The organism is Paenibacillus sp. J5, assembly GCF_054955055.1.
In genome coordinates, this window is sequence record NZ_JBUEDD010000012.1 from 1 (window position 1) to 57,671 (window position 57,671).

Consider the following 57,671-nt stretch of genomic DNA (forward strand, 5'->3'; position numbering starts at 1 on the left):
TACTAGTTGAATGGTATCCCCAACTTGAAGTCCCAGCGAATAACCAGCACCTTCTGGAGCTAGTTCTTTGATTACCCATTGATGCTGGGGTGTTAGCTCTAGGTAAACCCCATGATAGGGAACATAGAACGTAAGGAACGAGAACCAAACTTGCAAAACAATAAACAATGGAATCCCCAGCCATAATAAAAGCTTTCTTTTCATCATATTAACACTTCCCTCGGTTTGTATTTTTGTTATAATATGTATTGCATTGCACTCTCTAGGGAGGTGGTGACCTCCTTATGCTGACAATTCAGATTAACCCAAACCTGCATAGGGCTATACATATTTTTATATCTATCAACGAGCGTGATTGTGAAAGCCTTATCATATCCGAACTATCCTTATCCAAAGAAGAGTCTTCTGCACTAACCCGTATTTTCAGTAACCCTGCAACCAACAGAACACAAGACCAATCAAAATCTCACCGATGGGGATGACTCCCTAGTATTATTTTGGCAAATTAAAAAAAGAATTGTATATTTTAGCAGCTTGCTAAAGATACAATCTTTTTTCATGTTCACGCAAGTTTTCCTTAATCATTTGCATCATATGTATTCCGTCCACTCAATTGTGAAAGTAGTTAAGTCTGTTGTTCAATACCCCATTAATATAAACTACGATTTCATTATCTGATTCTTGTAATACCCCACTGCTGCATGATAGAATGCGCCCTCATACAATACCAATTCCATTATTGGTGCTCGCTAAAGCCATTGTAGGTAATACCAGTACAGGACAGAGTAAATACAAAGCTAATCTTCTTCATAAATCTCAGCATTATGACATCCTCCCTAATCACCTTATTAGGTTGTCCAACCGAATGTAGAAACTACATTCAACATGCACCATGCTACCATATGAACCATAATTTGTGAATACTTGCGTTTTAATAAAATGACCTGTGCGGCAATGTTTTTCATGTTCACGCAAATTTCCCTTCATTTTTTGCATGAACACGCAACTGGTTGCGTATTGACGCAACGAAAGTATGTGATGACATCAGGCGCAGTTAACCTTATCATAATTTACATAAATATGGAATTCAATTAGAGGCACGTAGAACGAAAGGGGGAAGTTAACAGATGAAGGATAGAGCGATGAGCCGATGGAGTACCTATGATCCCTATTATATCGAGTTAGGTGATAAAAAAATTGTCGACATCATCATTACCCACCATGCGCAGGATCGCTGGATTTCCCGGGTGGACTTGGGAAGGGCAGGGCTTGAGGAGATAGGCCAGTTCATATGGGATCGGCTGAAGCGTGGTCAGATTGAACCGTATTACCGGCACGATGAAGACGTCTATATCGTCGATGATGATTTTCTCATGGTTGTGAACTTTGCCGTATCCGAACAAGAGAGGGACCTGATCGGCAACCCTCTGCACAAGATGTTGATCATTACCTTCTTGGGCAGACTATCGGAATCGTTGGAGCTGCGAGATTTGAGAAGCTATTATTCGTGGCTGCGCCATTCCCGAAGAATGACCTTGGTGAAGAACGCCAGAACAAGAAAATGATCCTTAACAAGATAAATCCTAAATGAGGCGAGAACCCTATGAAATCACTCACAGATCAGGAGCTAATGACGGTATATGAGGATGCTGTCGAACTACAGCTTGAGAAGGAATTCCTTGACCTGCTGCTCCTAGAGATACATGCACGGGGACTAAGCCACGGACAAGAGAAACAGGCGAAGGAGCAACAACTATTGATGTTGGTCAGCACGAAATAGAAGGAGGGTGAACGATCATGTTTATTGGGGATGAGTACGACTGGTTGGATTAATAGTTAAAATCATAATAAATTGAATATCGACAAATTATTACAAAATAAAACAATGACATCAAGTGCTAATCTGTAATAAGATGTAGAATAGTGTAAAACACAAGGAATTTATTCCTCATATTTAATAAAATGGTTTATAAAAAAGAGAGCGCATACAATTTGAAAGGGGTAACCTTCAACATGAGACGTACAATTATTATTTGCTTCATGATGGTTTGCATCATTTTTTCCAATGCACAAGTGATGTTGGGTTCTGAAAGCATTCAAGATTTAACTTCTTTTCTGGACGTGGAGGATTTGACAGACATCACAGAGCTAAGAACGCCGAATAGTAAAACCTATTCTACCGACCAACCGGGGGAATACGTACAGGTAATCTACTCGGATAACGTTCATTATGAAGGGCAAGATGGGAACTTATATGATATTCGAACGGAACTAACCGATCGGAATATGAAGAGCATTTCACAGAATGAAGTGTCCATAGATAATCGGACGGTTATGGGATCAAAGCGCACAGCCGCTCAACTAGATACGAGTCGTTTCTTTGCTCTGCAAGTGCCATTTGAATTGGAGATCGCCAAAAACATACAAGAGGGCTATTCCATTGGTAAAGATCAAGACCGACTAACCTTTATTCCACAAGGTGTATCTCCAGTGATAGGGAAAATCGATGAGGAGGAACCGGACAAAATCCGGTACGACAATCTTTGGCCGAACACGTCCATGACGTTAAAAGTTGTACCGGGTGGCATTAAAGAAGATATTATTCTACATAATTCCAATGCCCCCTCCACGTTCACTTTTGAAGTGATTGGTGGACTAGATAAGGATGGACGTGCAGGAGAACTAGCGGTTAGGCCGGCCTGGCTATTGGATAAAAACGGAACCTATAGAGATGTGCATACTGAAATACGTCATGTTAACAAAAAAAGCTATATGGAGCTTACCTGGGATGCAGAGGGGCTTGTGTATCCGATCGTCATTGATCCTACGGTCACCTTATCTGACCCGCGTATTTTTTATTCATGCAGAAATGCACCGCTTACATTCAAAAGCGGATTCATTGTTATTTCTCAAGATACTCAACAGTGTCAAGGTTATATGTCTTTTCATACTCAATCTATTCCGGAAAACGCTGTGATTCTTAATGCAAAAATAAGTGCACATGTATCCGCCAACCGCGATTTTGATGTAACGGCGAGGCAAGTGACTACACCTATCATGGGTTCTGGCAATACACAATTACCTACGACTATTGATCTTAATCAATCTACTACTAGGGTCAGTGAAACAACCGGATCAAAAGGTCAAACTTTCTACTGGGATGTAACAACTATCATGAAAGAAACGTTTCACAATGGAATTGTCGGATTTAACTTTAGTCATATCCCTAAAATACAGAACTACCACGAAATGGTTACGAGTGAAAGGTATATCTCATTACTGGTTTATTACAAAACAGATAGCAAAGAATACTACTATAGTGATGCTAATCGATTACATTCAACCCGTCTACCTACCGGACATCTCGCGCTCAACCGTTATGACGCAAATGGAAACCTCCTTAGGAGAGGTGAGGTCGTATCCAACCGATTGGAAAATGGAGATTTTAGTAGAGGGAATCTGAATTGGAACCTGGGCTCTAACATGAAGGTGGGGCCGATTGCGTCAGAAGGTGGATCGGCTCTGATATTTTCAACCGGCTCACCTCTCACCGAAGCAAGCAGGAGTTCATCGTATCCCATACTCATCGGCAGTTCACAGCCCTACATGCTGAAAGTGAGGTTCAAAGATAGCACAACATCAGGCCAGTATAAAATCACCTGGCGATTGTATAGCTCCCAGTATGGGCAAGTGGGTCAGGGAACCCATATTATCGCCTCACAAAAAAACCAATGGACGACGGAGCACATTGAGATTCGCCCTACTTCAGTGACAGAGCAGCTTGTCATCGAAATAATCGCGGATAGTGGGACAGTTGGCGAGGCATATGTGGACTACATTGAATTGCAAAAGGGAGTAGAGAACCCTGGCTTCGAGAATGGTTGGTTTCGTTGGAACAGTGGTACTTATACGGGACCTTATTTTAGTCTTGTGAACCAAGGTGCCAAGGAGGGGAGCAATGCGCTAGCTTTCAATAGTGCTCAAGCCATGAGCGGTTCCCACTCTTTACTTTATCAAGAAATGCTGGCGGTGTCTCCCCGGTCGGCTTATGCCTTGGGGGGCTGGTTCAAGGATTTGTTAACTGCAGGGAACTTCTATATCGAGGTAATGGAGTTGGATGCACAGATGCAGACGATTCAGTCGCACCAGATCAATGCCAGCACCTCCCGTAATACTAATCAATGGGCCTATCATGAAAAAAATTGGGTCACTCAACCCTTAACACGGTTTCTAAAGATTCAAATTACTGCTAATAAGGCAAAAGGTCAGGCGTTTTTGGATCATCTTAGTTTGAGAAGACTGTAAGTTCTGATTGGTTATGATGACGAGTCACTGGCCATACGTGCTGGCACACCCTATACGCAAAGGATGAACAAGATGAAGAAATGGGCTTCCCTACTACTAATCGTAATATTGTTATTTACGAGTATCCCGTTGTCCCCAGCTTCGGCTGCGGAGGAGCGATCGATCTATCTAATCAAATTCAAAAACATAGAGACGGGGATGGCTCAATGGCAGCAGCGGATTCTGCACAAGTATACTAGATTGTCATTCGTCTCCGCTGAGCTCACGGCAACTGAATTGGCTCAGCTTATTCAAGATCAGAATGTCGAGTACATTGAGGAGGATGGAGGCGTCACCGCCTCTACGAGCTCCAATACCATCGATTCGAGCCCGCAGAAGCAGAAGGCTGCGCCTCCAGAAGGTCGCTTGCCATCCGCAGACTATTCCGCAACGGGTCATGGGGTGAAGATTGCGATTATTGATACGGGGGTCGCATCGCTGGCTTCTCTGCCTGTAGCAGGCGGGGCCTCCTTCCTGAAGGACGATGCTTCCTATGAGGATCGCAATGGGCATGGCACCTATGTGGCAAGCAGGATTGCTGGCTTCGATCCGCAGCAAGGGATAAGCGGGGTTGCCCTGGAAGCTTCCCTATATGCGTTGAAAGCCTTGAATGATGAGGGGCAAGGAAGCCATAGTCAGATCCTCCAGGCGGTAGAATGGGCGATCGACAACGAGATGGACATTATCCAGATGAGCTTCGGCACAACCGAGTACTCGCTTGCTCTGGCTGAAGCGATGAATCTGGCCTATGAGCAGGGCATCGTACTGATCGCTGCGAGCGGCAATTCAGGGCAGGCCGAGTTGGACTATCCGGCGGGATTCAATACCGTTATTGCGGTCGGCGCTGTGGATGAGAACCGTCAGCGGCTGGAGCTGTCCAATACAGGAAGTGAGCTGGATGTGGTGGCGCCAGGCAGTGACGTGCCGGGGCTAGGACTGCACGGCGAGATGGTGACACACTCTGGAACATCCGGCGCGGCAGCCTATGCCGCAGGAATTGCCGCGTTATATCGGTCGACATTTCCTTCCCTGCAGGCTGCCGAGTTGATGGAGCTGTTGCGGACGACCGCCGAACCGCTCGGGGCAGTGGAAGAGTATGGCTACGGTATGGTTCGTTACCAGACGGACACTACGCCGTCAGAAGAAGAACAGCCACAGCCTGAGCAGCCTGGGAAGGAGCAGCAGAAGGAAGAGAAGCTGCCATCCCCCGATAGCCAGGAGCAGGCGCCAGAGGATGTCGAGCGCTTGGGCGAGCTGCGGCTGGAGGCCGAGCGGGCACTGATCGAGAGCAGGCGTCAGCAAGCCGAGCAGCAGGAGCAGCTAGAGCAGGAGCTGGCAAGCTTAAGTAAAGAGGACGTGATGGAGGAGTTTCATGTAACAGATGCCTGGGTTCAAGGCTATCTGGATCAGGGAATCCGTCTGCAAGAGCTGTTCACACCGTTGTGGGAGCAACAGATGGCTGAGCCGTCATCATCTGGCCGCATCCAGAGCTTCAACAGCAGGCAAGCCATGGATGTCAGTGGAGGGCCGCAGTTGAACCTCCAACCGCGAACGGTAGTCAATGCTTCAGAGGAGGCAGAGAGCGAGGTAGAGTCCGACTTCGACACTGAAGCCCTGAAGCAGGAGTGGGAGGCCTCCATCCAGCACATTCCGTTGCCGGAACAGGCTGAAGCGCCGGAGGAAGTGGGGGAAGAAGAGCAGGAGACGTCCTCAAGCGAACATGATGAACAAGCTCAGGTTGAAGATGGCGATGAACAATCGCAGGTCCAACCGTCATCCCGATTCGCAATAGCTGCAGCGACCATTCCCGATCCGCCTGAGATCAACAGGCCGCTCGCCAAGATGTCAGAGGCGCCGTTTCAAGTGGGCTTATACGGGGAGCAGATTTCCCTGTTATCTGGCGGGTTATCCGTGTCCGAGTCCGATCTGACCTTGCCCGGAAGAAATGGTCTCTCCTTCACCTTAAGTCGAACCTACGACAGTAATAATGCCCAATATTATGATATGGATGTCCAGCATGATTTGGTCTATGACGGGTTCGGCTTTGATGTGGATAAAACAAAAACTATAAGCAAAGAGTTCTATGATTTGACGCGGAAATATGACTCGATCATTAAGAAATATGGGTGTGGGAGTGATGAAAACCTAGGATTGGTGTGGACAGGTACGGGAACGGGAATAGTAACGGGACCGAAGAGGTACGACACCTTTCAGAATCTTCAGCATGCCTTGGTTAACCCCCCGGTACTAACGCCCGAGACGCGTCACCCATGTGGGGTGCAGCAAAAAAATCGCATGTATGTGGAGGAGTTCAGCTTTAAATCCAATGAGTATACGACCAAGTATACAGACTATGTACTCGATTCCATTGAGAGAAGCCGACGAGGGCCTTATAGTACAAGAGAAGCGGCTCAAGTGGAATATAACAAGGTCAATAATGGGGACTATCATAGCAGTGGGAGATCGGGAAGCTACGAGAAAGGCTATCATCTTTACAAAACGTATGTGTCCACGGTCGGTTCGATCGGCTACTCCATCTCCGAGGTCATGCCGTACTATACGACCAATACGACAAAGGACAAGCCTGAGGACAAGCGCTTTCCGATCGGCAAGGGCTGGAGCTGGAACATCTCGTATGTGAAGCGAGAGAATAACAGGCTCTATCTGAATCTGGGCAGCGGCGGTGTCTACGAGATTCAAGGCAGCCAGTTGAAGAACTACCCGTACTCCGATCTGTCCTTTGTGACGGACACTTCGGTGACCTATGGCGGTAGAACATCTTCCTACGCACTCAAGTCCGTCTATGGAACAGCGCAGTATTTCGATTATAATGGACAACTGCTGCAAATTAAGGACGCTTATGGCAATACGGTCAGCTTCACCTATGCCAACGTATCGCCGTATGGGACGGTGCTGACGAAGATTACCGATGCTGTGGGCAATGTGCTCTTGATTGACTATTCGACCACGCAAGTGAAGCTGACGCAGGGCGACCGAATCGTTACGTACAAGAAAACGAGCAGCGACGGCAAGGAGCTGCTAAGCCAGGTCATCGATCCGATGAATCGGACAACGACCTATAACTATGCGATTCGCCAAGCGAAGTTCAGTCTCATTGGCAATGCGCCGAATACGAGCAATCCATACGCCTTGCTTACCGGGATTACCCATCCGACAGGGTCCAGAACGGACTACACGTATGAGGTCAATCCGGTCACCCGATTTATCGGCCAGAATCAGGTGAATCAGTCCTACCGCATCGCAAGCCGCAAGGATACCGTCACCTACAGCAATCAGACGACAGAAACCTATCATACCTCGTCGGTCGTCTACGGAGGGGATATGGGCAGCACCTACGGCACGAATGCTACGTTCACGAATACGTTGTTCGATGGGCTGCTGGAAACCCAGATGACGTATAAAAAGCAGCATGTGAACCATGAAATCGGCGCGGTCTACTATAACACCCGAATCGTCGTCGATGATGGGACACAACAGAAAGTGACCGAGTTGACCTACGATGAAGCGAAGCGCAGAATGGAGCCGATCAAGGCATCCACACGTTACAGAAACAAGCAATCCCAGGTGGCTTCGCCTGCCGTGGTCTCCTCACAGGTGTATGATGATTACAAAAATATCACGAGCGCAACCGACCCGCTAGGCAAGGTGTCGACCTATACCTATCACAGCACGACTCGCCGTCTGCTGTCTTCGATAGAGCCAGTGGCAGATGGGAAGAGCATCTATACGGAGCTGGTGTCCCGGAATGCGCAGGGAGATATTACGGAAATGAAGCTGCGGGATACGACAGCGACAGGAGCCGTCTTACAGCATGTCGAATTCACCTATGATGCCTATGGAAATGTTACGCTGGTACGTACTAAGGAAACGAATCGTAACCTGGATACGCAGATCGTGTATAGCAGTGCCTACAGCTATGCGTATCCGACACAAATTACGATGCCGTACAAGGATGCGGATGGCGTCAGCCGCAGCCAAGTGGTCAAGGCCACCTACAATGCCAGTACAGGCACCGTAGCGAGCTACGTGGACGGCAACAACCAGACGACGAGTTACACCTATGACAAATTAGGCCGTTTGCTTGAGATGAAGCACCCGGATGGGAAGACCATAACGTTCACGATCTATGATGTCGCCAACGAAATCCGTCAGACGGATGAGCTGGGCCGCATCCGCTATGTCAAATGGAACCCGCTGGGGATGGAGACGGAGAGCGGCTGGATCGAGAACGGGACGTTGAAGGCCAAGACGAAGAACGGGTACAACAGTTTTGGGCAGTTGAGCTGGAGCGAGGATACGCTGGGGAATCGGAGCGTATTCACGTATGATAAGTGGGGACGCGGTATCACTGTCACCTTACCGAATCAGAGCCAGACAACGGTAGCCTACGATGATCTGTACAATACCATCGTGAGCACAGATGCCGACGGCAACAGTCTGCGCGAAACTCGGGATGAGATCGGACGTGTCATCAAGAAGGAAGAGAAGCAGGGCAGCGGGTATACGACGGTATGGACAGGCAGCTATGACCCAGCGAGCCGTCTGATTCGTGAGCAGGATGCGAAAAACTTGGTGACGCAATATACGTACAGCCTGCTGGGTCAACTGATCAGCGTGACGAATGCGAATCAGGAAAGCTATCAGTACGCATACAATCGGGCAGGGCAATTGACCCGGACGACCTACCCGGATCAGACGTATACAACAAAGGAATATGATGAGCGGGGGCAGCTTATACGGGCGACCGACCCGGAGTCTAGGGTGCAGAAGCATTACTATGACGGCAATGGCAACCGGCTCAAGACGGTGGACAAGAAGGGGCAAAGCTTCGCCTACAGCTATTCCAACCGCGGCTTGCTGCTGAGCAAGCAGGGACCGACCGAGACGATCAGCTACACGTATGATGCCGATGGTTCACGGAAGACGATGACGGATCGCACGGGAACGACCACGTATACGTACAAGGCCTATACGGGAGAGCTCGCCAGTGTGAAGTACCCGGATGGAAAGCAGTTGTCGTATGCGTATAACGCGGCAGGGAACCGGAGCCAACTGGTGATGCCATTCGGGGATACGGTGAGCTACAGCTACAACAAGGTGAACCAGTTGACGGAGCTGAAGTGGAACAACGTGACCCAGGCGAGCTACACGTACACGGCGGCGGGTCGAATGAAGACCCAGCAGCAGGCCAACGGTGTGGTGAGCGAGTACGGCTACAGCTTCGGCAAGCTGAGCGAGCTGAAGCATCAGCGAAGCGCCGCGCTGTTGAAGAGCTACAGCTACACGCACGATGCCAACCAGAATATCACAAAGATTACCGAAAGTCGGAGCAGCGGGGTAGAGAACCGCCAGTTCACGTATGACGCTCTAAACCGGATCAGCACCTCGTCGTACAACAACGAAGCCTACAGCTATGATGTGAAGGGGAACCGCGCGACGTATACAACGGATAGCACGGACAGTCTGATGTTGGATGATGTGGCGTATACGTATGATGAATGGGATCGGCTGACGAAGGTAGAGGGCTCCAATGGCAAGACGGTAGAATACAGCTATAACGGGGACAATCTGTTAGTCGAGCGCAAGGAGAACGGGGTACGGACGCGCTATTACTATGATGGAGCGAACATCGTAGCGGAAGGTACCGTTCAAAGCAATGGAACAGTGGTTGAGAAGGCGAGTTACCTGCGCGGCAATGCGCTGGTGATGAGAGAGGACGCCGCGAGCAGCAAGGGGTACTACCTGCACAACGGACATGGCGATGTGGTGGGCATCCGCAATGCGAGCGGAGCAGTCGTGAACGAGTACGAGTATGACCTATGGGGCAAGCCGCTGGTCACGGTGGAAGGCGTGGACAACCCGTTCCGCTACTCGGGCGAGTACTGGGATAAGAGCAGCGATCTGCAGTACCTGAGAGCGCGCTGGTATGATCCGGGGATGGGCAGGTTTATTAGTGAGGATACGTATGAGGGGGAACTGAATAACCCACTGAGTTTGAATTTGTATACGTATGTTCATAATAATCCGGTGATTTGTTTTTTACGAGGTGGATTTGGAAATATGGGAAACAGCAACAAATCGGCTTGAAAGTCCACCTTCGAAAGCAAAACGAAGGTGGACTTATATAAGCGGTTTCTATTTTCGTTTGTTCTCAAACGAAGATATGATAAGTGATTGTTTATTGTCGCTCTTGGTTAGCTTTACGAATAAACTCAAGTCTATCGTCAGCATTCTGTTACGGTTTGTACGTTTCGTGGTGTCGTATTGGAATGCTATGCATTACGCTCATCTTGTCGATACAAAACAAAAACATTATTAATAACTAAACTAATATTTTTACTGAAATCCTGTCTATTAGCAGTGTGAATGGTGACCCCGCCACAATTCCTTTGAAGTTGACAAAACTAAAAAAGACCACCTACAGTTACTAATACACATAATGTATCAATTAACACTGGGCTTTTTTTCGATTAATGCTCGGAGAAGTTTCTTCATAAATTATGGATCCAGAGGGAACGGAGGTACATTTAATAAACGTTTAATAGATGCTGTTTCAAAATCTCTGCAACCTTATTTTTACTGCTATTATCGAGGTCGATATCTTGCAGAAATAACTCTCTAGAAACTTTTTCATTGAAGTCATAAGTGTGTAGAACATGACTAAACTCTTTGTAATCAACTTCTTGAATTCTTTCCTTCTCAAATACTTGATACAAAATATGAGCTACAATACTTTTAAATATTATTTGTTGCATCTGATTTTGACTTGTAAAATTACCGCTGACCGTAAGAAAGTATTGAAATGAAACGTCAAATCTAATGTAAGGAACAATATTAAATTGTGCACACTTCATCAGTATGTCGAATGCCTGACTAATATATTGAAAGATCATAAAGAAAAAGGTCTGTGATTCTTCTAAATTGTTTGGCAGAAGCGATTGGTTTTCTTTCAAGTATCTATTTATCTTTTCACGGAAACTTAAAGTTCTATCCTTGTAGTCGGTAAAAATAAGCTGATTCTTTATATCTTCTGAAAGCCCATTTTCTATATCTAAAAACGACTTGAATTTTTTGGAAAAATCACCTTCCGTAGTAAGTTCTGTTCTAAACATACTCGATATAACTTGGAGACTGGCCTTTCTAATCAAATCTAAATCTGTGTTGTCATCAAATATAAATGATATGGGAAGTATTTGTATACTTTCAGCGTAGTTTTCAAGTACAGCAATGTTATCTTCCATTGCAAAAATGATTTGTTCCTTAATCCCTTCTAGAGATAATTCCACATTTCTCTGATATAATCCTGCATATCGACACAAGGTATCATCTACCAGATGCACCTTTCCAAGACATGAAAAAGGAAAATGCTCATAATCCTTAACATCTAAATACGATGCCGCCATTAGTACGTAGCATTCCTGATTAGCTGATATATTGTCTAAAATTAAAGTTACAAGCTTCCTTCTGGAATACCAAAATATATACACCTCGTCTACCACAAGTTGAAAATCAGGTGAATTCAAATTTTCTACTAATTTTTTTAATAATTTCAAATACTCATGCTGAAGTTCATTTAACTTTTCTTGAAGAGGTCTAGTTAGCATGTCTATCCACCTCATCTAAAAGTTCCTGAGGCACGGGGTAGACGCTATGCATCAATCGTATTGTTTTATTCATAACGTGAACACAATCGTGCCAAATACTTTTTAGATTTTGGCTGTTTTCATAGTCTGGTACGCAGTGATATTGATGTGACGGGGATTGGCACTTTAATAATGAACTCTCTCTAATCGCTCCCCACAGTCCATGTGCATATGAGGAGTCGTAATCATAAAACAATCCATACAATTCTCTTTCATCAACAGCAATTGCCTTTTCCCTTATTCCTTGTTTATCGAAATAGCTGGTATCCATATCAATATATTCTTCTAAAATATATTCATTAACTATAGCGTCTAAATATTTGTATTCTACATGGCTTTTGCTCAGATCTCTTTTTGACTCACGAGATTTAGTCAATATAAGCTTGTATAATCCGATCCCATAATATTGATAAGCTGTCCATATATCAGTTTGCTCAGGTTCTTTAAGTAACAGATACTTCATCATAATGTAATTTTCAATTGTTACCCGAATCGAGCTGCGCGCAACAATGGTATTATAGAGATTATAATTAACCACTTCTAGCATGCATTTATATGAGTACGTAAGAATTCCCAATAATACAAGTTGTTTATTATTTAGGGGATCATCGGCTTTTAGAAACTCAGACAAATATCTAATTATTTTTTGAACACTTTCCATGTATGTATCAGAATCATATTCCACTTCAGGAAACTTAATATAAAATAGCTCGCAATCACTCATCTTACTTATTACCTCCCAAAAATGATCAGTAAACTTCGTATTATTTATATCCAATATTTGCAAAGCCATTTCCAAGCTTCTAATTGAGGGTCTAATCATTCGCATTTCGTCATGTGAATGATCTAACAATGGAAATTTCGATAATAATTCAAAATCTTGTTTTCTTCCTTCGATTTTCTTCCCAGTAAATGCATACCAAACCAATAAGTACTTTATATCTGTTGCTGCGTGTGACTGTTGATGAAAACACTCTTTTAATACATCCGAGATCTGTGCGTTTCTTTCGCTTACTGATAACTTAGGGTTAAAAAAATACTTCGAAAATTCTGGATACTCACTGTACGGATATATGATTGTTAAAGGAGCAAGAACCTCCGAATCAATTGTTGATGAAACAAAATCATAAAATAAACATTGAGTATAGCTATCTAAATTTAAAATTGATGACCACTTGGGCATGGCTATATCCTTGTTTTCTGAAATAAGCCTGTGCAGTATTTGTAAGCACTTTTTGAATCCAGTATTTCTTCCGTAATATTTAATTATAAGTGCCAACCACAGATATTCAGGCAACCGATCTGTGCTCCAGGATGAATGCGTTGCTATATTGCCAAGCCCATCATTAAAAGGGGTAATAAATTTTCCCTTTTTAAGCTTGTGTTCAGAAAGTCTGCTATGAGAGTTATTCATGTATTTCTCCTTCCTCATACATACTTAGGTGGTTTGTTTTTTACGAGATAGACTCAAAAGTATAGGAAGCAGCAGCAAATCGACATGAAAGGCCACTTTCTAGAGAGCGGAAAGTGGACCTTCATAATTATGATTAGGTTGCTACTCCAAATAAATCCATTTTTTTATATGACGGGTCAATGAACCAATCACTTTCATACCGTGAGTACTCAAAAATCCCTTTCTCTATATCCTCTTTTTTTACGAAATAGATTTCTTTTTTTTGAAAGTAGAACTCATTCAGTTCATATTTACACCAATCTGATTTCAAAGAGTTATTGGATGTTACAAATATAAGCTCTTTTGATTGCTGTAACCTTTTTAGAATTACATTGAGAGTGGCCGTTCCTACAAGGTGTCGTTTTAAATAATCATTATCATTTATCCAGTCACAGTAGATGTTTTTCTTGTTTTTATTAAGATTTTGAACTAACATTTGTACTACAGTAAAATCAGCGCTACTATGAGAAATGAAAAAGTCATATGTTTTTATTTTTTGTTCCTTTGAATTCTCAATTCTGTACTCTAGTTCTTGCGGAAGTTCTTTTATATTACAACGTTCTTTCATATATATGGTTTTAAAGTATTCTCGTCTTTTCTTATTCTTACTCGGGATTCTCATATATTTCTGTTTTCTCAATACAGGTTGAAAGCCTAACGATTGTAAATGAAAGAAAGCCATTTCTCTTAGTTGGCGGTTGAATTCAGTATCGACTTTTTTGCTGAAAAATCTGATTACTTTAGGACAAAAATACTTTTCAAGCTCTTTCATAATGTACACTTTATCTTTTTGCAAGGTGTTTTTTCTGTCATAGAGTCCCATTAGAGAGTCAAGAAATTCTGGTTCAACTTGCTGTGTTTTTTGTTTTGCTTTTTCAATTTTGTCAACCACTTTTCTGATCTTAGGAGTTCTTACAGCTGAAAAAATCTTGATACTTTCAAGTTGTTTTGTTCCATCGAATTTTTGTTGATGTTCGATTTTATAATCATTTGAGATTAGTTTTTTGTATATGGATAATGATGTAATTAAACTATTTAATGAAGGGTAGCTGTACCTTGGCTTTTTTCCTTTTGAAGTCAAGCTTTTTTCTTTATCTGAATAGTAGCTATGCTTTTCATTAATTAAAAAAATCTCGTGAGGATAGTATTTATGCAATAATTCAACAATTGTTTCAGAGCTATATTCATATGGTAAAATTGTTATAATTGAGCGCGTGAATTTATTCAAATCATTTTTAGCTTTTAAAACGTCATTTTCACACATATGCTTGGTATACCCAGACAAACACATCAACCCCCACTAAATTACCGCCAGAGCAAGCCAACTGTTATTGGGAACACTCTTTGCAGATAGTTTTCTTTTTACGTACAAAATGGCCATAGCATCCCAAGTTCATTTAGTACAAGTACAAATATTCACCAAGATGACCACCAACTCTTTTGTGATTGAGTCAGTTTGGTAATATTAAAATCATTTATTCTTTTACTCTTTTCGTATGCATTTTCAATATATTTGTCGGGTTTGGAAATAAAGTCATCTTCGGTAACCAAAGATATATACGACCCCGTCATTGAGTCCACAGACTTGCAATTTTGACAGAAGTATACTGGATTCTTTAAATTCATTCGATTTTTATTGATAATGTTGTATAGTTTGCTGTCATCGATATTTCTTGAAGTACATCCGTCTGCATTCACAGTTGAGTTGAGTATCCATTCATACCCACCCAAATAATCTTTTTGAATCACCCCTACAATACCATTGCTTCTTGAAGTCGACTCTTCACGTTTAACCTCTTTAAGAGAATATTCAATTTCCCAGTCAATCCAGTTGCTTTGTTTTAAATTTGGGGATATAACAACTATAGTAACGGATGTGTCAAAAATCATATTTTTAAGATGAGATTTAATAGTTTCTGTTTTTCTATCAGTCAAATTTGGAGAAGTACTTGTCTCACCTTGGTAATAGCGAGCATCATCTTTGAGCGCGGTGATTATTCTATCCCTTGTTTGTCTTGCTTCGCTAAATTTATAAGAAATGAAGGTTTTGCGAGCCATATAATTTCCTCCTTGTTAGGACTATTTATTTCGATTTGAGAGTTTATTGACGATCTTAATTACAGTTCTAATTAATACGTCGTCTGATTTGGTTTCATCGCCTAGTGAACTATATAATTCTTTTAAATCGGGATTAGAAACATAACGGTCAAATTCTCTCATAACGATCTCCCAAATTTCTTTGGCCGTGAAGCCCGTGGCGCCGATTGGAATAGGTACTGTACCGCGACTTAAACTTATTTCGAACTCTTCAATCATACCGCTAGCCTGAGTAACTTCTCCTGTGGAAGTGTCAATTTTGTTGCCAAATATGAAGATAGAAATTCCAACGTTTTGAATCATGTTATTTCGATGTTTAGTCCATAGCTCCTTCAAAGGTATTTGACCAGTAGTATTTTGTGGAAATGGTCGTGCTATTAACCGCTCTTCTACTCGTTGACTTCTTGTTTTGTAAATTTCCTCTAATGCCCCGGAGATTATACAACTTCCTACCCCCAGGCCAAAGCCAGTAACAATGTTATTATCGTTTTTAATAATAGCCTTGCTAAGATTACTAGCGAATTCTAAACACCGAGTTTCACCCCAATTACCATAGCTAGAAGCGCTGCCGGAAATAAATATATTTTTTCTCTTATATTGTCGTTCTAATTCCTCAAGTATCGTCGTAATGTCTGGATAATCATTTACCAATAACACTTTTATGCTATATCTTTTTAGATCATTAACTTTTAATTTCTGTTTGATCTCGGCGTATTGAAATTCGGTTTCTTCGTCAAAATCTTTTCGCTGAACCCTTTTCATAAAACAGTAGTGGGTTCGTTTGTTTTGCTCTAAAAGAATTCTTATCCGGCTAAGTATATATTCTAAATTCGGATCGTCGAAACTGAATCCAATAAACAGCATGGTTTTTGAAACTAAATCTCCTTGAAGAGCAGTAGTGAATAATTGCCTTTTATTGTTGTAATTTTCATAATCGTCTTTAGTTAAGACAGCATCATGAGGTAATGATATATCTCCATGCATTTTGTAAATTTTTGCATCGCAATTAGATTTGGTGATTGCCAAGTTTTCGATAGTGATTTTGCAGTCAATTCTTTTGCCTTCACTCTTTAGAGCCTCTTCAATGAGGGTATCATAGTTTGTTGTCCAATATGTATTTATAGGTAACCTTGATAATATTTTATGATTTTCAGTGAACTCTGCATCTTTCGTAAATTCATCAACCAGCGCCTGATTAATTTTGCCTCGATTTCCTCCGCTTTCATTAACGTGATACTGAGCTACTGCTATAAGATCACTTTCTTTGTCAATATTCAAGCTGATTTCCTCTGCTATCTCTCGGAGCAATTCTTTCCAGTCAACGAATCCAGCAGGCTTTGATAAACCTGCTCCTGCAAATACAGCAGCACTAGCTTCTTCAATAGCGATTTTATAGTTCTTTAAGAATTCAACAATATCTTTGTTTTTCAAAGTATACCCCCCTAGCATTATTAATGCTAAATTTCTTGTTCGTAGTATGCTGAACAATATTGTTAGAGTGCTACAGAAATTTATTCGCATGGAAAATTATCACAATTATATTATGCTATCTTTTCTGTGTTTTGAAAAGGGTAAAAGTATTACGATCTTTGATTGACGTGCACCATTTTAATAAAACGCAATCGAGTTAGTTAAACTGGATGAACTTTATATTACAAGCTTCATCGGTAATGAACATTGAAGGGGATTAGGGGCAACACCCCTAACAAGCGAATTTGGACATCCAAATTCAGTGCTTGCTGCAACACAAGACAGCAGTTTCATCCTCTACAATAAAATAACCTGCCGAAAGAAAAATATTTATCGGCAGGTTATTTACGTTGACTTTTTGTTGCTACATTAATATACTTATTGTGGACACGAAAAGCGGGGTGAAGCAATGTCGTCCAAAAAGATGGGGCGTCCACCGTCTGATAATCCTAAAAGTGAATTGATTCGAGTACGTGCCGATCAGGAGATTTTGAGCAAGTTGGATGCTTGCACCGAAAAGCTCCAAACGACCCGTTCCGATGTTATTCGCAAAGGGATTGAAAAGGTGTATGACGAGCTCCAAAAATAAAGAAGGAAGCAGCGAGCATCCCGACAAGAACACCGCTACTTCCTATCCCGCAACCGCTTGGATAAGCAGACTGCATAAATATCCTACCATGTGCAGGAATCTCATTCAAGCGATGCGATGATAATAATGGGAGGATGAACATGAAAACCATATTAGAAGCACTGTATCGTGGACAAATTAACCCCGACGAGGTTATCGTTCCATCTCAGCTTGAATACCGTTCTATAAGCAGACAAGTGTCAGCACAGACGGTGCAATGGCGTGAACGATTAGGTGAGGAAGTATTTCGTGAACTTGAGGAATATTTTGATCTGTGTGACAGTGCAAGCAGTATGCATGTGGAAGCTGCCTTTCTCCATGGATTCAGACTTGGAGCGAACCTGCTTATTGAGGTCATGAGCAGTCGGGAGGAGTTGATTCCAGATGCAGCTTCGAGCGTGCCATTATGATGATAATACCGACATACTAACCGTTATTGATACGGAGGGGGTTATTTACCACTATTTCTGCTATGAAATTGAAAATGCAATAGAAATGCATCCAGCGGCGCGTTCCTATTTGATATGGATGAAGGAAAATGAACCCTATACATTTGCAGAGCTTGTCATTCAAGGCAATGTAAAGCAATTTGCTAAGGAGTACAGTAGAGAGCATCTAAAGCAGCATAACGACTTGGAGGAACAACTCACGCTTCATTTTCAAGATAAGATTTATGCGCAGGCTATTGCCAGAGAAATGATGATGTACAGAGATTGAGTGAAATGTTGATTATCTGTTAAATATGAGAAGCGAATGTAGCAGTAAGTCTCAGTCCATTTCACTTCAAATTAATTCAATAATTTGGAAGATGGGGTGCTACTTATTCGCTTCTTTTTTTCTCGGCTGAGAGATGTTGAAAGCAACACGTTACAACTGTCTCGTGTTGTAGCAAGCACTGAATTTGGTCTCCCACATTCGCTTGTCAGGGGTTCGCCCCTGATACCCTTATCTATTTCAAGGATCAAGGAAATAATCCTATTAACTATTAATATAGTAACTTAGCTCAAGGGAATTATGGTATAATTTACAAGACATTAACTGTGTTTTGGGGGAGTTGTGGATGTGACAAAGCCAAATGTTTTTATAGGATCTTCACGAGAAGCGATGGATTTAGCCAATGCAATTCATTCACAAATCAGTTATCATGCTCAGGTGACTCCGTGGTATAGTGGTGCTTTTCAAGGCAATGAGTATACGATGGAGTCTCTGGAAAAGCAATTGGACAATAATGACTTTGGGGTATTCGTTTTTGCGCCAGATGATGTCGCATTTCATCGAGGCAAGTATGTGTTCATCACCCGAGACAATACAATATTTGAAATGGGATTATTTTGGGGAAGATTGCGACGACAACGTGTGTTTGCCATTGTCCCTCAACAAGTAAAGGAACGAGATGATCTCATAAAAGAAGAGATGGTTAGTGATTTTCATATTTTGACTGATCTTCAAGGTTTGACGTTACTTAAATATGAGAAGCGTACGGATGGGAATTACGAGTCGGCAGTTTCAGTGGCTTGTCAATCTCTGATAAAGAGAATTCAGCTTGAAGGCTATTATTTAGACCCTCGCGTTGAATTGAAGAAGCTGGAAGAGGAAAATGAACGTAAACGACGCATTTTACATTTCTTTTGGACGTACAACAAAAATGCTACAATTTCTGATGAAAAAGAGCGTTATAATGCCCTAAGTGAGGCAATCAGAACGTCGATTATTCCACCAGCGGAATGTATTGTTACAGGTGCGGCACTTTGGAAAATACAAGGAAACGATGGAATTGGACAAGTTGGAGGCAATGTTGGAAGAGGACGATTTTTTGCTTTTAGTGAAAACCAAGAAAGAACAGAGTCGGGACAACAACCTATATATGTTTTAGATGCTTATTTGAATTCAAAATGGTCTTTTTATAATCGGATTGAAGTTGAACGGGTATATATTTTATGCTATCCTTTAGGTAAAGAGCATGTTCTATCCATTCATTTTTCAGGTAGATATACACTGGATGATGCTCAGTTGAGTGCTATTGTTACAAATAATAATGAGCTTTTACGAACGATTAATCTTCTAGTAGGAGGGGATTCTGTATGAAGCATAGCAGACGTAATCGTCGACATGGAGTCGCTCCGGGTTATAAAATGTCAAAGTTGCTATCTCAATCAATACTTATTGACACTAAAGGCAAAGATCATGTCGATCAAGCATCAAAAGTGTCATTGGCTACTAAAAACGGCGGAGTTGGCGTTATCTACGTTGGTCCCTCAGTTGAAGGCGTAGATAAAGAATACGTGAAAGTTCTTACAGGAAACGTTGATTCAAGAAAGCCATCGTTTGTTTAAATTAAAAATGAATAAACATTTACTAAGGGCTCCCACTGATTTGCTGGGAGCCCTTTATGCTTTGCAACTACATTACCTAGAACACGATAATATCGCAAGGAACAGTTTAAGCAATGGTGGTCATATTTGCTACATATCCAGTTTCAACCACTCTAAAAAAGCTTCAACTGTAATCTCTCCACGCAGACAAGCATCTCGATTGAGCTTTGCAAGCTCAGCCCACTGATAGAAAATTTCCTCTGTCGTTTTTCCATAGCGAATCCAGGCAAAGCGCCGTTTGTATTCTCGTGTGTAAGCTTTAAGCGCGGGTGAATCAGCTTTTTTACGCTCCCATTGGTTCAGTGCGCCAATCTCCTTGCAGGTTTTTGTAGGAATAGCGAATGGACGTTCACAATACTCCGCATTTTTGTTACGACTCAGTGCAAAGTAGCGACCACAATTTTTGCATATCCGAAAGGGCAGTTCAAGGCGAAGACATTCGCGCACCAAAAAATCAGGTATGTCGAACAGGCTCTGAACCTCCAGCACCTCTGTAAACGTTCCTTCTTCTACTAGGGCATAGCGAAGCTGTAACGACCGAAAGGGAAAACGGGAGGAATTGTTGCTGTTAGCTGTATAGAACCTGCTTAGCTTATCTTGAATGGACTCATCAGCTACATCCACATCCAGCACATCATGCCAAAGCAAACGAAGCTGCTGCTGTGTTTGTTCAAGTTTTTTAGGAAGCTGCATCAGTTCATCAGTGGAAAGTAACTTTCCCGTATCCTCATACGCTTGTTGCCGCGCTTGCTTCAGTCTTTCTGTCCATGCCAAACGTAAATGAGCAAAATAGGGATGGTAGCTGTTCAGCAAAGCCAGCCCTTCCATAATAGGTTTTTCCAGCCTCTTTGTTTTCTCCGTTGCTAGTTGGTGTAGAGCAGTTTGTAGGCGCTCTATAATGTCCTGAATCAGCTTAACATCAAGCTCCATCAACTCCAATACGGTTTGTGACAATGGATAAAAGGTATGTTGAATATGACCAGCAGTGCCATGAAGGAAATGCTCCTGACCATCGGCAATATAGATTTGATAGGTATAACTCATGTCGCACCTCTTTTTTTAGACAATTGAATATTATTTAAAACGATTATATATTTATGTTGACAGGAGGTCAAGTGAAGTGTAGCATGATGATTATATAGACTATAATAATATTATATATTTAATTGTCTATATAATATTTTAGAAAGGAGCAGCCAAGTAGTTCCTGTTCTTTGGATAACTGAATAGCGTAGCGAGGAGGGCGTGCATGATTGATGAGCAAAAGCGGCTGTCGCTGTTTCCATCGTCTGTTCCTACTGGAGCAACCCAAAGAGAAATAAGGTTTAGCAATCATTCCGTAGAAGACTTGCAGCATCGCAAAATACAGCTTGGGAAAACGACATACATCGTGCAAAGCTGCTACATCGGCAAGGACACGCTCAGCGATAAAATCAGGCGGCTTGTTCTGAGAAAATGGGAAGACGAACAACATTAGGGACACATGAGCTTACTTTTTGGGAATCCACAAGATTCCCTGCTTTTTCAGTGGAGCTGTCCTTAATTTTCAAGGAGCAACGTCTGTAGTTCCTCGCTACGCTATTTTGTGGAAATAACAGGAATTTAGATTGGAAATCTATTATACTAAGATCAGCCGATTTGTTGCTGGGAAAGGATGGAGGATGAAGAAACAGCAGCGAACAAGAACCGCCATTTATTGTCGGCTTAGTCGGGACGATGAGCAGAGTGGCGAAAGCATGAGCATTGAAAATCAAAAGATTTTGCTCCAACGCTATGCCAAAGAGCATCGCTTTGAAGTAGCAGATATTTATGTGGATGATGGTTGGAGTGGTACGAACTTTGACCGTCCTGACTTTCAGCGAATGAAGCGAGATATTGAGAGTGGCAGCATAGATATTGTGCTGGTGAAGGACTTGAGTCGCTTGGGGCGGAATCAGATTGAAACGAGTCTGTGTATTCAGGTGTTTTTTCCTGAGTATCAGGTGCGCTTCATTGCGGTTAGTGAAAACATTGACACCGCCAAAGGCGAAGACGATTTTATGGAGCTGCGCAATCTGTTCAATGAATGGTTTGTCCGCGACACAAGTCGAAAGGTTAAGAGTGGCTACCGCCAGCGGGCATTAAACGGAGACTATACAGGTGCTTTTGCTCCCTATGGTTATTGTAAGGACGAGCAGGATAAGCATAAGCTGGTTCCAGACGAAAATACCGCGGCAGTTGTGCAACGTATTTTTCGATTAGCAGTGGAGGGTCATAGTCCCTACAAAATTGGCAGATTGTTAAGAGCAGACCATATTTTAACGCCACGCGCTTACCTAGCCGAACAGCATCAGCGATACTTGAAGGTCGTCAATACCAAGCATCCGTATGATTGGGGCGCAACAACCGTCAAGGTCATTCTTCAGAACAAGGTGCATCTGGGACATATGGTAAGCCATAAGACGACGAAGCCTTCTTTTAAGCGGAAAGAAACGGTCAACGTGCCAGAAGAGGAATGGATTGAGGTTCCGAATACACATGAGCCGCTCATTGACGAAGAAACCTTTGCTTTAGCGCAGAAGGTCATTCGTGTAAAGAAGCGCCCAACGAAGGAAGGCGAGCACCAGATTTTTGCGGGACTGCTGAAATGCTCGACTTGTGGACAAGGGTTATCCTTTGCTCGTGGTGGTAGCAGTAAAACGGCTGGTGGTAAAGGAGGACGTGGCAGCTTTGCTTGCAACCAGTCCAGAACGCGTGGCAAAGCCTATTGTAGCTTTCATTACATTAGCTACGTGGATATTTACGAGATTGTTTTGGCAGATATTCAGCGTCATGCCTGGATTGCTAGGGAGCAGGAAAGCGACTTTGTAGAGATGGTGGCAACCATGAGCCAGAGCCAGCAGAAGAAGCAATGGGGAACAGCAATGAAAGAGCGGGATAAGCTGGCTAGACGGGAAAGTGAGCTGCAAACGATTCAACGGAAGCTTTATGAAGACAATGCTTTAGGAAAAATCACAGACGAGCAATATGTGGCGTTTTCACGAGATTTTACAGTAGAACAAGGGCAATTGAAGGAGAAGCTCAAGCTGCTGGAGGAACAGCTTCAACAAGCCGAGAGCAAGCGAGAAAATACGACTCGATTTTTGGAACTGGTACGAGAGCACACCGATATGAAGGAATTAACGAAACCAATATTGAATGAACTAATTGATAAGGTCATTGTGTATGATGCTGAGAGGATAAACGGCAAGCGTGTACAGCACATTGATATTTATTACCGATTCGTCGGTCTAATTTCGTAAAGGTTCAATGTTAAGCTATAAAATGAGGTGTAGTTATGAGATTACTTAGATCACCACAGAGTATTGCGATTTCACTTGTTTTATTGGGGCTAGCTGTTGCAATGATTAATAATTTTGTTGGTGCAATTATATTTTTTTGTGGACTTCTTTACTCTTTTTATGTAGTCGCTAGAAATTTTGTGGGAAACCCCCTTCTTATTTCTATTTGGTTATTTTTCGGCCCATTATTCATTGCAACATTTGTTTGGGTCTTTCTGTTCGAATACTTTTCAGACTTCCTGTTAAATGTTGGCGATGGTAAATTTATATTTCTTTCAATTCCAATTATTTCAGTTGGGTTTGTGTATAGTTTCCGAAGGCTAGAAGGCTTTTTTGATAGACTTAAAATATCCTTGAAAATCAATAATATTATTGTGGTTTGCCTTACATTTGGATTTATTTGGTATGCATACTCTACTGAAGATTTTTCACAGATAATCCCTTCTGCTAATGAATTAGAGGAGTATAATATTGGCCCGCGAGAGTTTATTGCTTTGATGCTTCAAGTTATCACCTTTCCATATATTATTTCTAACCTATTATCGGATTTGATAATAGAAGTAACAAGTTATAGAAATAGAATTAGAAACAGAGGCAATAATAGTGAAGAATAATATATTTGGGAAAGTTACATTAATGTGCTTTGCACTCAGTGAATATAAAAAGTAAGAGTAAAATTGAAATAAGGGACATATTCTCTGCCTAATTTCGTAAACAACAGAGGTCATTACCTCGTTAAAAATAGATTACCCCGTTGAAGTATATTGATCCCACAGGGCATTTTATCGCGACAATTACAGGAGCAATACTTGGTGGTTTAATAGGAGGTATAACGGCAGCCTTTCAAGGAACAGATGTACTTTCTGGTGTTGCAGGAGGTGGGCTGAATGGTGCTGTAGTTGGAGGGGCAATTGATATTACTGTGGCTACTGGAGGAACTGCAACCACATTATTAGTAGCTACATTTGCTGCAGGTGCTGTTGGAGCAGCGTCTGGTGACTATGTAAATCAGGTAGGAAATAATCTTGCAAAAGGAAAAAGTTTTAATGATTCAGTCAAGGATGTAAGTATTGAAAGTATACTAATAAGTGCTGGAATTGGAGCTGCATCCGGTGCGCTTGGTGGAGCAACTTCGGTTGCTTTGGAAGCATTCGAGAGCGGTACCAAAAAACTTATTCATGAAATAACACTCAATGTTTTAAAAACTGGGGATAACCAAGTTGTTAAAAATGTATTATCTTCGGTTCATAAGGTTGCAGTCAGGTCAGCAAATACTTCAGTCACTGTCGAATACACTACTAGTATTATATATAATTCCTCTCAAAACACAATTACCTATATGGTTAATAATCAACTTGTGCAAAGTGTGAAACTCGATTTTCCGGTAGTTGCTAATATAAGTGATCATCATAAAAGATATTTTCAGATTCGGGAGCCAATAAATAACAAAGAGTAGACTGTGCTATTCCTCAAATTATTGTCCATAATTTGCTTCAGAGGCGATTAATACAGTATGCTGCAAGTAAGGGCTACGGCGTGCTTAAACCCGTGAATGGGTCAAACGATAACCATTATAAGTGAAACACTGCTGCTTATCAGGGGTCTCTGCACGCTTGGAGCCTTCTCCCGTTAAATGTTATTGTGCAACTATTCATAGTTCTCGAAACATATGATTCTAACGACAACATTACAATTACTTAGTTGAGTTATTGTGGCTGGCTATTCCCTGTCCGAATTTACGGGGTTGTACTAAAAGCTACTAACTGTAAATAGAAAATGTGAGGGGATTCCTATTAAGAGATTTTTATTTGTGAATAATAAAACAATTATTTCTTTTGGGTTATATTTAGTTTTAATATCTTTAATTCCTATATTGATATTATTTTTAATTGAAATAAGCATGGTTATAAAAATGATGATATCATTTTTGTGGTTATTTTTGTTGTCATTATATTATTATTTTACTATTTTAGATAAAAAAATATTTATAGGAAGTGAGGGTGTAGCATTTTGTTCACATAAAGTGAAAAAAATGCTGAGGTGGACAAATATTAAAGAAATCGGTGTTGTGGAGTATGCTCCTTTTCCAGTAGCCCATTCCGCTCGATTTATTTGTTTTTCGATAGACATAGGCAGTACTGGTAGAAGGATCTTGAAGTTCGAAGAAAAATATATTTATGTCAAATATCAAGAGGCTATAATTACAGAAATATTGAGGTATTGGGATAATGAAATAATAGGCCTAAATGATTCAGATAATTAAACTCACTTCTTGCGAATAAAGCAAAACTAGGTTCCGAAATGAAGATCACAGAAAGTCGGAGCACCATCCTTCAGTAGTTTTAGCAATGGCTTCACTCAAATAACCCAAGATAAGTTCTCAATTAAATTAATCCTATTAGGCTTGATACTAAAGGGGGGGCAGCGCCAATATACTATATGTCAGAAGAGAAGGCTTCATTCCACATGGGAGTGTAGGGAATGACGAACCCCTAACGTAGAAAAATCAAGACACCTTCAAGAATATGCTTCATGTCGTAAGATATGCAGGACAACTTGGGGTGTTTTGCATTGACAACCAGAGTGTCGGTAGAAAGAAAGTTGGAGCAGCTTGTGCAGAAGTATTGAAATTAGTGAGGATACGTATGAGGGGGAACTTGGGAATCCGTTAAGCCAAAACCTATACACTTACGTGCATAATAATCCGTTAATCTATATCGATCCAACAGGTAACTGGTGCGAGTCTGCTGATGGTTTATTGGTCACACTCTGGGGCGTGTAATAACTCTACATCAACATATAGCGATGACATGCTTCATGATGGCGATCTAATTAAAAATGGCAAGAATTTTGTCGGCCCATTACAGACCTATAGTTACCCTTTAGAATACAGATATGCACTTTGGAAAGCTGGGGATGTGGCGGCATTTGAGGGTGCGAGTAATTCAACTCGTCAACAACTGGCATATATGGCTAAAAGTGATTGGACATGGACGGATGCAGTGAAATGGTTCTCTGCTGGTGTTCTAACTGGAGCAGTATTATCATCTCCTGCATCAGGCATACTCGCAATGGAGGTCGCTACCACAGGCACGTTTACCTACAATGCAACGACATTGGCAGGTGGAACTGCTGCAATGTTGAAGATATTATCAGGTAGTAAAGCTCTTAGTAAAGTTCCAGCAATGAACAATCTTGCTCTCAAAGCACTTGAGGTCAATAGACCAATTACTGGAATAATAAGAAATGATGGTACTATAGAAGCACACGTTCAAAATGTTGGATATACAATTTCTCATCGTTCTCTGGGTTTGACTAAAGCAGATACTGGTTTCAATATGTCATTTTATAATGGATAATGGAGTGTTACTGGGTCTGGTTATGCTTCGAGTCAAGGTTGGAATATGCCAAGTGCAGCACAACAGGAGATGATCAAAACATTGTTTGGGGTGAAGTGAACTGTCACTAGTAGATAAAATCAGGCGTAAGTATGCTGTCTATTGCCCAGAATGTCAAGAGGAACTTAATTGGTATGCATCTGGCTCAGGTGAGACAACAATTTTTAAATGCGTAACATGCAACGATTACTACTCTCGATCCGATTCATCTTCAGATTTATTAAGAACAGATGTCGGACAGAAAATTCATGAACAGCTAAAACATATTGAGTTTCAAGAGTATTACAATGGAGGTCGCTCAAGCGAAGTATTCGGCTCTAAGTGGATGAAGCTTCTAAATCGACTTGCAAAGAAATAATAACTTGTGACCACATGCGAGTGTAAGAACTCCATGTGGTTTCTTTTTATATCCGTCGGATAATGCTGATAGTAGCATATGCGCGGCGACGCTATTAAGAGGAGCGGAACTCATTTGTGCTTAACTACATCTTTAGCGCCTCTCTTTCTTAATCGTTTCGTACACCTCGGTATTCAAGAGCACAGTTGTTCCACAATAGGTGCGTTGTAGGATAGGAACGCCTTCCTTATCGCTCCAGCGAAGCAATCGTGCCACTGGCGCTACTTCCGCCAGTGCTGACACGAGAGATACTTTTCAAACGAGCATTTTGCATAATTCATATTTTGATTCAGAGTCATAGGCAGGCGCGCCAGGCGGACTTACGACCGTATGCGAAACAATTGAGAAATTCTTCACCCCGAGGAGCGAACGGACACTGCCATCAAGGTATTCTTCGCGCCTTGCTTGCGGCTCCCCTAGAGAACATCAATACGTGATTACTGCAAAATGCTCATATCCTTTATGCAGTCAAGCACTGATTTGTGTGTAGAGCCTGGATCTTAACATGAAAAATCCCCTCCGGTTAACAGCGTAAAGCTCATAATAACATGAACTCTTTTTCACTGCCTGCCATGAGGGGATATTAGGTTAGAAATTCCGAATTGAGGCAACGATTCAATCCAAGCTTATTGAATCCACACTACAAAATCCATCTCATTGTTAACTGCACGCCAGGAGGAACCTGAGCCGACCTTTTTGGTAGAAAAAATACCCTTGTCAAAAATTTCGAATCCCGTAATTTCAATTCTTGGATATGCGTCTATCACAAGATATTTATTATATGGTACTGCTCTTGTTTCAGACCCAGTGATAGTTACAGATTTCGAAGAACCAATTGTATATCCCACTCCTGCACTTACAACCTCTGCACTTACTTCATAGTTAGCACTAAATTCAGCATAAACCGAATCTGTAGTATTGATTTCTACTCTTAAATTTTGACATCCGGAAGTAATAGAGCACATAATTCTGCCTCTAGCAATGCGATCTGGTGAAGTGCCCGTACTTGTACCTGTTTTCTGTACATATAGTCCTAAAAAAGGTGCTGCTGTAATATTCCTTTCTTTCAATTCTTGTACCTCTTGCCCGCTACTTTTGCCTTTTACACGCTTAATACGAACAAGTTGAGCATCTGGACTTGGCTTTTTAATCCCCATCTGTTCAATGAATGCATCAGGATCATAAGGATAAATTTCAATAGATCCATCTTTAAGTTCGACCACTTTGGCGACATCTGTTAGGGCTGGTTCAATCGTCGTCTTATTAGAAGACGGTGGTTCAGTAAATGCAGAACTTGATAAGGATAGAGAGAAGGTCATGGCTAGTACAAGCATCATCATTGAAAACTTTCGTTTCATATTCTACCTCCAAATTATAGTATAAGACCTTATGGCTTCTTCGGATTGTACCACCCAAAACATAAAAAGTAAACTATTTCCATTGATAAATTTACCTTATATGGTTACTGGTGGAGGCGGTATATCCCTTGTCCCGCTTACATATATATGTACGAGAAGCGCCTGTCCGGTTCGGGCTTGCCGGAGCAGCAGGCTACGACCCTACAGAGTCAAAGATATGGAAAGCGAGGAATGAACGTGACAGGCATCCGCTGCAATCGTCTACTGGTGTTACCGCTCCTATTCGGGCTGTTACTTGCCCTCTATCCTGCAGCGCCTAAGATGCAGGCGGCCGGAGCGCCTGCTGAACCGGTTACGCATGCCAAGGCAGCCGCGCTGATTGATGTCGAGTCTGGGAGAATACTCTATTCTCACAATGGCGATGACAAGATGCTGATCGCCAGCCTTACCAAAATAATGACGGCTATTGTCGCGATCGAACAGGGTGAGCTGTCGGACATGGTTAAGGTAAGCAAGAGGGCATTCGGTAAGGAGGGCTCCTCAATCTATCTCAAGCTGGGCGAGGAGATGAGTCTGCATAATATGCTATACGGCCTAATGCTGCGCTCTGGCAATGATGCGGCTACGGCAATCGCCGAGCATGTGGGTGGATCGGAGGAAGGCTTTGTTGTTCTGATGAATGAGAAAGCGCAATGGCTGGGTCTGGGGAATACACATTTTACGAATCCGCATGGGTTAGATCATCTGGAGCACTACTCCACGGCGAATGACCTGGCGAAGCTGACCGCCTATGCGCTGCGCAACCCGAAGTTTCGCGAGATCGTTAAGACACGCATGAAGCAGGTCAGTGACCGTGATTATTCGTGGCGCAACAAAAACAAGATGCTCTTCTTATATGAAGGCGCAGACGGAGTGAAGACGGGCTACACGAAGCAAGCATTCCGCACGCTCGTATCGTCAGCGACGCGAGGGGGACAGCAGCTTGCCGCTGTCACGCTCAATGATGGCAATGACTGGGCCGATCATGCCGCGATGCTGGATTGGGGCTTCGAGCATTATCCGTTGCGCAAGCTGGTAGGCAGCGGGCAACGCATACAAGGCTATCCGTTCGAGGTCGTCCGTACCTTCCGCTACCCGCTGACAGATGAGGAGTATAGCGCCATCCGAACGAAGCTGATCGTTCAGGCAGAGGGCAGTACCGAATATGAGCTTGGTGCTCGCGGGGGGCTGGAGCTTTTTTTGGGCGAGGACAAGATTGCCACGGTCGCAGTTCGTGATGCAGCGCTGCAGCACGCCCAGGAGGATGCGACGCCGAGCCTGGCACACACGTCGGGGCGGACACGCACATGGAGGCAATCGGTACAGCTAGTCATTCGTAGCCTATTCGGGTAGAGGAGGGGAGCGCATGGTCAATTGGATTTGGCTGCTGCTGATCGTGGTCAGCTTTGGATTTGCTGCAGCAACGGGCAACGTTGAAGCGGTCACGGAGGCAGCATTCGACGGGGCGAAGACCGGAGTGACGGTCAGCTTCGGCCTGATCAGCATTCTCGTGTTCTGGCTTGGGATGATGCGTATTGGCGAGGATGCGGGCCTGCTGGAGAAGCTGGCTCGCATGCTGGGGCCGCTGGTTCGCTATCTATTTCCAGATGTGCCGCGCAATCATCCGGCGATCGGGTACATCATGACGAATATGAGCGCGAATATACTCGGCCTGGGAAATGCCGCCACCCCGATGGGAATCAAGGCCATGCAGGAGCTGCAGAAGCTGAACCCGGACAAGGAGACAGCGACGCCGGCCATGTGCACACTGCTAGCGCTCAACACCTCCAGTATTACGCTGGTGCCGACCACACTGATTGCGATTCGTATGAATTTTGACTCTGCCCATCCGGCAGAGATTGTCGGCACGACCTTAGTCGCGACTGCGATCGCGACCGCTGCCGCCATCGCGGCGGATCGCTGGTATCGCAAGCGGACACCGCCCCCCTCGATCGGTTCAGCGGATATCCGCGGCAGCTCTCCGAAGCACGGAGCAGCCGAGCAGCAAGCCAGGCCAGTTGCGGAAGGGGTGAAGTCCGGTGTATGAGATCGTGTCGGTATTGTCCATATGGGCCATACCGATGATGATTGTGTTCATTCCGCTCTACGCTGCCTTTCGCAGGGTGCCTGTCTATGAGTCATTTGTGGAGGGAGCCAAAGGCGGGTTCGATACCGCCATTCAGATTATTCCTCATCTCGTCGGCATGATGGTTGCGATCAGCATGTTCCGGGCATCTGGGGCGATGGAGCTGATGACACAGGCGCTGCGGCCGTTGTTCGATATGATCGGCATTCCTAGCGAGGTATTGCCGCTTGGTGTGCTGCGGCCGTTGACGGGCGCCGGATCGCTTGCCTATACGACCGAGCTCATCAAGGTGCACGGGCCAGATTCAATGATCGGCCGTATCGCATCGACGATACAGGGGAGCACCGATACGACGTTGTACGTGCTGACCGTGTATTTTGGGGCAATCGGCATTCGCCGTTCCCGCTACGCGCTCAAGGTGGGCTTATTTTCGGACTTGGTGGGCTTCATAGCTGCGGTCTTCATTTGTCTGCTTGTATTTGCATAGAAGCATAGAAGCATAGAAGCGAAATATACGATTATATAGGTCATACATAGCGCCTCCCGATTAGGGGGCGCTATGCTGTTGTTTTCCGCGGCGCAGTGGCGCTGAGGGCATCCTCGTCGAAAAAAATCACATCGTGCGGGGTACTTTGTGATTGCCCGCTTGTGCTTTTAAGAACGAATAGGTATGATGGAGAATGAGGTGAAACAATTGGAACGTTTACAAAAAATTTTGGCACAAGCCGGTGTCGCATCGCGGCGCAAATGTGAGGAATTAATTTTATCGGGGGCAGTGCAGGTTAACGGAGAGACCGTTACAGAGCTGGGGACCAAGGCTGATCCGGCAGAGGATGTCATCAGCGTCAACGGCAAAATTGTACGGGGGGAGAACAAGCTGTACCTGATGTTCAACAAGCCCAAGGGCGTCATTACGAGCGCGAAGGACCCTGAGGGACGCAAGATAGTTGCTGATTTTCTTAAAGGAATCAAGGAGCGAGTCTATCCGGTCGGACGGCTGGATTATGATACAGAGGGGCTGCTGCTGCTGACCAATGATGGACAGTTTGCCAATATGCTGACCCACCCCAAGCATCATGTTCCCAAGACGTATCTGGCTACCGTCAAGGGGGTGCCGCATGGTCAGGAGCTGGACAAGCTTGCCAAGGGGATTCAGCTTGAGGATGGCATGACCGCACCCGCAGAGGTCGAGTACCAGGATGTGGACCCGGACAATAAGTTTGCGACCATTACGATTACGATTCATGAGGGGCGCAACCGCCAAGTAAGACGCATGTTCGAGGCGATCGGTCATCCGGTCATCCGGCTGAAGCGGATTCGCTTTGGTGAACTAGGTCTGCACAATCTGCAGCGTGGCAAGTTCCGCCAACTGACGCCCAAGGAAGTGAAGGATCTGCTGGATATCGCCTCCAAGTCACATAATATTCATAAAAAATGACCGCTCAAGTCACCTTATATCCGATATAATGTAACTTGTGAATTGTTTGCGACACAGGTGGGGGAATAGGTATGGGGACTGCCCGTAAAAAAGTGCAAGTTGTCATTCTGATTTTGGTTCTGCTGATTGGCGGGTTTGCCATTGGGCAAACCTTATTTAAGGAGAAATCGAAAGTGCCGGGAGTAGGAGATCAACCACCCGGTTTTTCATTGTTTGATCTGAAGGGCGAAGTACATAGCCTGGCGGATTACAAGGGCAAGCCGCTCGTTATTACGTTCTGGGGAACGTTCTGTCCACCATGCATTCGCGAGCTGCCTGAGTTTCAGAGGCAGTACGACAAGTGGAAGAGCGAAGGGCTGGAAGTGCTGGCGATTAATTTAAGTGAAGCGGACCTTCCTGTGCAAAATTATGTTCAGCGGCTGAACCTTAATTTTACGGTGCTGCGGGATGTGAATCGCAAGGTGGAGCGTATGTACGGCTTAAGGTCGTATCCTACTACCTTTTTCGTCAAGCCGGACGGTAACATAGCGGAGATCGTCGTGGCTGAGATGAGCGAGGAACAGATCCAGAAACGTGTGGAGAAGCTTTTTGAGCCCTAATAAGGAAGGAAAGGAGGTTTCCCACATTGTTTCAGAATACAAAATGCGAGTGCGGCCATCAAAATCATGTGGGGACTGTGCTATGTGAATCCTGCGGCAAGCCGCTTGGAGAAGAACTGCTATCAGACGAGCCGCTCGAGATGCGTTATGATGGTGTAGCAAGGCGGTCACAGAAGGCGAATCCGAATCTTATCGATAAGATATGGAGCTTCTTCTCGTCGGTCAAGATTGCTGTCTATCTGATTATAATAACGCTGTTGGCATCCGTGCTGGGCACCATCTTCACCCAGGAGAATATGTTGACCGAGGACCCGGCTACCTATTATGAGATGAACCATGGAACCATCGGCAAAATCTATTATATGCTAGGCCTGTCCCACACGTATAATTCCTGGTGGTATATTACGCTGCTCGTCATGATCGGCACCTCGCTCGTTATCTGCTCGCTCGACCGGGTGTTGCCGCTGTATCGTGCGCTGTCCAAGCAGCAGATTCGCAAGCATCTTCGTTTTATTACTCGCCAAAAAGTTGTCTATACCGGCCCTATTGAAGGCAGCGAGGAGCAGTTTGTCGAGCGGATCGCCGAGCAGTTGAAGAAGAAGCGATACAAGGTGCATACCGAGGGTACGGCGCTGCTGGCCGAGAAGAATCGGTTTAGCCGCTGGGGGCCTTACATTAACCATATCGGGCTGATCCTGTTTCTGCTGGCGGTACTGGCCAGAAGTATCCCAGGGCTGCACATGGATATGTATGTTGCTGTTCCTGAAGGCCAGACCAACGAGATCGAGGGAACCGAATATTATATTAAGAATGAGAAGTTCACGGTGAACTATTATACAGATGACGAGCTTCCCGACAGCTTGAAGGGCACTGCAAGACCCAAGCTGTATGAGACGAAGGCCGTCCTGTACCGCTGCGTGGAGGACTGTAACGAGCTGACCAAGGAGCCGGTGCTGGAGGAGGTCGCGCGTCACGATATTGTGTTAAATGATCCGCTCAGCTATGAAGGGCTGAAGGCGTACCAGTCAGGCTTTGACGCCACGCCGCGCCTGGAGTTGGTCAAGCCGGTGCTGATCAACAAGCAGACTGGGGAGGAGTTCGGTCCATTTGAGCTCGATATTCGCAACCCTCAAACAACCTTTCAGGTGGGACCCTATACGCTGAATTTGCGGTCACAATATATGGAGTTCGCTTATGGCAGCAACGGCGAGCCAACTACTCTCTCCAGAGAGCCGAACGCTCCAGCCTATCTGTTTATTATCACGGGGCCTGGATTGAAGGAAGAGGGGGAGGCTTATCTATACTTCCCGAACCAGATTGATAAGCTTCAATTCAATCAGGATGCCCTGAACCGTTCGATTGCTGATCGATTTGAGATTAAGGTGAATGGAATGGAGAATGTGAAGCTATCTGGCGCCATCACCTATCTGAACATTCGCAAGGATTCAGCGGTCCCGTATATATGGATCGGGGCGGCAATCTCCATGATTGGCCTTATTATGGGCTTTTACTGGCACCATCGCAGAATATGGCTGCGCTTTGACCAGGGGACGTTATCGCTGGGAGCGCACACCAACAAAAACTTTTATGGCATGCGCAGCGAAGTCGCCTGGGTGCTTGGCAAAGCGGGCATCGAGGTGGAGCCCAAATCGCTCGATAACGGGGGGAACAAAACGTGAATTTTTGGCTGGAACTTAGCAGTGATTCCTTTATCGCTGCCTTCTTCTTATATTGCTTCGGCTTCATCTTCTATATGATCGCCATTGGCGGGAAGAAGTGGAGCAACCGCGATCCCAAGGCCCACGTCAAGCGCTGGGGCAAGATCGCTTACATCGTGTCGCTGCTCGGTCTGGCGGCGCATCTATTGTTTTTCTTTGCCAGGTGGTATGGAAGCGGGCAGATTCCGACGAGCAACATGTATGAATTCATGACCTTCCTTGGGATGGCGATCATGATTGCATTTGTCATCATCAATGCGATCTATCGCACGCCGCTGCTGGGCATGTTCGCTCTGCCGCTTACGGTTATTATCGTAGCGTATGCGTCGGTATTCCCGCAGGAGGTGCAGCCGCTCATCCCGTCATTGAATTCGATCTGGCTGAAGGTGCACGTCACAACGGCCGCGCTCGGGGAGGCCTTCTTCGCTGTCGGGTTCGCTGCGGGGCTTATGTATCTGCTGCGTGTGGTGGACTTCAAGCAACAGACGAAGGAAGCCAAGCGTGCGCAGCGCTGGGTAGAGTTTACGCTGTATGTGCTCGTTGTCATCGTCGGCTTCATCGTTATTGTCTTCGCGTTCCGGGGCGCCGATTACCATGCAGAGTTTATGCAGGAGCAGGTGAAGATAGACAGCCGCGGTCAAGAATCGACGACAACGGAAACGGTCGAGTACACACTGCCGCCGATATTTAAGCCGTATAACAGTGTTACCACGAGCATGGACAGCTTCCTAGGCTTGCAAGAGCCACTGCTTGAGACGCCATCGTGGATGAATGGGGTTAACGCTGGACGCAAATTCAATACGGTGATTTGGTCGATTATCGCCGGCTCTATATTGTATGGTCTGCTGCGGCTGCTGCTCCGCAAGCGTCTGGGTGCTGTTATTCACCCGTATATGGAAGGAATTGACCCTGAGGATCTGGATGAGATCAGCTATCGGGCGATTGCGATCGGCTTTCCGGTATTTACGCTCGGGGCGTTGATCTTCGCGATGATCTGGGCCAATATTGCCTGGTCGAGATTTTGGGGATGGGATCCCAAAGAGGTGTGGGCACTAATCACATGGCTGTACTACAGCGCATACCTCCACCTGCGTCTATCGCGCGGCTGGCAGGGACAACGCTCCGCATGGCTAGCTGTGATCGGCTTTGTCATTGTCATGTTTACGTTAATTGGGGTCAATCTGGTCATTGCCGGCTTGCATTCCTATGCCGGAGTATAATACCATTTCATTAGAAAGGAGCGGGGAGCTATGTCTGAGCCCATTCAACGTATTTTAGTGGTAGATGATGAGGAACGAATTCGCCGATTGTTGAAGATGTATCTGGAGAAGGAAGGGTATCAGATTGAAGAGGCAGAGGATGGAGAGACTGCGCTTCGTATGGCAACGGCTTTCGATTTTGACCTGATCTTGCTGGATGTGATGCTGCCAGGTATTGATGGTATTGAAGTGTGTTCCCGGTTGCGGCAAGTGAAGGCAACACCTGTTATTATGCTTACCGCCAAGGGGGAGGAGATGAATCGTGTACAAGGCTTTGAGGTAGGCGCGGATGACTATGTCGTCAAGCCCTTCAGCCCACGCGAGGTCATCTACAGGGTCAAGGCCATCCTGCGTCGCTCCTCCGCCACGGCGTATCTGACGAAGGAAGCTAACTCAAGCAACAATATTGTATTCCCGCATCTCGTAATTGAACATGATGCTCACCGTGTGACTGCGGGAGGGCAGGAGGTCAGCCTGACGCCGAAGGAGTATGAGCTCCTGCACTATCTAGCCATCTCGCCGGACAAGGTATTCTCGCGGGAGGAGCTGCTGAAGGACGTATGGAATTATGAGTTCTTTGGCGACTTGCGCACGGTGGATACCCATGTGAAGCGGTTGAGAGAGAAGCTGAACAAGGTATCGCCCGAAGCAGCAGGCATGATCACAACGGTATGGGGCGTAGGCTATAAGCTAGAGGTTCCGAAGTAACGATGCTGCGAAGAAGCGTTGTCGGCAAGCTATGGCTGACGATTATGTTGCTTGTCGCGCTCATATTAATTACACTTGGAACGCTGCTTCTGCTGTATGTGGATCTGACCTTTACTAGCGCAACTAACGAGATTATGATGCTGTTCATTATTACCGGCGTCATCGGGTTTTTGCTGACTACGTTTTTTGCCTTCTTTCTCATCACTAAGATCACGCAGCCACTAGTCCAACTAAAAAAGGCCGCGGATCAAATCTCTAAAGGAGAGTACCGGACAAGAGTTCCCATCCGGTCCTCGGATGAGATTGGCGAACTGGGAAATACCTTCAACCATATGGCCTCGGAGCTCGATACGATTATCAAGGATCTATACCACGAGAAGGATCATCTCTCAAGTGTGCTGCGCAGTATGGCGGATGCAGTTATTACATTCGACGCAGCCGGTAGGATTATTCTGACCAACCCCGAGGGGCAGCATGCGATGGAGCAATGGAGCAAGCTGAGCTGGTCTGAGGGGGATCAGCATCCCAAGCAATACGGTGAGGTGCCAGAACCATTATATGAACTGTACCGCACGGTTCTGCGCGAGGGGCGCGATCTGAGCAGCAAGGTTAATGTGCACGACAGCGTCTGGTCTGTCGTGATGGCGCCGCTTACCTCTAATGAGAGTGTCAGAGGGGCGGTCGTCGTCATGCGCAATGTAACAGAGGAATACAAGCTGGAGAAGCTGCGGCGCGACTTCGTGGCAAATGTATCTCATGAGATTCGCACACCGCTCTCGATGCTTCAAGGCTACAGCGAGGCGCTAATGGATGATATTGCCGCTTCCCCGGAGGAGCGCCAGGAGTTGGTACAGGTCATCTACGATGAATCGTTAAGGATGAGTCGGCTAGTGAAGGATCTGCTGGATCTGGCTCGCATGGAGGCCGGTCACATTGAGATGAACTTTCATGAGGTGGAGCTTGGTGTTCTCATTCGCAGGGTGACCCGCAAGTTTCAGGTGTTTTCCAAAGAGCGGGGCATTACATTGCGTTACGAGCTACCGGATGAACCCATGATGCTGCAGGCAGCCGATGAGGATCGTCTGGAGCAGGTGCTGACGAACCTGCTAGATAATGCACTTCGGCATACGCCTGAGGATGCTCGCATCTGGGTGACGGCTGAGCCGATAGCTAAGGATGACAAAGCTCATGTGAGGCTGGTTGTGAAGGATCAGGGGAGAGGCATACCTAGGGAAGACTTGCCCTACATCTTCGAGCGCTTCTATAAAGCCGACAAGGCACGTACTCGCGCCCCTTCAGGTGGAACGGGCCTGGGTCTGGCCATCGTCAAGAACATTGTCGATTCGCATGGCGGCTCCATTCATGTGGAGAGTCAGATCAATGTAGGCACGACCTTTACCATTCTGCTGCCGGTAATGCCGGCGGGGAGCAAGACATTGCCATAGCGACGATCCTGTTCGGGCTCACGAACAGCATAGCGGCGCGGGATTCCTCCCGCGCCGCTTATTTTATGCCTCCTATAGCTCTGTTCCGCTTCGGGTACTAGCTCTACAGAAAAACCGCCAGCTCTGCTATGCAGAACTGGCGGGGTATCCTTCATCAGGGAGATTAGTAGAGCGTAATCTCCTTGGCGTTATTCACATCTGGCAGACTGGCAATCTCCTGCAAGACTTCTCTTGGTGCAGCCTTGTCGACGCTCAATACCATAACTGCCTCGCCGCCGACAATTTTACGTCCTACTTGCATCGTGGCGATGTTAACATCATTGCTGCCTAGCAAGGTACCGATGCGACCGATGATGCCTGGTTTGTCGCTGTGCGACACGAGAATCAGGTTACCCTCTGGGGCAACGTCAACCGGGAATTTATCAACTTTGACAATCCGCGCACCATAACCGTTAAGCAGTGTGCCTGCAACGACACTCTCCGCTTGCTTCACGCGCAGCGAAACGGTCAGCAGGTTCGTAAAGCCTTTGGTGGTGTGTGATTTCTGTACGACGATGTTCACGCCGCGCGCCTTGGCCAGATGCATCGAGTTGACCAGATTGACCTGCTCGGAGCCCAGGTGGTGCGAGAGCACGCCCTTCACCACATAGCGGGTCAGCGGCTGTGTGTCCACTTCAGCCAGATCACCGGAGTAGCTGACGGTAATCTCTTCCACTGCGCCTTCAGCCAGTTGAGCGGCGAAGCTTCCAAGCTTCTCGCCGAGGGAGAAGTAAGGCTGCAGCTTATTGAGTACCTCAGCAGGAACAGGAGGCATATTCACCGCATTGCTGAACGGCTCGTTGCGCAGAATATGCAGCACTTGCTCCGAAACATCAATTGCAACATTCTCTTGTGCTTCCACTGTCGATGCGCCGAGGTGAGGCGTAACGATAATTTTAGGATGTGTCAGGAACGGATGGTCTGCAGCAGGCGGTTCGGATTCGAACACGTCAAATGCTGCGCCAGCAACGATATTTTGATCAATGGCTTCAACCAGCGCCAATTCGTCGATGATGCCGCCACGGGCACAGTTAACGATACGCATGCCAGGCTTCATGATCTCGAATTGAGCCTTGCCGATCATGTGACGGGTTTCCGGGGTCAGCGGTGTATGAACGGTCATGAAGTCTGCATGGCGGACAATATCCTCAACGCTAGACAGCTTCACGCCCATCTTCTCCGCGCGTTCCTCGGTAAGGAACGGATCATAACCCATAATCTCCATACCGAACGCTTTGGCACGCTTGGCAACTTCGCTGCCGATCCGGCCCATGCCCAGAACACCGAGCACCTTGTTGCGCAGCTCTACGCCAAGGAACGACTTGCGATCCCATACGCCGCTTACCGTTTTGGCATAAGCTTGCGGGATATGGCGGGCAACAGCCATCATCATCGCAAAGGTATGCTCGCATGTCGTAATCGTATTGCCGTCCGGTGCATTAATAACGACGATCCCGCGCTGGGTTGCTGCAGGCAGATCGATATTATCCACGCCTACACCGGCGCGGCCAATAACCTTCAGGTTTGTTCCTGCTTCCATAATGCGTGGTGTTACGCGTGTCTGGCTGCGTACAAGCAGCGCGTCGTATTCGCCAATGATTGCTACCAGCTCATCCTCGCTTAATCCTGGCTTCTTGTCCACTACAACATCTTGCGCTTCAACCAACTGTTGAATGCCAAGATCGCTGATCGGATCTGAAACTAGCACTTTATACATCTCGGGTATTCCTCCTAGAGTTTAATTGTGGTGCATTAAGAGAAAAACCCTCGTCTGCAGCTTGAATTTGAGCAGAGAGACGAGAGTTTCATTCGCATCCTGAAAATTGTCGAATGATTCGTATGCCTGCATTGCCTGTCCGACAAATTCCATTGTCTTTCAACAAATGCAGCGCTGTTGACCTCTATTATTTTATAGCATTTAAGCCGACAAAAGCAATCCTCTAACTTGATCAATTGTGAATTTTTTTGATATGATTCAAGCTAACGCAGCAGAACGCCCTCGGTCAAGTATGCCCCGTCGAACGATTGGCATAGGTCTTGACCGAGTGCTTCATGGCTGGAAATTATTCTGTTCCGCTACTTGGCTTCGCTATAGAAGAAAGGAAGCTGCGGCAAAAGCTCCTTGTCGTATCGGCTCAGCTTGCCCTCGGAGAAGTCCCCGTCTCGCACAGCCTTGGTGCTCAGGAGCAGATCAACGACAGCAGACACCGTCTTGATGCGCATCTTTGCCGGCTGTCCAGAGGCGATGAACTCATCGACGCGTGAGCTTAGGTCATGCGGATAGAAGGATTCCATGGTGCCGCGAGAATGCAACTGGTCGGCCATGACTTTATTTTTGACCAGAAAGGGCAGCTTGTTCCACTCTGAAATATCGAGTACGGATGGTGTTTCATATTCACCCGGAATTTTGCTGTCGGTGGTTGCGCCCCATTTGAGCATGGAGGCATAATACTGCTGTTGGGATTGCAAGGCATAGGTAACGGCCTGAGTATAATAGGCATCCTTGGGAACGTCGTTAACGACGGCGACCGGCGCTTTATCCTTCGCTGCCGAGGCGATGCGCGTCGCGGCTTGCTCGAACAGCTTCAGGCTTTTCATCGCATTCGTCTGGGATTGCTCCAATAACGGCGAGACAGCGGACACAGAGGACTTGCTGATCGTCTCATATTGCTTCGTCGCCAGCTTGGAGAGCTCCTTGAAGGAGGCGGCAGCGTCGGTGGAGCGGCCTGTCTGAAGCTTATCCATCGCTGTGAACCATTCGGCCTGGAATTCACGCAGCGGCAAAAATACAGTATGATAGTAAGATACCAAATCCTGCTGCTGATACGCGGTTACCTTGGGACCGCCCTCAGCATGAAGCAGCTTCATTGGCAGATATTTCGCTTCTGTTTTTTCGGAACCGACCTTTACTCCGTAGAAGAACGCGGCAATTGCCAGGATCAGCACGAAGATGAAGGCGAGACTGAACAGCATTTCAGTTCGGGACAGTCGTTTTTCCATGGTAGTCTCCTTCAGATGGTAGTAGGAATAAGTAACGATGAATAAACTGCTGTCCTGAATTAGAACAGTCAGAGCCACCTGTTTATACTAATTTAGTATAGGTGAATTTTGACGAAAAGGGAATAACATACTTCACACTACAGGCGGGAACTTATGAAAAAATTTGACATACGTAAACTACGGCTACGCAAGGTGTCGGTTGACCAGATTGATGACCGAATGCTTCTTATTAATCTGTATATGACTCAAGCGCTTACGCTTATTATCGGCATCATCTGGATATTATTGCAGCGCCGGAATCCATTTTTATTATTAAAAATGCCGGAGTCTCTACATTTTTTGTACTGGGGAGCTGGACTCGCTGTCGCCGTGGTCATCGTAGACTTGCTGCTGTCAAGATGGGTGCCAGAGGAAGCGACAGATGACGGAGGTGTAAATGAGAGGCTGTTCCGCAAGCGCTCATGGTGGCATATCATCGTGCTATCCTTTGTCGTAGCGGTATGTGAGGAGATGCTGTTCCGCGGGGCGCTTCAGCATGCGTTCGGAGCGTATTGGACGAGCATTATATTTGCTGCAATACATGTACGCTACTTGAAGCACTGGATTCCAACAGGCCTTGTATTCTCGATCAGTTATGGTCTAGGATGGATATATGAATATACGGGTTCCTTGTGGGCGCCGATTGTAGCCCATTTCGTGATCGATGCGGTCATGGGATTTATTATTCGGTATCGGAGGGAGTCATGAGCAGACTGGAGCGCTATGGCAGGCGGCGCTCGCAGACTCGTGCACAGCGGGCGTTGTCTGTAGAGGAACAGAGTGCGAAGGAGTCCGCAGCGGGAGAGCTGCCGCCACGAAATAACAAGCATAGATCAACGAAGCAACAGCTCACAAAGCTTTATTATCAGTTTTTAATTGTATTTTTTATCGGACTGGTGGCCGGGCTGCTTATATACGGTTATGGTATGTTGGACAACAGGTTGAAGTAGCCGAGTGAAAGCGGGTGAAGGAAGATGGCGTGGTTGTGGCTAGTGCTGCCTGTGATTGCCGCAGTGGGCTGGATGGCGCGGGAAGCTCGCTCGAACCGTATCGTTCAAGAAGAGGTAACGCTTGATAATCTGCCTGCAGCATTCGATGGCTTGCGGGTATTCTTTATCAGCGATATTCATCGTCGCGAGGTGCCTGAGGCGCTGATTGCGGATTGTATGCAGTCAGGCGGCGCTGATCTGGTGTTGATCGGCGGTGACATTCGGGAGAAGGGGGTTCCGCTGGAACGAACGAGGGTCAGCCTCCGTCGTCTTCGCAAGCTGGGTCCGGTCTATGCCGTATATGGCAATCATGATTATGACGAGCCGATCAGCAGACTGGATGAGCTGCTTCGCAGCGAGCAGGTGCTCCCGCTTCGCAACGACTATGCGGAACTGCGCGATGGGGATGAGCGATTAAGAATATGCGGCGTGGATGATCCGATCACAGGTCACGACCAACTTCGCAAGGCGCTTGGCAGCTATGATGCCGATTCGGGCTTGCGTCCCTGTGTGATCCTGCTGTCTCATGCTCCGAACCTGATCGGGCATCTGGGGGATGCTAAGATCGATCTCATGCTATCCGGTCATACACATGGAGGCCAGATTGTGCTGCCGCTTGTGGGGCCTTTAGTGCGTAACAAGGTGGTCAATACCTACCGCAGCGGCTGGTTTGTTGTTGGCAATCAGGGCAGGACTACCAAGCTGCTCGTAAGCTGTGGCTATGGCACATCCCGTCTTCCGCTGCGCTTGCTTGCGCCGGCTCAGACCCATCTCCTTGTACTAAGAAGCACGGCTGCTAAAAATAGGCGGATTGCCTTTCCCGCTCGCCGGGAACAATAATTGCGTAGTTATTCTCAAGTACAAGGAGGCGTAACTTCCATGAAATGGAGCGCATTTATTGCAGGAGGCATTGTGGGCATGGCAGGGGCGGCTATGCTGGCGTCCAAGCGGCCGGGAGTATTCAAGTCGTTAGCAGGTGCTGCAAGCGGCGCGTGGAATGGAATGCGTGGCAACCGTCTGGATGTGCTCGTCAAGTCGGGTTTGGAGTCCTTTGCAATGAACGAGGGTGTGGGTGTCAAGTCCCATGAACAGCACTCAGGGCAAGGAATTCAGCATAAGGCGACGTCGCATCAGTCGGACACGCACAAAAGTGTGGAGAAGGCAGCAAGCCATACATTGAATCATTCTGCACAGAAGCTGAACAGTTCAGCGGCTAGCAATGCGTCTGGAGAGAAGAGCAAGGAGCATAAGCAAGCGTGGAATCGTATAGAGCAACTGGTCGAGAGTGACCCCCAGGTCAAGCGAGAGACGAGCAAAATTATGGCCGAGAACGCAAACGAACACACTCACTGATAATAAGAAGTTGCAGGGTATGCAAGGGTCTTCCCGGAAAGTTAACGGGGAAGGCCCTTATTTTGTTAGTTGCCAAAAAAACCTCCTGTATCTATAGTGCATTTCCCCGTCAAAAGTGATAACATAGTTACATATGATGATTTTATTCACATATTATATGAAGTTTCATACGCTGTTATAACCGATGCTGCAAAGGAGGATCCTGTCATGAAAATCGAGCGTTTAAGCCATAATAAAATAAAGATTTTCCTGACGTTCGACGACCTGCTGGAACGAGGGATCCAGAAGGATGATATGTGGCGTGAAATTCCGAAGGTTCATGACCTGTTCAGCGAAATGATGGATCAGGCTTACAATGAGCTTGGATTTGACGCAAGCGGGCCGCTCGCAGTGGAAGTGTTTGCGCTCCCCGCGCAAGGAATGGTGGTCATCGTCACACGCGGCAAATCGGACGCACAGCCAAGCGAGCGTGCGGATGCAGATGAAGACCAGGATGAAGATGTATATGAGATGGAAGTAACGCTTGAACAGAGCGATGTCATTATGTATGCATTCCGTGATTTTGAAGATGTCATCTCTGTCAGCAAGAGCTTGAAGGTGGCTGGACTGACGGAGGATGGAAGGCTATACAGCTATAGGGGCAAGTGGATTCTTACCTTTGACCCGCAGGTATCGGAACAGGCAAGAATGGCGGCGCTCATCTCGCTGCTGGCAGAATACGGAGAAGCGACCTCCGTGACGACAGCAGTGCTAGAGGAGTATGGCAAGCTGATTATCGCATCCGGGGCCGTAGCGGAGATTTGCACTCATTTTAATTCTTGAATTCCAACATACCGCAGCGCCGGACAGCCTAGCTGCTGTCCGGTTGCTTTGTATTGCATAGAACCTATGTGGTGGACGAGCGCGCACATATGGCTGGCTGAGCTACCGAGAATGTTGAGACGGATACACTTAGAAGGGAGAGTGCGGGCAGGTGGTATTGCTATCCATACTGACAGCGGCTATAGCTCCGGGCATTTCCCTGCTCACCTTTCTATATCTAAAAGATAAATATGATTCCGAGCCGATTCATATGGTCGTCCGAATGTTTGTTTTCGGGGCGCTGGTGTCGTTTCCAATTATGATCATTCAGCGGGGACTCATGCTTTGGCTTGGCGAATCGCCGTTTGTTTTTGCTTTTATTATATCCTCCTTGATTGAGGAGGGGCTGAAATGGTTCGTTGTGTATCATATTATCTACAATCATACGAATTTTGATGAGCCCTATGATGGCATTGTCTACGCCGCGGCAACCTCGCTTGGCTTTGCGACGTTGGAGAATGTGCTCTATGCATTGCTGCAGCCGGTCTCCTTTGGTTCGCTGATGATGCGGGCGCTGCTGCCGGTCTCCGGTCATGCGCTGTTCGGCATTATTATGGGCTATTACTTGGGCAAAGCCAAATTCTCGGCCAATCCCCACCGCAAGCGCAGGCTTATTCTGTTCTCGCTGCTCCAGCCGCTATTCTGGCATGGCTTGTACGATTACATTATGATGGTGCTGGAGACGACATGGATGTTCTTGATCGTACCCTTGATGATCTATCTCTGGATTAAGGGACTGCGTAAAATTCAGCGTGCCAATTCGTATTCCCCGCTCCGCCTCGTCCGTCGGGAGGAAGAGGTTAAGCTATAGTTTATCTGTCTATACTGTCAAGTAATGAAGCTTGGCATAAGGAGGACAGATTATGGAGCATCAGATGCGCGTGAAGGTGGCCATTCGCTGCAACCATTGCGGGGAAACCTTTATTTTGCGCGGACGCAAAGACCAGGGAAGGGTAGACACCGGCTTTAAGCAATGCATCTGCAGCAATGCGGATGATTTTGAAATTGAAGAGATGTTCGGATAATGCATAAAGCTCCCTTGCGCAAACCAAACTAAAACCAGGTTTTGCACAAGAAAGGAGCTTTTGTGTTATGTACCAACGACTGAGTGCGATTTTGTTTCCGGTTATGACCTTGTTATTCGTGGGCTCCATCTACTGGGGATACCAGGAGCTTCAAGAGAAAAACTCTATTTTGATCAAGGCGGAGAACCAGTACCAGCGCGCGTTTCATGAGCTAAGCTACAATATGGAGCAGCTTCATGACCAATTGGGCCATACGCTTGCCGTCAATTCGACCTCGAATAATTATCACCGCAAAAGTCTTGTTAATGTGTGGCGCTTAACCAGCGATGCGCAGGGAAAAATCAATCAGTTGCCGCTAACGCTGCTGCCGTTCAACAAGACTGAGGATTTTTTGGCGCGAATTGCTAGCTTCACATACAGGACGGCAGTTCGGGATCTGAACAAGGAGCCGCTGACGAAGGATGAGTATGAAACCATGAAAACCTTGTATGCCAAGTCGGAGGAGATTACAAAGGACCTTCAAGGCATGCAAAGCAAGGTGCTGCAAAACAACCTGCGGTGGATGGATGTAGAGAGCGCGCTGGCAACGGAGCAGTCAACGCGGGATAATACGATTATTGATGGCTTCAAGATGGTGGACAAGAAGGTAGAGGCTTATCCCGAGATAAACTGGGGGCCGTCCGTGTCGGCAATGTTCGAGCGCCGCTCGATTACGATGCTCAGCGGGACTCCGGTAACGGCGCAGGACATACAGCAAAAGGCGGCACAGTTCCTGGGCGTCTCTGATCCAGGTCGTATCAAGGTTGCCGAGAACGGTCAATCGACAGAATACGCCTCATTCACGGCAACTCTGGAGCGGGAAGGCGGGCATGTACAGCTCGATTATAGCAAGAAGGGCGGTCAACTGCTGCGATTTATGGATCATCGGGCGATCGGTGCAAAGTCGGTGAGCCTGTCCGAGGCGGAGCAGAAGGCCAGAGGGTTCCTGGATGAGCATGGCTTTGCGAGCATGACAGCGGTAAGCTATGACAATTATGGGGATACGGCGAACATCTCCTTTGTTCCCAAGCAGGGCAATGTGCTCATCTATCCAGACAAGCTGACCGTTAAGGTAGGGCTGGATAACGGCGATGTTGTGGGCATGCAGGCTGAGCAGTATGCGCTGGAGCATAAGGAGCGCAAGCTGTCCAAGCCGACGATGAGCGAGGCGGAGGCGCGCAAGGTGTTAAACCCCGAATTCAAGCTGATGAAGACACGGGAGGCGCTCATCAAGAACGAGCTTTCCGAAGAGGTGCTCTGCTATGAGTATACAGGGCGCATCAATGGTCATCTCTACCGAATCTTCGTCAATGCGGATAATGGCATCGAAGAAGCCATTGAGAAAATACCCGGCATGGGCGAGAAACAGGAGAAGTAGAATCGCAGCTCTTGAAATAATCAAAGACGATTTTCGGCGCTTTTTTCGAGAAAGTGCCGGAAATCGTCTTTTTCATATGGCTCCTTAACTAGTGCCATGGTATAATGTACCTATACACAGGAGGGGGAGCTTCAGGTTGCTGCCGAAAGTAAATCAGATCCTATTCTTGCAGGTTGCTTCCGCAGATGAAGCGGAGAGCAGAATAAGCTACAAATCCCGAATTGCGGATGAACGCGAAACGGACCTGCTGATCGAAGTGCCCTTGAATGAAGAGAATGGTCGGCTCAAAAAGCTGTACCTGGGGGATGAGCTGTCCGCATTTTATTTGAATGAGAACGGTGTGAAGCATTATTTCAACAGTCATGTCATCGGCTTTAAGGACGATGTGGTTCGTCTGGTGTCCATTCGCAAGCCGGGGCTCGATCAGATCTCCAAAATTCAGCGTCGCAGTTTTCTGCGTGTGTCAGCCGAGCTTGAGATGGCTGTGAAGCTGACGGAGCAACTGAAATTTTTGGTGCATACCGATGATGTGGGCGGGGGCGGCATTTCTTTTTTGACGGATGGCAAATGGCAGGCTCATACCGGCGACAAGCTGGAGTGCTGGCTGCTTATCCCATACAAGAATGGAAGTCTGGATCATGCGCAATTTACCTGTGAGGTTGTTCGTGTGCAGCCACTGGAATCTGGACGTGTACAGGTCATGAGCAAGTTTGTACAAATCAGTGACAGTGAGCGGCAGCGAATTATACGTTTTTGCTTTGAACGGCAGCTTGAATCTCGGAAGCAATAACCCGAATAACCATTGCAGCATGGGATATACTACCACCAACTTATAGGTTGGGGGCGATAGGCGATGAAGCAACGGAGTTGGCTGGAGCGTGCGGATCGGGTAGCCGTTTGTCTCATAGTGATAGGTGGCATTATGCTGGCAGTACTGCTGCTTGCGCAGTTTGCACTGCAGTTTGCCGTCATCCGTGAGTGGGTAACAGGTGTGGATCGTATGGAAGGACTGCCGTTTTCATTCGTTGCTTGAGGAGTGCGGCTAGCAGCCATATCTTGCCTCTCCTAAGCTGCGAGAATGATGCCAGGGGGGCACTGGCTTTTGCATCTGTCGGAATGATGTGGTATAATTTTACCGTTGCAGGCAGAGCCTGCTTTTTTCTTGGCACACACCCTGTCGCAGCAGCATTGGATACCTAGCGTGCCGGGCGTGCCTGACGACGCTGCTTCGTCTTGCGATTCAAGGAGGTAGTTGGACAAGTGGGATTCAAGCAAGATAGCCTTGAACATGGACTGATCAATATTGCTATTGATGGTCCGGCTGGAGCAGGGAAGAGCACGGTAGCCCGCATGGTAGCCGAGCAGCTCCGTTATGTATATATTGATACGGGAGCCATGTACCGGGCAGTAGCGCTGAGCGCGATCCGTCAAGGAATCGATGTCTCGGATACGACAGAGCTTGGAAGGCTGTGTGCTTCATTGGATATTCGTCTGTTGCCTGGAGTGGACGGACAGCAGGTCTGGATTGGAGATGAAGATGTAACGAATCGGATTCGATCCAGAGAGGTGAATCTGCTCGTATCGCAGGTTGCCGCTGCCCCGGAGGTTCGAACGCAGCTTGTAGAGCTTCAGCGAAGCTTCGCCGACCGCAAGGGTGTCGTCATGGATGGCCGGGATATAGGCACGCATGTGCTGCCGGATGCCGAATTGAAGATTTTCTTGACGGCTTCTGTGCGAATTCGGGCCGAGCGCCGCTACAAGGAAACCGGACAGGCCGACAGAAACGGCTTGGAGCAACTTGAGCGGGAAATTGAAGAGCGAGATCGAATGGATCGTGAGCGGAAGACTTCACCGTTAATCTGTGCCGAGGATGCTCTTGTTATCGATAGCTCACACATGACGATCGAGCAGGTTGTGTCACAAATTGTTGAATTAAGCCGAACCAAAAAGGTGGAGGCGAAGTAAACTATGATATATCGTTTCTGCCGGATGGCGCTCCGAATTTTCTTTGGCATCTTTTTTCCGTTGAAGGTTTATGGACTGGAACATATTCCGGACAAAGGGCCTGTGCTCCTTTGTTCTAACCATATCAGCAACTTTGACCCGGCGACCGTTGGGATCAAGCTTGACCGCAAGGTGCATTACATGGCCAAGGCTGAATTATTTAGCTTTAAGCCATTGGGGTTGTTTCTGACGTCGCTTGGCGCATATCCTGTCAAGCGCGGCGGCGTGAGCAAGGATGCGATACGCAATTCCATCCAGTTGTTGAAGGACGGGCATGTCATGGGGATCTTCCCCGAAGGCACTCGCAGCAGCAAGGATAGCGCGGCCAAGAAGGGAGCGGCTATGATTGCGCTCCGCAGCGGAGCGACAGTTATTCCGGTCACGCTGATTGGGGAATATAAGTGGTTTCGCCCGATGACCGTCTTGTACGGCAAACCGGTAGAGTTGAGTGAATTCATGGAGGATAATTCCACTGACACGCTTGAACGGCTAACGGACAAAATTATGGGCGAGATCAGGCAGCAGAGGATACCTGCTTAAACGACAGGCGTCCTGGCTCACAAATATTGTTTTAAATACTGTGTCCAACCCGTTTTAAGTGATAGGCCACAGGTTTAAATAAAGTTGGGGTATGAATTGAGGAGGTAGTTCAAATGTCAGAAGAAACAAAGGTACAGGAATCTGTAGTAGAAGAAACCGTTGCACAAGAGGCTGGAGAAATCAACCAGCAAGACGCAATGGATCTTGTCTCGCTGAAAAAGGGCGATACGGTCAAAGGAACGATCGTCAAGATTGAGGACAACCAAGCGACTGTTAGTCTTGGATATAAATATGACGGTGTGATTCCGCTGCGCGAGCTGTCCGCAGTACAACTGGGCAACGCTGCTGAGGCGGTTCAGGTTGGCCAGGAAGTTGAACTGAAGGTTGTCAGCATCGACGACGAGAAGGAGAGACTGGTTCTGTCCAAACGTCTGGTTGATGGCGAGAACGCATGGGAGCAGCTTCAAAGCCGCTTTGAGAGCGGAGAAGTGTTCGAAGTGGCTGTAGCAGACGTTGTCAAAGGCGGCCTTGTCGTTGACGTAGGCGTGCGCGGCTTCATCCCGGCTTCCATGGTAGAGCGTCATTTTGTTGAAGATTTCAGCGATTACAAAGGTCGCACGCTGCGCGTGAAAATCAAAGAAATCGACAGAGAGAACAACAAAGTGATTCTGTCCCAGAAGGAAGTTCTGGATCAAGAATTCGAGCAAAACAAAGTGCAGATTATGTCTTCCCTGCAAGTAGGCCAAGAGCTCGAAGGAACGGTTCAACGTCTGACACCGTTCGGCGCATTCGTAGACATCGGTGGCGTAGACGGACTCGTTCACGTATCCGAGCTGAGCTGGCAGCATGTTGCTCATCCGAAGGATTTCGTGTCCGAGGGCGATTCCGTTCGAGTAAAAGTGCTGAAGGTTGATCCAGCCGCTGGGAAAATCAGCCTGAGCATGAAGGCTGCTCAACCAGGTCCATGGGAATCGGCTGCAGGCCAATTCAACATTGGCGATGTAGTTACGGGCACAGTACGCCGTCTGGTAAACTTCGGCGCATTCGTTGAGATTGCTCCAGGAGTTGAAGGTCTGGTTCATATCTCCCAGATCGCTCATCGTCACATTGCAACTCCACATGAAGTATTGCAGGAAGGTCAAGAGGTTCAAGCGAAAGTACTGGACTTCAATCCTGCCGAGAAACGCGTCAGCCTGAGCATCAAGGAAACCGAAGAAGCTCCTGAGCCGGCTCCAAGACCTGAAAGAGCAGAGAGAGGCTCCCGCGCTCCTAAGGAAGATCTGAACAATCCGAACGTAAGCCTGAGCAACCAAAGCATGAGCTTTACGCTGGGTGAGAAGTTTGGCGACAAGCTGAGCAAATTCAAATAATAACGGAAGCACTGCGCGAATGCGCGGCAATGCTTCGAGTGTGGGCCTGGAACGGTGCTTTACCGTTCCAGGTCTTTTTGTCATTAAGGCGAAGGCCGTGCCGATTACCAAGGTCTCCATTCGTTAGCGTAGCGGCAGGATATGACAGTCGGGGAAGCCAAATGTTTTCTTCTTGACTGACACATAATAGAAGGAGCAGGAGGGATTGGAATGAACAACGGCTATTGGGTCGCCATCGTGTCGATCGTGGTAACGATCTTGCTGCTAACAGGCTGGAGGCGGCTATTGCTCGGAAATATTCCCCGCTGGATCATTCTGTTGTTTGTGGCAGGCTGTGCAGCCAGTGGCTGGCTCATATGGGAAGCCGGAGAGGCGGTCGTGCAGGCCAATGTTGCATGGCTGTTGCTTTGGGGTCTTGTGGCTGCAGCCGTAGCAGTGAAGGAGCCAGGAGCGAGCTACCTGGCCTTTGGCTGTGTGCTGGTCGTCATCCTCTGGTTCTGGAGCGGACGTCTCTATGCGGCTGATCCTGCAATTGTGTTATATAAGCCGGAATGGGACGGGCCGCTGCTCGCAGGTTTCGCTGCCGGCTTCCTGGCTCCACGCTTTCGCGACCAGTTCGCGATTCTGGCGTGCGCGCTGCCCGCGGCGGATCTGCTGCTGAGTATAAGCCTCTCGAAGACGATTATGATGGGCGGCGCGGCCTGGTGGGATCGATTTGTAGCTGCTGCGGTTACGGCAAGGCTGACAGCGGCTGTATTGTGGCTTATTGCCTCAGGATGCAGCAGAGCCAGCGCACACCTGTTCAAAAACGAGGGGGGGCGCGCTTCATGAGCGTAAGCACTTTTTTGCTGAACAATAAATATACGATCGGTATTTTGATGGGTGTCCTGTTCGGATTGCTCTCCCGGCTATTCATGCTGCGCACCGATTACAGGCAATATCCGACGCATCCACACGGCAAGATTATCCATCTTTCTCTTGGTATCATTGCTGCCGGACTAGGCTCGGTAGCGGTGCCCGCATTGCTCAAAAAGGATTATACAGCCATCACCTTCTTGACGGTGGCCGCCCAGCAATTCCGCGATGTACGCAACATGGAGCGCGATACATTGACCAAAATCGACGGAATGGAGCTGGTGCAGCGGGGAGCAACGTACATTGAAGGGATTGCCATGGTATTTGAGGGGCGCAATTACTTGGTCATTATGTCGTCCTTTGTGACCAGCTTTGCCGCCATTACATTGAATTGGTATCTCGGTATTGGGGCGGGGCTGCTCTCGCTGATTGTAGTGCATCTGCTCCGTTCAGGGAAATCGCTGTCCCATATCGCCGCAGTCGAGCAGGCCGAGGTGATTCAGGATGGGGCTGATCTGTTTGTCGGTGACATCTACATTATGAATGTGGGGCTCTCCTCGAATCAGGACATCATCCGCGAGCGCGGCCTCGGTCTAATCTTGAAGCCGTTCAATGCCGACGGGAAGGCAACACTTAGCAATCTGGGGCAGCGGCAAGCGATCTTATATGATCTATCCACGATTTTAGGTGTGTACCGCGATGATGGCGAGCCAGCGCTAATTCCAATGGCGAAGCTGGACATGAAGACCGGGCGGCTGGCGGTATTTATTTTGCCGCAGGAGCGAGATGGATCAAAGGCCGTGGAGACAGCATTGCGCGTGCCGATTCTGGAGTCGGCTGTCCGCATGCCGACGGAGGCGAAGGTGAACGAGAAAGGGAGTTGACGATGGCGAGCATAGTAGCAGTTGTAACGATGCGCAGAGAGTCCGTAGGAGGCGGGGCGCCAATCTTCTTGGCAGAGACGGAGGCGCAATTGGAGGAGACGGCTTTTTTGCTTGAGAAAATATTGGATGCTTCGGTTCATGATCTGAAAAATGGCACCTTTATTGTGGTAAATCATCATTCCAAATGAAATGTTAGCCAATCCCGCGCTTTTTTGCTATGATGGTAGGCGTGAGTATTGTTGAAGGAGTGGAATCAGATGGCAAGACCCGTTATAGCAATCGTCGGGCGGCCAAATGTGGGTAAATCTACTATTTTCAACCGGGTCATCGGTGACCGGCTGGCAATTGTAGAGGATAAACCAGGCGTTACCCGCGACCGACTGTATGGAACCGGGGAATGGAATGGCAAAGCTTTCAGTATTGTGGACACTGGAGGCATCGAAATCGATGGCGAAGACGAAATTATGAAATCCGTGCGAATGCAAGCCGAGCTTGCAATTGAGGAAGCGGATGTCATCGTATTTATGGTCGACGCCAAAGCCGGTTTGACCCACGCGGACGATGAAGTAGCCCGAATGTTATTTCGTTCTCAGAAGCCTGTTGTCGTAGCTGTCAACAAGGTGGATAATTTTAATCGAATGGATGATATTTACGAGTTTTACAGCTTAGGCTTCGGCGAGCCCATCGCAATCTCCGGAGCGCATGGTCTCGGTATTGGCGATCTGCTGGATGCAGCGGTCGATAAGCTGCCAGAGCCCAAGCAGGATGAGTATGATGAGGATGTCATTCGCGTCGCACTGATCGGACGCCCCAACGTCGGCAAGTCATCACTTGTCAATGCACTGCTAGGAGAAGAACGGGTGATCGTCAGTAATGTTGCGGGAACAACCCGCGATGCGATCGATACACCGTTCGAGAGGGATGGCCAGCGGTATGTGCTGATCGATACAGCAGGCATGCGCAAGCGCGGCAAGGTGTACGAGACGACCGAGAAATACAGTGTCATGCGGGCGCTCAAGGCGATCGAGCGGGCGGATGTTGTGCTCGTCTTGATCAATGGCGAGGAAGGGATTATCGAGCAGGACAAGCATATTGCAGGCTTTGCTCATGAGGCAGGCAAGGCGGCGATCTTCGTCGTGAACAAATGGGATGCGGTGGAGAAGGGCGACAAGACGATGCAGCATTTTACGCAGAGCATTCGCGACCATTTCCTATTCATGACCTATGCGCCGGTTGTGTTCCTGTCCGCCAAGACGAAGCAGCGGCTGCATAAGCTGTTGCCTGTGGTGAATCATGTATCCGAGCAGCATGCGCTGCGCATTCAGACCCATCTGTTGAATGATGTTGTGTCTGATGCGATCGCGATGAATCCGCCGCCTTCGGACAAGGGCAAGCGGCTGCGTATCAATTATGTGACACAGGTGGCGGTTAAGCCGCCGACGATGGTTCTGTTTGTTAATGACCCGGAGCTGATGCATTTCTCTTATCAGCGCTATCTAGAGAACAAGATTCGTGGAGCATTTAATTTTGAAGGAACGCCGATCCGTATTTTTACGCGGAGGAAGTCCGAGGAAGATTAGGGGAGAAGAGAATTGGTTGATGCCGTGTTGCCAGTCATCATCAGCTATTTGCTTGGATCAATAGCATTCAGTATCGTTATTGCCCGCTTAGTCAAAGGAATCGATATTCGCCAGCATGGGAGCGGCAATGCGGGAGCGACGAACACGCTGCGCATATTGGGGAAGGGCCCAGCGCTGCTCGTATTCTTGCTTGATGTTGCCAAGGGTGTGCTGGCGGTCTTCATCGGAAGCTGGCTTAGCGACGGCAACATGACCGTCATGACGTTAAGCGGCCTTGCTGCGATCGTCGGCCATAATTGGCCGGTCTTTTTTGGCTTCAAGGGCGGCAAGGGGATTGCCACCACCGTTGGCGTGATGGTTACGCTGGCGTTTTTGCCTGCACTGTATGCAGGAATTGTGGCGATTGCGCTCATTGCGCTCACCCGTTATGTTTCCCTGGGTTCGCTCGCTTTCGCTGCACTGACACCGTTGTTCATCCTGTTGATGGATCGCCCGCTGCCGCTATTATGGGGCAGTCTGGCGCTCTGCGCCTTTGCATTTCTGCGCCATCGCAGCAATATTGTGAAGCTGGCGCAGGGCAAGGAGAACAAGCTAGGAGCAAAAAGGATGTGACCTATGTCTACACAAACAAAGGTAGCCGTCTTAGTTGCCGGTAGCTGGGGTACTGCGCTGGCTGCTGTTCTTGCTGATAATGGACATCAGGTCAGCCTGTGGACTCGCAATGGGGAGCAGGCTGACGAGATCAATCAATCGCGCACGAACCGCAAATATTTAGGTGATGCAATCCTGCCACTCGGCATAACTGCGGGGTCGGAGCTTTATGAAGTGCTAGACGGAGCAGCGGCGGTGGTCTTCGTGGCTCCTTCGGCAGCGATGCGGGAAGTGGCGCGTTCGGCCCGACCGCATATCGCGCCCGATGCGCTCATTATCCACGCGACCAAGGGGTTCGAGACCGGGTCGCTCAAACGGATGACAACCGTGCTGTCCGAGGAGCTGGAGCGGTCAGAGAGCGAGCTTGTCGTGCTGTCTGGCCCGAGCCATGCCGAAGAGGTGGTGCGAAGGCTGCCTACGACCGTCGTTGTGGCGTCGGCAGATCAGCAACGTGCCGAGGCTGCACAGGATTTGTTCATCAATAATGATTTTCGCGTGTATACCAACCCGGATATGATGGGTGTGGAGGTAGCGGGCGCGATCAAAAATATTATTGCGCTTGGAGCAGGTCTGTCGGACGGACTCGGGTTTGGCGATAATGCCAAAGCGGCGCTGATTACACGCGGTCTGGCAGAGATTGGCCGGCTCGGGGACGCAATGGGCGCCAATATGCTAACCTTTGCCGGACTGGCCGGCGTTGGTGATCTGATCGTCACCTGCACGAGCACGCATAGCCGCAACTGGCGAGCGGGCTCGATGCTTGCCAAAGGAATGACGGTTGACGAGATGCTGGCGAAGATGGGAATGGTTGTCGAGGGGGTGCGAACTACCCGAGCGGCCTATGAGCTGGCGTCGCGTTATGAGGTGCGAATGCCGATCACCGAGCAGCTCTATCAAGTGCTGTTCGCCGGCAAATCGCCTAAGCTGGCGGTGGAGGAATTAATGGGGCGGATTCGTACCCATGAGATTGAAGAAGTCGCCAAGGTGTGGACTGATCCCAGCTAGTGTCTGAACGGGTGAGGCCTACACCAATCCCGTCCTCCTGACATATGATGCTAGAAGCAAGCACTTTAGCGCTGCTGCATGCATGCTGCATCGCGGGAGCCGCTTCTGCATCTTGTGGAGGAGGGGAACAATGGCTGACAAAAATCTTCCAAAGGACGTTCTCAAGGCAGTAAGCAAAAAGACAGGCAAGCCGATCACGGAGGGTGCGGTCAAAAAGCTGGCTAGCGGAGTAACGCCGAATACGGTTAAAAGTGAAGCTGAGCTGCGTCGCCTGATTAAGCAGGTGTCCGCGATGGCTAAAGTTCCGGTAAGCGAGCAGACGATGAATGAAATCGTCGGCGCAGTGAAAAAAACCGGCCTTAACAATCTGGAGCAATTGATGAAATCAATGCTCAAGAAGTAAGTTCTACAAGCCAAGCTCCGGAAGCGCGTCTGCGTCCGGAGCTTGGCTTGTATGAGGGCAAATTTTCAGGCTTGCACACAGGGCATGCCCTTAGAATGAGGTGCAGTCTGCGGTAGCCCTTTGCCGGAGGCAATGCTATAATACAACCTGTACAGTTGAATTTGCGACATGAGGCCGGCATATGATCTTCGGTCGTGTATGTAGCAAAGAACTAATTCTATGGTTGCAGGAGTAGATGGCTTAATGGATGCAATGACTAAAATGTGGGTATCGTTTATCGGGATCGGCCTGATGGCGCTCGCTGCGGTCGTCATTACCGTTGCCCGCACGAAGACTCGCGGTTTTGTGCGGATTATTTTATCTATCATCGCGTTTGTACTGCTGGTGGTAGGCTTCATCTACGGATTTGCCTCGATATTGTAGGACAAGCCGTCAGGTTTGCGAGCGGATGGGAGCTTCAAGGGGGGCGTTCCCTAATGAATGCGAAAGGGAAAGGAGGAACATACGTTGATTGAACTTACAGGACGCACCAAGAGCGCTGTTGTGGAGGGAGAAGAGGGACTGACATTGCTTGACCTGGCGCTAAAGCATCAGGTGGACTGGGGCTTCTCCTGCACTCGCGGCACCTGTGCGCGTTGCCGCTGTCTGGTGACGGCAGGGATGGAGCATCTGGAGGACGTAACGGACGAGGAATGGGATCGGCTGGAGCAGGAGGAGCTGGACGAGGGGTATCGCCTCGGCTGCCAGGCTGTGCTGAAGACGGCTGGAGCGGCGGTAACGGCTATAAACAAGCCATATTTCTGAATCATGCCAGTCAATGACGGCGACAGCCGTTGACACTGTAGGAAAATAGGTGAACGAGAGATGGTAACTGCGGTTCAATTGGATGTGGCATTGCGCAAGATTGCGCAGCGGACAGGAGAAGATGGAGGATGGGTGGTCGGCGGGAGCGCCGGGCTTGCGCTGCGCGGGCTTGCGCTGCAGCAGCAGCCGCGCGATCTGGATATTTATGCCGACGAGGCGGATGCGCAAGCGATCCATCGTCTGCTTGAACCGTATGCAGTCGACTGCCAGCAGGAGAGCAGGACGGAACGCTATCGCTCTATACTGAGCCATTATGAGATTGAAGGCGTGCCTGTCGAGCTGGTAGGCGGGTTTGAGGTGCGGGCGCATGGTTCGTTCTACAGAATCGAGGTTCAGGAGCTGCTCATCCCCTTTGGGCTGGTGACAGCAGGAAGCCCGATACGGATTGCTCCGCTTGCGCATGAGCTATGGTTCAACGTGCTCCGCGACCGCGAGGATCGGCTACAGCAGATTGGGGGAGCAATGGCGCGTATGCACAAGCTGCACTACCCGGCCTTCGAGGAGATCGTTCGCCGCAATGCGCTTGCTCCTGAGCAGGTGAAGCGTGCTGCCGACTGGATCGGGCTGCGGCTGCCCCAGGAGCAGGCATGAAAGCGGAGATTACGTTTATGCCGGAGGGCAAGATGGTTGTGGTGCCAGTCGGCACCACGGTATTTGATGCCGCCAGACGGGCGGGCATCCCGTTAAGGAGCCGCTGCTCGGGAATGGCGGGATGTCTGATGTGCAAGGTGAAGCAGTTGACAGAGAGCGGTCTGTCTGCCCCGCGCGACAAGGAGCGCCTCAAGCTGGGCACGATGCTGGAGGATGGACTGCGCCTATCCTGCCAGGCGAAGGTGACTGGCAAGGCATCCGTGGAAGTACCGGAGGACCCGCTCCGTGCGGCGGTTCGCCGCAGGCTTGCTCAGCAGGCGGAGGAGGATACGCTCTGGTAGCACAGGGGGGAAATAGAGGATGAATGAAATTCGAAGAAGAATACCGGCATTGCTGGTTCTCGCTGCG

Annotated in this window: 59 protein-coding genes and 1 pseudogene (1 of these 60 running past the window's edge); 50 read left to right on the plus strand and 10 right to left on the minus strand. The window is 47.3% G+C overall.

Going from position 1 to position 57,671, the window contains the following annotated elements:
* The coding region (locus ACY1JZ_RS20360) for a hypothetical protein (protein ID WP_462630737.1) at positions 1-207 on the minus strand (207 nt) is incomplete at its 3' end.
* 920 nt (positions 208-1,127) lie between these two features.
* On the opposite strand from ACY1JZ_RS20360, the gene ACY1JZ_RS20365 reads away from it, so the two are divergent.
* The 4 genes from ACY1JZ_RS20365 to ACY1JZ_RS20380 all read left to right on the plus strand — a co-directional run bounded on the left by ACY1JZ_RS20365 (position 1,128) and on the right by ACY1JZ_RS20380 (position 10,452).
* Entirely contained in the window at positions 1,128-1,565 is a 438-nt protein-coding gene (locus tag ACY1JZ_RS20365; protein WP_462630738.1) for a hypothetical protein, read from the plus strand.
* Positions 1,566-1,603: 38 nt separating this feature from the next.
* A complete protein-coding gene (sda, locus tag ACY1JZ_RS20370) occupies positions 1,604-1,780 on the plus strand; it encodes a sporulation histidine kinase inhibitor Sda (RefSeq protein WP_462630739.1) in 177 nt (58 codons plus the stop codon).
* A gap of 233 nt (positions 1,781-2,013) precedes the next feature.
* Entirely contained in the window at positions 2,014-4,305 is a 2,292-nt protein-coding gene (locus ACY1JZ_RS20375; protein WP_462630740.1) for a hypothetical protein, read from the plus strand.
* A 72-nt stretch (positions 4,306-4,377) separates the two neighbouring features.
* Positions 4,378-10,452 carry a S8 family serine peptidase gene (locus ACY1JZ_RS20380; RefSeq protein WP_462630741.1) on the plus strand — a complete coding sequence of 2,025 codons (6,075 nt, stop codon included), beginning with the start codon at positions 4,378-4,380 and terminating at the stop codon, positions 10,450-10,452.
* 440 nt (positions 10,453-10,892) lie between these two features.
* On the opposite strand, the gene ACY1JZ_RS20385 is transcribed toward ACY1JZ_RS20380, so the two are convergent.
* From ACY1JZ_RS20385 to ACY1JZ_RS20405, 5 genes are all read right to left on the minus strand, one after another.
* Positions 10,893-11,969 carry a hypothetical protein gene (locus tag ACY1JZ_RS20385; protein ID WP_462630742.1) on the minus strand — a complete coding sequence of 359 codons (1,077 nt, stop codon included), beginning with the start codon at positions 11,967-11,969 and terminating at the stop codon, positions 10,893-10,895.
* Positions 11,959-13,422 (minus strand): DUF5677 domain-containing protein, encoded by a 1,464-nt coding sequence (locus ACY1JZ_RS20390; protein ID WP_462630743.1) that lies wholly within the window; start codon positions 13,420-13,422, stop codon positions 11,959-11,961. The genes ACY1JZ_RS20385 and ACY1JZ_RS20390 overlap by 11 nt, the downstream gene beginning before the upstream one ends.
* A gap of 133 nt (positions 13,423-13,555) precedes the next feature.
* Positions 13,556-14,746 (minus strand): TIR domain-containing protein, encoded by a 1,191-nt coding sequence (locus tag ACY1JZ_RS20395; protein WP_462630744.1) that lies wholly within the window; start codon positions 14,744-14,746, stop codon positions 13,556-13,558.
* A gap of 131 nt (positions 14,747-14,877) precedes the next feature.
* Positions 14,878-15,519 (minus strand): TIR domain-containing protein, encoded by a 642-nt coding sequence (locus ACY1JZ_RS20400; protein WP_462630745.1) that lies wholly within the window; start codon positions 15,517-15,519, stop codon positions 14,878-14,880.
* A 21-nt stretch (positions 15,520-15,540) separates the two neighbouring features.
* Entirely contained in the window at positions 15,541-16,989 is a 1,449-nt protein-coding gene (locus ACY1JZ_RS20405; RefSeq protein WP_462630746.1) for an SIR2 family protein, read from the minus strand.
* A 448-nt stretch (positions 16,990-17,437) separates the two neighbouring features.
* Between ACY1JZ_RS20405 and ACY1JZ_RS20410 the strand changes: the two genes are divergently transcribed.
* The 5 genes from ACY1JZ_RS20410 (at position 17,438) to ACY1JZ_RS20430 (ending at position 19,989) form a co-directional block, all read left to right on the plus strand.
* Positions 17,438-17,617, plus strand: coding sequence for a hypothetical protein (locus tag ACY1JZ_RS20410; protein WP_059054051.1), 180 nt, complete (start codon positions 17,438-17,440; stop codon positions 17,615-17,617).
* 140 nt (positions 17,618-17,757) lie between these two features.
* Entirely contained in the window at positions 17,758-18,066 is a 309-nt protein-coding gene (locus ACY1JZ_RS20415) for a DUF6809 family protein (RefSeq protein WP_462630747.1), read from the plus strand.
* On the plus strand, positions 18,041-18,373 hold the full coding sequence (locus tag ACY1JZ_RS20420) for a DUF6061 family protein (RefSeq protein WP_462630748.1): 333 nt from the start codon (positions 18,041-18,043) through the stop codon (positions 18,371-18,373). Before ACY1JZ_RS20415 ends, ACY1JZ_RS20420 begins: the two co-directional genes overlap by 26 nt.
* Before the next feature lie 345 nt (positions 18,374-18,718).
* Positions 18,719-19,741: a TIR domain-containing protein gene (locus tag ACY1JZ_RS20425; RefSeq protein WP_462630749.1), complete on the plus strand. Its 1,023-nt coding sequence runs from the start codon at positions 18,719-18,721 to the stop codon at positions 19,739-19,741.
* Positions 19,738-19,989, plus strand: a complete 252-nt coding sequence (locus ACY1JZ_RS20430) for a hypothetical protein (protein ID WP_462630750.1) — start codon at positions 19,738-19,740, stop codon at positions 19,987-19,989. Before ACY1JZ_RS20425 ends, ACY1JZ_RS20430 begins: the two co-directional genes overlap by 4 nt.
* A gap of 129 nt (positions 19,990-20,118) precedes the next feature.
* Here the strand turns inward: ACY1JZ_RS20430 and ACY1JZ_RS20435 are convergent, their stop codons facing one another.
* Positions 20,119-21,072 (minus strand): DUF6076 domain-containing protein, encoded by a 954-nt coding sequence (locus ACY1JZ_RS20435; protein WP_462630751.1) that lies wholly within the window; start codon positions 21,070-21,072, stop codon positions 20,119-20,121.
* Positions 21,073-21,277: 205 nt separating this feature from the next.
* On the opposite strand from ACY1JZ_RS20435, the gene ACY1JZ_RS20440 reads away from it, so the two are divergent.
* The 7 genes and pseudogenes from ACY1JZ_RS20440 to ACY1JZ_RS20470 form a co-directional block, all read left to right on the plus strand.
* The gene (locus tag ACY1JZ_RS20440; RefSeq protein WP_462630752.1) at positions 21,278-21,505 is read left to right on the plus strand and encodes a hypothetical protein; all 228 of its coding nucleotides are present in this window, start codon (positions 21,278-21,280) and stop codon (positions 21,503-21,505) included.
* A 184-nt stretch (positions 21,506-21,689) separates the two neighbouring features.
* On the plus strand, positions 21,690-23,309 hold the full coding sequence (locus ACY1JZ_RS20445; RefSeq protein WP_462630753.1) for a recombinase family protein: 1,620 nt from the start codon (positions 21,690-21,692) through the stop codon (positions 23,307-23,309).
* Positions 23,310-23,344: 35 nt separating this feature from the next.
* Positions 23,345-23,962, plus strand: a complete 618-nt coding sequence (locus ACY1JZ_RS20450; protein ID WP_462630754.1) for a hypothetical protein — start codon at positions 23,345-23,347, stop codon at positions 23,960-23,962.
* A 140-nt stretch (positions 23,963-24,102) separates the two neighbouring features.
* On the plus strand, positions 24,103-24,804 hold the full coding sequence (locus ACY1JZ_RS20455) for a hypothetical protein (protein WP_462630755.1): 702 nt from the start codon (positions 24,103-24,105) through the stop codon (positions 24,802-24,804).
* A gap of 354 nt (positions 24,805-25,158) precedes the next feature.
* Positions 25,159-25,611 (plus strand): hypothetical protein, encoded by a 453-nt coding sequence (locus ACY1JZ_RS20460; protein ID WP_462630756.1) that lies wholly within the window; start codon positions 25,159-25,161, stop codon positions 25,609-25,611.
* A 487-nt stretch (positions 25,612-26,098) separates the two neighbouring features.
* Positions 26,099-26,707 (plus strand): hypothetical protein, encoded by a 609-nt coding sequence (locus tag ACY1JZ_RS20465; RefSeq protein ID WP_462630757.1) that lies wholly within the window; start codon positions 26,099-26,101, stop codon positions 26,705-26,707.
* Positions 26,708-27,415: 708 nt separating this feature from the next.
* Positions 27,416-27,577: pseudogene (locus ACY1JZ_RS20470) on the plus strand (transposase); the annotation flags it as partial.
* Positions 27,578-27,769: 192 nt separating this feature from the next.
* Here the strand turns inward: ACY1JZ_RS20470 and ACY1JZ_RS20475 are convergent.
* Positions 27,770-28,501 carry a hypothetical protein gene (locus tag ACY1JZ_RS20475; protein WP_462630758.1) on the minus strand — a complete coding sequence of 244 codons (732 nt, stop codon included), beginning with the start codon at positions 28,499-28,501 and terminating at the stop codon, positions 27,770-27,772.
* Between the two features lie 231 nt (positions 28,502-28,732).
* Between ACY1JZ_RS20475 and ACY1JZ_RS20480 the strand changes: the two genes are divergently transcribed.
* From ACY1JZ_RS20480 to ACY1JZ_RS20520, 9 genes are all read left to right on the plus strand, one after another.
* Positions 28,733-29,893: a D-alanyl-D-alanine carboxypeptidase family protein gene (locus ACY1JZ_RS20480; RefSeq protein WP_442954893.1), complete on the plus strand. Its 1,161-nt coding sequence runs from the start codon at positions 28,733-28,735 to the stop codon at positions 29,891-29,893.
* 13 nt (positions 29,894-29,906) lie between these two features.
* A complete protein-coding gene (locus ACY1JZ_RS20485) occupies positions 29,907-30,587 on the plus strand; it encodes a nucleoside recognition domain-containing protein (protein WP_462630759.1) in 681 nt (226 codons plus the stop codon).
* On the plus strand, positions 30,580-31,113 hold the full coding sequence (locus ACY1JZ_RS20490; protein ID WP_270171647.1) for a spore maturation protein: 534 nt from the start codon (positions 30,580-30,582) through the stop codon (positions 31,111-31,113). The genes ACY1JZ_RS20485 and ACY1JZ_RS20490 overlap by 8 nt, the downstream gene beginning before the upstream one ends.
* Before the next feature lie 207 nt (positions 31,114-31,320).
* Entirely contained in the window at positions 31,321-32,064 is a 744-nt protein-coding gene (locus ACY1JZ_RS20495) for a pseudouridine synthase (protein ID WP_270171646.1), read from the plus strand.
* 71 nt (positions 32,065-32,135) lie between these two features.
* Complete coding sequence (locus ACY1JZ_RS20500) at positions 32,136-32,663, plus strand: redoxin domain-containing protein (protein ID WP_462630760.1); 528 nt, start codon at positions 32,136-32,138, stop codon at positions 32,661-32,663.
* Positions 32,664-32,689: 26 nt separating this feature from the next.
* Entirely contained in the window at positions 32,690-34,342 is a 1,653-nt protein-coding gene (gene resB / locus ACY1JZ_RS20505; RefSeq protein ID WP_270171642.1) for a cytochrome c biogenesis protein ResB, read from the plus strand.
* Complete coding sequence (gene ccsA / locus ACY1JZ_RS20510) at positions 34,339-35,601, plus strand: cytochrome c biogenesis protein CcsA (protein ID WP_270171640.1); 1,263 nt, start codon at positions 34,339-34,341, stop codon at positions 35,599-35,601. The genes resB and ccsA overlap by 4 nt, the downstream gene beginning before the upstream one ends.
* A 30-nt stretch (positions 35,602-35,631) precedes the next feature.
* Positions 35,632-36,348, plus strand: coding sequence for a response regulator transcription factor (locus tag ACY1JZ_RS20515; RefSeq protein WP_270171638.1), 717 nt, complete (start codon positions 35,632-35,634; stop codon positions 36,346-36,348).
* Positions 36,349-36,350: 2 nt separating this feature from the next.
* Positions 36,351-37,793 (plus strand): HAMP domain-containing sensor histidine kinase, encoded by a 1,443-nt coding sequence (locus tag ACY1JZ_RS20520; protein ID WP_270171637.1) that lies wholly within the window; start codon positions 36,351-36,353, stop codon positions 37,791-37,793.
* A gap of 163 nt (positions 37,794-37,956) precedes the next feature.
* Here the strand turns inward: ACY1JZ_RS20520 and serA are convergent, their stop codons facing one another.
* Positions 37,957-39,549 (minus strand): phosphoglycerate dehydrogenase, encoded by a 1,593-nt coding sequence (serA, locus tag ACY1JZ_RS20525; RefSeq protein WP_270171634.1) that lies wholly within the window; start codon positions 39,547-39,549, stop codon positions 37,957-37,959.
* Positions 39,550-39,908: 359 nt separating this feature from the next.
* A complete protein-coding gene (locus tag ACY1JZ_RS20530; RefSeq protein WP_462630761.1) occupies positions 39,909-40,832 on the minus strand; it encodes a hypothetical protein in 924 nt (307 codons plus the stop codon).
* A gap of 153 nt (positions 40,833-40,985) precedes the next feature.
* On the opposite strand from ACY1JZ_RS20530, the gene ACY1JZ_RS20535 reads away from it, so the two are divergent.
* The 25 genes from ACY1JZ_RS20535 to ACY1JZ_RS20655 all read left to right on the plus strand — a co-directional run.
* Positions 40,986-41,579 (plus strand): CPBP family intramembrane glutamic endopeptidase, encoded by a 594-nt coding sequence (locus tag ACY1JZ_RS20535; RefSeq protein WP_462630762.1) that lies wholly within the window; start codon positions 40,986-40,988, stop codon positions 41,577-41,579.
* Complete coding sequence (locus ACY1JZ_RS20540; protein ID WP_462630763.1) at positions 41,576-41,821, plus strand: hypothetical protein; 246 nt, start codon at positions 41,576-41,578, stop codon at positions 41,819-41,821. Before ACY1JZ_RS20535 ends, ACY1JZ_RS20540 begins: the two co-directional genes overlap by 4 nt.
* A gap of 24 nt (positions 41,822-41,845) precedes the next feature.
* Complete coding sequence (locus tag ACY1JZ_RS20545) at positions 41,846-42,700, plus strand: metallophosphoesterase (protein ID WP_270171625.1); 855 nt, start codon at positions 41,846-41,848, stop codon at positions 42,698-42,700.
* A gap of 39 nt (positions 42,701-42,739) precedes the next feature.
* Positions 42,740-43,213 carry a hypothetical protein gene (locus ACY1JZ_RS20550; RefSeq protein ID WP_270171623.1) on the plus strand — a complete coding sequence of 158 codons (474 nt, stop codon included), beginning with the start codon at positions 42,740-42,742 and terminating at the stop codon, positions 43,211-43,213.
* A gap of 207 nt (positions 43,214-43,420) precedes the next feature.
* On the plus strand, positions 43,421-44,035 hold the full coding sequence (locus ACY1JZ_RS20555; protein ID WP_270171622.1) for a genetic competence negative regulator: 615 nt from the start codon (positions 43,421-43,423) through the stop codon (positions 44,033-44,035).
* Between the two features lie 151 nt (positions 44,036-44,186).
* Positions 44,187-44,885: a glutamic-type intramembrane protease PrsW gene (gene prsW / locus ACY1JZ_RS20560; protein ID WP_462630764.1), complete on the plus strand. Its 699-nt coding sequence runs from the start codon at positions 44,187-44,189 to the stop codon at positions 44,883-44,885.
* Between the two features lie 52 nt (positions 44,886-44,937).
* A complete protein-coding gene (locus ACY1JZ_RS20565; protein WP_270172816.1) occupies positions 44,938-45,099 on the plus strand; it encodes a hypothetical protein in 162 nt (53 codons plus the stop codon).
* A 67-nt stretch (positions 45,100-45,166) separates the two neighbouring features.
* Positions 45,167-46,516, plus strand: coding sequence for a germination protein YpeB (gene ypeB / locus ACY1JZ_RS20570; RefSeq protein ID WP_462630765.1), 1,350 nt, complete (start codon positions 45,167-45,169; stop codon positions 46,514-46,516).
* 136 nt (positions 46,517-46,652) lie between these two features.
* Positions 46,653-47,306: a flagellar brake protein gene (locus tag ACY1JZ_RS20575; protein WP_462630766.1), complete on the plus strand. Its 654-nt coding sequence runs from the start codon at positions 46,653-46,655 to the stop codon at positions 47,304-47,306.
* A 63-nt stretch (positions 47,307-47,369) separates the two neighbouring features.
* Positions 47,370-47,549 carry a hypothetical protein gene (locus ACY1JZ_RS20580; RefSeq protein WP_270171618.1) on the plus strand — a complete coding sequence of 60 codons (180 nt, stop codon included), beginning with the start codon at positions 47,370-47,372 and terminating at the stop codon, positions 47,547-47,549.
* A 227-nt stretch (positions 47,550-47,776) separates the two neighbouring features.
* Positions 47,777-48,481, plus strand: coding sequence for a (d)CMP kinase (gene cmk, locus ACY1JZ_RS20585; protein WP_270171617.1), 705 nt, complete (start codon positions 47,777-47,779; stop codon positions 48,479-48,481).
* A 3-nt stretch (positions 48,482-48,484) separates the two neighbouring features.
* On the plus strand, positions 48,485-49,060 hold the full coding sequence (locus ACY1JZ_RS20590; protein ID WP_462630767.1) for a lysophospholipid acyltransferase family protein: 576 nt from the start codon (positions 48,485-48,487) through the stop codon (positions 49,058-49,060).
* A gap of 113 nt (positions 49,061-49,173) precedes the next feature.
* A complete protein-coding gene (rpsA, locus tag ACY1JZ_RS20595; protein WP_270171615.1) occupies positions 49,174-50,430 on the plus strand; it encodes a 30S ribosomal protein S1 in 1,257 nt (418 codons plus the stop codon).
* 210 nt (positions 50,431-50,640) lie between these two features.
* Entirely contained in the window at positions 50,641-51,261 is a 621-nt protein-coding gene (locus ACY1JZ_RS20600; RefSeq protein ID WP_462630768.1) for a YphA family membrane protein, read from the plus strand.
* Positions 51,258-52,169, plus strand: a complete 912-nt coding sequence (locus ACY1JZ_RS20605) for a YIEGIA family protein (protein WP_270171613.1) — start codon at positions 51,258-51,260, stop codon at positions 52,167-52,169. The genes ACY1JZ_RS20600 and ACY1JZ_RS20605 overlap by 4 nt, the downstream gene beginning before the upstream one ends.
* Positions 52,170-52,171: 2 nt before the next feature.
* Positions 52,172-52,357, plus strand: a complete 186-nt coding sequence (locus tag ACY1JZ_RS20610) for a capping complex subunit for YIEGIA (protein ID WP_270171612.1) — start codon at positions 52,172-52,174, stop codon at positions 52,355-52,357.
* A gap of 69 nt (positions 52,358-52,426) precedes the next feature.
* Positions 52,427-53,749: a ribosome biogenesis GTPase Der gene (gene der, locus ACY1JZ_RS20615; protein ID WP_270171611.1), complete on the plus strand. Its 1,323-nt coding sequence runs from the start codon at positions 52,427-52,429 to the stop codon at positions 53,747-53,749.
* A gap of 12 nt (positions 53,750-53,761) precedes the next feature.
* Positions 53,762-54,361 carry a glycerol-3-phosphate 1-O-acyltransferase PlsY gene (gene plsY / locus ACY1JZ_RS20620; RefSeq protein WP_270171610.1) on the plus strand — a complete coding sequence of 200 codons (600 nt, stop codon included), beginning with the start codon at positions 53,762-53,764 and terminating at the stop codon, positions 54,359-54,361.
* 3 nt (positions 54,362-54,364) lie between these two features.
* Entirely contained in the window at positions 54,365-55,405 is a 1,041-nt protein-coding gene (locus tag ACY1JZ_RS20625; protein WP_462630769.1) for an NAD(P)H-dependent glycerol-3-phosphate dehydrogenase, read from the plus strand.
* 130 nt (positions 55,406-55,535) lie between these two features.
* Entirely contained in the window at positions 55,536-55,808 is a 273-nt protein-coding gene (locus tag ACY1JZ_RS20630) for a stage VI sporulation protein F (protein ID WP_270171608.1), read from the plus strand.
* A gap of 243 nt (positions 55,809-56,051) precedes the next feature.
* Positions 56,052-56,231 (plus strand): DUF2768 family protein, encoded by a 180-nt coding sequence (locus ACY1JZ_RS20635; RefSeq protein WP_270171607.1) that lies wholly within the window; start codon positions 56,052-56,054, stop codon positions 56,229-56,231.
* An 84-nt stretch (positions 56,232-56,315) separates the two neighbouring features.
* On the plus strand, positions 56,316-56,612 hold the full coding sequence (locus tag ACY1JZ_RS20640; protein ID WP_270171606.1) for a 2Fe-2S iron-sulfur cluster-binding protein: 297 nt from the start codon (positions 56,316-56,318) through the stop codon (positions 56,610-56,612).
* Positions 56,613-56,672: 60 nt separating this feature from the next.
* Positions 56,673-57,263 (plus strand): nucleotidyltransferase domain-containing protein, encoded by a 591-nt coding sequence (locus ACY1JZ_RS20645; protein ID WP_462630770.1) that lies wholly within the window; start codon positions 56,673-56,675, stop codon positions 57,261-57,263.
* Positions 57,260-57,604, plus strand: a complete 345-nt coding sequence (locus ACY1JZ_RS20650; RefSeq protein WP_270171603.1) for a 2Fe-2S iron-sulfur cluster-binding protein — start codon at positions 57,260-57,262, stop codon at positions 57,602-57,604. Before ACY1JZ_RS20645 ends, ACY1JZ_RS20650 begins: the two co-directional genes overlap by 4 nt.
* Positions 57,605-57,623: 19 nt before the next feature.
* Positions 57,624-57,671, plus strand: partial view of a YphF family lipoprotein gene (locus tag ACY1JZ_RS20655; protein ID WP_462630771.1) — the start only. It continues 702 nt past the right edge of the window; 48 of the gene's 750 nt are visible here — the first part of the coding sequence; it begins with the start codon at positions 57,624-57,626; its stop codon lies beyond the right edge, outside the window.

Coding starts and splice junctions, on each gene's coding strand:
- serA (WP_270171634.1), bottom strand. CDS start 39,549: ATGTATAAAGTGCTAGTTTCAGATCCGATCAGCGATCTTGGCATTCAA.
- ACY1JZ_RS20380 (WP_462630741.1), top strand. CDS start 4,378: ATGAAGAAATGGGCTTCCCTACTACTAATCGTAATATTGTTATTTACG.
- sda (WP_462630739.1), top strand. CDS start 1,604: ATGAAATCACTCACAGATCAGGAGCTAATGACGGTATATGAGGATGCT.
- ACY1JZ_RS20635 (WP_270171607.1), top strand. CDS start 56,052: ATGGATGCAATGACTAAAATGTGGGTATCGTTTATCGGGATCGGCCTG.
- ACY1JZ_RS20535 (WP_462630762.1), top strand. CDS start 40,986: ATGAAAAAATTTGACATACGTAAACTACGGCTACGCAAGGTGTCGGTT.
- ACY1JZ_RS20600 (WP_462630768.1), top strand. CDS start 50,641: ATGAACAACGGCTATTGGGTCGCCATCGTGTCGATCGTGGTAACGATC.
- ACY1JZ_RS20475 (WP_462630758.1), bottom strand. CDS start 28,501: ATGAAACGAAAGTTTTCAATGATGATGCTTGTACTAGCCATGACCTTC.
- ACY1JZ_RS20365 (WP_462630738.1), top strand. CDS start 1,128: ATGAAGGATAGAGCGATGAGCCGATGGAGTACCTATGATCCCTATTAT.
- ACY1JZ_RS20520 (WP_270171637.1), top strand. CDS start 36,351: ATGCTGCGAAGAAGCGTTGTCGGCAAGCTATGGCTGACGATTATGTTG.
- ACY1JZ_RS20440 (WP_462630752.1), top strand. CDS start 21,278: ATGATTGATGAGCAAAAGCGGCTGTCGCTGTTTCCATCGTCTGTTCCT.
- ACY1JZ_RS20485 (WP_462630759.1), top strand. CDS start 29,907: ATGGTCAATTGGATTTGGCTGCTGCTGATCGTGGTCAGCTTTGGATTT.
- ACY1JZ_RS20400 (WP_462630745.1), bottom strand. CDS start 15,519: ATGGCTCGCAAAACCTTCATTTCTTATAAATTTAGCGAAGCAAGACAA.
- ACY1JZ_RS20550 (WP_270171623.1), top strand. CDS start 42,740: ATGAAATGGAGCGCATTTATTGCAGGAGGCATTGTGGGCATGGCAGGG.
- ACY1JZ_RS20435 (WP_462630751.1), bottom strand. CDS start 21,072: ATGAGTTATACCTATCAAATCTATATTGCCGATGGTCAGGAGCATTTC.
- ACY1JZ_RS20610 (WP_270171612.1), top strand. CDS start 52,172: ATGGCGAGCATAGTAGCAGTTGTAACGATGCGCAGAGAGTCCGTAGGA.
- ACY1JZ_RS20645 (WP_462630770.1), top strand. CDS start 56,673: ATGGTAACTGCGGTTCAATTGGATGTGGCATTGCGCAAGATTGCGCAG.
- ACY1JZ_RS20480 (WP_442954893.1), top strand. CDS start 28,733: ATGAACGTGACAGGCATCCGCTGCAATCGTCTACTGGTGTTACCGCTC.
- ACY1JZ_RS20530 (WP_462630761.1), bottom strand. CDS start 40,832: ATGGAAAAACGACTGTCCCGAACTGAAATGCTGTTCAGTCTCGCCTTC.
- ACY1JZ_RS20375 (WP_462630740.1), top strand. CDS start 2,014: ATGAGACGTACAATTATTATTTGCTTCATGATGGTTTGCATCATTTTT.
- ACY1JZ_RS20565 (WP_270172816.1), top strand. CDS start 44,938: ATGGAGCATCAGATGCGCGTGAAGGTGGCCATTCGCTGCAACCATTGC.
- der (WP_270171611.1), top strand. CDS start 52,427: ATGGCAAGACCCGTTATAGCAATCGTCGGGCGGCCAAATGTGGGTAAA.
- ACY1JZ_RS20430 (WP_462630750.1), top strand. CDS start 19,738: ATGAAGCATAGCAGACGTAATCGTCGACATGGAGTCGCTCCGGGTTAT.
- ACY1JZ_RS20625 (WP_462630769.1), top strand. CDS start 54,365: ATGTCTACACAAACAAAGGTAGCCGTCTTAGTTGCCGGTAGCTGGGGT.
- ypeB (WP_462630765.1), top strand. CDS start 45,167: ATGTACCAACGACTGAGTGCGATTTTGTTTCCGGTTATGACCTTGTTA.
- ACY1JZ_RS20385 (WP_462630742.1), bottom strand. CDS start 11,969: ATGCTAACTAGACCTCTTCAAGAAAAGTTAAATGAACTTCAGCATGAG.
- ACY1JZ_RS20590 (WP_462630767.1), top strand. CDS start 48,485: ATGATATATCGTTTCTGCCGGATGGCGCTCCGAATTTTCTTTGGCATC.
- ACY1JZ_RS20580 (WP_270171618.1), top strand. CDS start 47,370: ATGAAGCAACGGAGTTGGCTGGAGCGTGCGGATCGGGTAGCCGTTTGT.
- ACY1JZ_RS20540 (WP_462630763.1), top strand. CDS start 41,576: ATGAGCAGACTGGAGCGCTATGGCAGGCGGCGCTCGCAGACTCGTGCA.
- ACY1JZ_RS20545 (WP_270171625.1), top strand. CDS start 41,846: ATGGCGTGGTTGTGGCTAGTGCTGCCTGTGATTGCCGCAGTGGGCTGG.
- ACY1JZ_RS20605 (WP_270171613.1), top strand. CDS start 51,258: ATGAGCGTAAGCACTTTTTTGCTGAACAATAAATATACGATCGGTATT.
- ACY1JZ_RS20650 (WP_270171603.1), top strand. CDS start 57,260: ATGAAAGCGGAGATTACGTTTATGCCGGAGGGCAAGATGGTTGTGGTG.
- ACY1JZ_RS20555 (WP_270171622.1), top strand. CDS start 43,421: ATGAAAATCGAGCGTTTAAGCCATAATAAAATAAAGATTTTCCTGACG.
- ACY1JZ_RS20420 (WP_462630748.1), top strand. CDS start 18,041: ATGCAGCTTCGAGCGTGCCATTATGATGATAATACCGACATACTAACC.
- rpsA (WP_270171615.1), top strand. CDS start 49,174: ATGTCAGAAGAAACAAAGGTACAGGAATCTGTAGTAGAAGAAACCGTT.
- ACY1JZ_RS20465 (WP_462630757.1), top strand. CDS start 26,099: ATGGTTTATTGGTCACACTCTGGGGCGTGTAATAACTCTACATCAACA.
- ACY1JZ_RS20500 (WP_462630760.1), top strand. CDS start 32,136: ATGGGGACTGCCCGTAAAAAAGTGCAAGTTGTCATTCTGATTTTGGTT.
- ACY1JZ_RS20410 (WP_059054051.1), top strand. CDS start 17,438: ATGTCGTCCAAAAAGATGGGGCGTCCACCGTCTGATAATCCTAAAAGT.
- ACY1JZ_RS20630 (WP_270171608.1), top strand. CDS start 55,536: ATGGCTGACAAAAATCTTCCAAAGGACGTTCTCAAGGCAGTAAGCAAA.
- ACY1JZ_RS20445 (WP_462630753.1), top strand. CDS start 21,690: ATGAAGAAACAGCAGCGAACAAGAACCGCCATTTATTGTCGGCTTAGT.
- ACY1JZ_RS20390 (WP_462630743.1), bottom strand. CDS start 13,422: ATGAATAACTCTCATAGCAGACTTTCTGAACACAAGCTTAAAAAGGGA.
- ACY1JZ_RS20415 (WP_462630747.1), top strand. CDS start 17,758: ATGAAAACCATATTAGAAGCACTGTATCGTGGACAAATTAACCCCGAC.
- ACY1JZ_RS20515 (WP_270171638.1), top strand. CDS start 35,632: ATGTCTGAGCCCATTCAACGTATTTTAGTGGTAGATGATGAGGAACGA.
- ACY1JZ_RS20450 (WP_462630754.1), top strand. CDS start 23,345: ATGAGATTACTTAGATCACCACAGAGTATTGCGATTTCACTTGTTTTA.